Genomic DNA, 57,671 nt, shown 5'->3' on the forward strand with positions numbered 1-57,671 from the left:
ACGAGGACACCTCGATCGCGCACGCCACCCTCGCCGGCGGCGCCGAACTGGTCTTCGACCTCACCACCGAACCCACCGGCTGGGGCACCCCGCCGCCACCCGCCGAGCCACCGGACCCGGTCACCGACCTCACCGGCACCGTGACCAGCGCCGAAGCCAAGAACGTCGGCGCGCTGGCCGACGACACCACCCGCACCCAGGTCACCTTCCGCAGCGCGACGCCGTCGATCGAGTTCGCCGTCACCGGCGAGCCCCGCCCGGTCACGATGTACACGCTCACCTCCGGCACCCGCTCCGGCGACCCCAGCGCGTGGGTGCTGGAAGGCTCCGCCGACGGGACCGACTGGACCACGTTGGACGAGCGCGAAGGCGAGCTGTTCCGCTGGCGGCGCCAGACCCGGCCCTTCGCCCTCGCCGCCCCGGCCGCGCACGCCCGCTACCGGCTGCGGATCACCGCCACCCGCGGCCGCCGCACCACCCTCGCCCAATGGGAGCTGCTCGCCCGATGAACCGGTTCCGCCTCGCCGCCCTCGACCGGCTCGCGGCGGCCGACCCCGGCCTGGTCCGGCTGCGGCTGGCCGGGTCCGCGGTGCTCGGCATCGTGCTCGCCGTGGGCGCGCTGCTGCCCGCGCACCTGCCGCTCACCGTGATGCTCGTCGGCGCCATCGCCGCGATGATGACGGCGTTCACCGTCAACGACGCCACCCCGGGCGCCCAGGGCGTGACGCTCGCGCTGGCGTTCCTGACCGGCGCCGCGTCGATCACCACCGCCAGCCTCGGCTCGGCGCTGCCGCCGCTGGACAGCATCGTGTTCGTCCTGCTGATCTTCGTCGCCGTCTACGCCCAGCGCTTCGGCCCGCGCGGCACCGCGCTCGGGTCGATCGCGTTCTTCCTGTTCTTCTTCCCGATGTTCCTGCAAGCCCACCTCAAGCAGGTGCCGCAGCTGCTGCTGGCGCTGGCCGTGGGGGTGCTCGCCAACGCCGTCGTCCGGTTCGTCCTGCTGCGGCACAACGCCGAAGCCGAGTTCCTGCGGGTCCGCCGGGCCTTCCGCGCCCGGCTCGCCGCGGTCGTCCGCGCCACCGAAGCACACCTGGCCGTCGGCGGCAGCGACCGGACCCGCAAGCAGCTGCGGACCTCGCTGGCCCGGCTCCACGAGTGCGTCCTGCTCATCGAGGACGCCGCCCCCGACGTCGTCGACGCCCGCGCCGCCGACCGCCTCCGCCGCCGCGCCATCGAAGTGGAACTGGCCGTGCAGTGGCTGGCCAGCACCGTCCAGCGCACCTGCTCCGACGAACTCGGCACCGAAGTCCGCGACGACCTCATCGCCCGGCTCGCCCGCTTCCGCGCCCTCATGGAACGCGACCCGCGCGAGCTCCCGCTGATCAGCCAGACCGGCGAGTACAGCCGGATGCTCGTCGAAGGCAGCCGCATCGACGAGCACGCCGCCCCGGGCGACGGCGTCCGCAAGGCACTGGCCGAACTGGCGCTGGCCGACGACCGGGCCCAGCGCGCCGCCGTCCCCGAGGCCACGGTGGACCCGCTCGAGGCCGAAGCGGAGGAGCCGGAACCCCGGTTCGCCTACGACAACCGGACCCGCAGCGCCATCCAGGCCGTCGTCGGCGGCGGGCTCGCCGTGCTCGGCGGGGAACTGGTCTCCCACCAGCGCTGGTACTGGGCCGTGCTCACCGTCTTCGTCGTGTTCATCGGCGCCTCCAGCGCCGGCGCCACCTTCGTCAAGGGCGTCCGCCGCCTCGGCGGCACCCTGATCGGCATCGTCGGCGGCGTCCTGCTCGCGCTGCTCGTCGGCGGGAACACCCCGGCGACCCTCGCGCTGATCCTGGTCTGCGTGTTCGGCATGGTCTACACCGCGCGCGTCTCGCAGGTGGTGATGGCGTTCTTCATCACCAGCATGCTCGGCCTGCTCTACAGCCTGCTGGGCACGTTCAGCCTCGCCGTGCTCTGGATCCGCGTCGCCGAAACCGCCGTCGGCGCGGCCGCGGGGATCCTCGCCGCCGTCGTCATCGTCCCGGTCCGCACCCGCGCGGTCATGCTCGACGACATCGCCGAGGTGCTCGACGAGCTCGAAGAGTTCCTCGAGCACGCCCGCGAACTCCTCGCCGGGGAGGAGAACGTCAACATCATCGAGCTCTCCCGCGACCTCGACCGCTCGGTCGAGGTGGTCCGGACCACCATCGAGCCGCTGACCCACCCGGTCAACCTGCGCAGCGCCCGCCGCGACTACGGCTGGCACGTGCTGACCACCCTGGAGACCATCGCCTTCCGGGCCCGCCACGTCGCCGCCCGCGCCCAGCCCGGGATGCTCGCCGGCGCCGACACCGACCGGCTCCGCCAGTTCACCGGGCGGCTGCTGGCCAACATCGACGTCCTGCGCAAAGCGCTCGACGCGCCGGGTGGCCCCACACCCGGCACGCTCGTGCGCGACGACGGCACCCCGGTCTCCGACCGGATCGAGCAGGCCGAAACCCGCGCCGTCCTCTCCAGCCTCAGCCACCTCGACGAGGCGCTGGTCTCCCTCGGCCGCGTCTTCGGCCTGCAGGCCACCGACCCACGGGCCCCGGCGAAATAGCGGTCCGGGGCGGCGCGGTTGCCTGGCCGCGCCGCCCCTCTTCACCTTCTCCGCCTCACCCGGAGCCGGAGCCGATCAGGGGCAGACCAGCCACGCGAAGTGGTACACCGTGGTGATGCTGCCGTCGGTCGAGTCCATCGTGACGTAGCTCGTCGTCTTCTTCGGATCCGACGTCCCGGCCGCCGCGCGCAATTCCGTGTTGATGTTCAGATTGCGTTCCTCGCCGCACGGCTTGAACACGATCGCACCGACCTCCGTCGAATCGGTGAAATGCCAGTCGTCTTCGAACGGACCCGTCAGCGGGTGCTGCACGTACGCCGTCGGCGAATTTCCCTGGAAATAGTAGTTCGCTCTTTCCAGCCCGGTCGCTCCCCGTTCCAGGTGGGCGAATCCGCGGTAGTCCGCCTGCGCGATTCCGTAGGTGAAACCCTGCGGGACGTGCACCCGCAGGCCGATCTGGCAGTTCTTCCTCGCGTCCAGCGGGCCGGCACCGATCCCGACCAACGCCGTGTAGGCGCTGTACGTCACGGTGAACGCCGTGTTGTCCTGCGAGACCGCCACCGCCGACGTGCCGGTCGGGCAGCCCGTGCCGATGGCGTTCACCACGTCGATGACGATTTTGTCGGGCGGCGGAGGAGTGTTCCACGAATGCGGGGCGACCACTGAGGACAGCGCCATTACGGCAGCAACGACCGCAGACAGCATCGGAATCCTTCCCAATACATTCGAATTGGGTACGGGGGCGCCGACCATGGTAGCGAAAGGATCATGGTCGCCAACGCCACTGAACGGAGCAACACCCCACAGTCGTCCCACCACGCGGTATACCGATAATTTCGGAACCGCATTCTCGGCGACACCGAATAATACTATCGGAAAACGATTTCGCGCCCCCGGACCGCCGCCCGCCGCACCCGATCACCGCGTGACGTCCGGGCTTGATCGTTTCACCGCGCCAGCAGGACCCCGGCCTCCCCCAGCGTTCCGACCGCCGCCGGCGACCACGGTCCCGCCGTGATCACCACCGCGTGCCCGATCCCCCACTCCGCGAACTCCGCGCACCGCGCGGCGAACGACGCCGCGGACTCGCCGGGCGCGAGCCGGGTGCTGATCGTCTTCTCGATCTCCCCGTACGGCCGCCCGGCCTCCTCGCAGTGGCGCGCGAGGACGGCCAGCTTGTGCCGCACGGTCCGGCCGCCGTCGGGGACGTCGAAGACGTTGCACGCGTCGGCGTAGCGCGCGACCAGCCGCAGCGTCTTGCGTTCCCCCGCGCCGCCGATCAGCACCCGCGGCCGCCGCAGCGGCCGGGGGTTCCCGACCGGACGGTCGAGGCGGTGGTGGGTGCCCTCGAACGGCGACTCGTCCCCGGCCCACATCCGCAGCGCCAGCCGCAGCGTCTCCTCCAGCCGCTCGAACCGCTCGCCCACCGGCGGGAACGGCAGGCCCATCGCCCGCGCCTCGCCGTCGTGGTGCCCGGTGCCGATCCCGAACCGGGCGCGGCCGCCGGAGAGGACGTCCAGTGTCGTGACCGCCTTGATCAGCAGCGCCGGCGGCCGGAACGTCACCGCCGAGACCATCGTCCCCAGCCCGATCCGGTGCGTCCGGGCGGCGAGGAACCCCAGCGTCGTGTACGCCTCCAGCATGGCCGAGTCCGGCGTGCTGTTCGGGTCGGCCTGCAGCAGGTGGTCGGCCACCCACAGCGTGTCCAGCCCGGCGTCCTCGGCCGCCACCGCGACGGCCGCGAGCTCGCCGGTCAGGTCCTCCGGCCACGAGAAGTCCGTGACCCCGATGCTCAACCGCACGGCTACCCCCTCGTCAGCAGTTCCAGGTTGTGGCCGTCCGGGTCTTCGAAGTAGACCCCGCGGCCGCCGTCGAGGCCGTTGACTTCGCCGGCCCGCTCGTGGAACGGGTCCGCCCAGTAGGTGATCCCGGCCCGCTCGATCCGCGCCAGCGCGGCGTCGAAGTCGTCCTCGTCCACCAGGAACGCGTAGTGCTGGCTGGTCACCCGGTCCACCCGCAGGTAGTCGAGCGTGACGCCGTTCGCGAGCCGGATCGGCACGAACGGCCCGGTCACCGGGCCCACCTCCAGGCCGAGCACGCCGGCCAGGAACCCCGCCGACTTCTCCCGGTCCGTGGCGCACACGATCGTGTGGTTCAGTTCGACGCCCATCACCGCTCCCCGGCCGGGGCGAACGGCGGCGGCCCGCCGATCGGGCTCAGGTGCATGCCGGCCAGGCGCCAGCGGTCGTCGTCGCGGACCAGGATGTGCGTGGCGCGGAACCGGCCGTTCACCGGGTTCCCGCGGTGCCGGGCGACCTGGTCGTGCACGCCGATCGCGAGGGCGGTCGTGCCGAAGTCGCGGACCTCGACCTCGTCCCACGTCAGCTTCTCGGTCACCAGGTCCCCGCCGCCGTAGCGCGCGAGCCACTGCTCCCGGTCCAGGACGAAACCCAGCGGGCCGACGAGGCGGAACCCGTCGACGACCAGGCCGGCCAGTACTCCGGTGTCGCCCCGCTCCTCGGCCGCGGCCCAGACCCGGCCGAACTCGCGGACCTGCTCTTCGGTGCTCATCGTGCTCCCCTTCCGGCTACCGGTTGACGAGCACAACGTTAGATATCTAATCGTTCGATGTCAAACGCTTAGAGTTCGATGCATCTGCGGTACGGTCCCCCCGTGCCCCAACCCACCACCACCCCCATCGGCGTCGTCCTCGCCCGCACCGCCAAAACCGCCGGCCGCGCCTTCGACCAGGCCCTCGCCACCGCCGGCGGCTCCCAACCCGTCTGGCAGATCCTCATCTCCCTCAAAACCCGCACCGTCGCCAACCAGCGCGAACTCGCCGACGCCGTCGGCATCCAAGGCGCCACCCTCACCCACCACCTCAACGCCATGGAAACCACCGGCCTCGTCACCCGCCGCCGCGACCCCGAAAACCGCCGCGTCCACCTCGTCGAACTCACCGAAGACGGCGAACAGCTCTTCCACCGCCTCGCCACCGCCGCCATCGCCCACGACCAACGCATGCGAAAAGGCCTGTCCGACGCCGAAATCACCCAGCTCGCCGACCTCCTCCACCGCCTGGCGGCGAACGTCACCGACAACTGAAAAGCGAACTGTGACAAACGGGGCCTCGCCCCGGCCGAGGGCTTCGCCACCCGGACCCCCAAAGCGATCCTCACAACAGTGACTGGACGCACCCGACCCGCAACGCCCAGGAGGGATAGGCTCCACAGCACTAGCCAAAGTCGTCTCAAGCTGGAGAACCGCAATGACCCAAGCCCCTGTCAACGTGACCGTCACCGGCGCCGCCGGCCAGATCGGCTACGCGCTGCTCTTCCGCATCGCCTCCGGTCAGCTCCTCGGCCAGGACGTCCCGGTGAAGCTGCGGCTCCTCGAGATCCCGCAGGCGGTCAAGGCGGCCGAGGGCACCGCCATGGAGCTCGACGACGGCGCGTTCCCCCTCCTGTCCGGCATCGACATCTTCGACGACCCCAAGCAGGCCTTCGAAGGCACCAACATCGCCCTCCTCGTCGGCGCCCGCCCCCGCAGCAAGGGCATGGAGCGCGGCGACCTCCTCGAAGCCAACGGCGGCATCTTCAAGCCCCAGGGCGAAGCCATCAACGCCGGCGCCGCCGACGACATCAAGGTCCTCGTCGTCGGCAACCCCGCCAACACCAACGCCCTCATCGCCCAGTCGCACGCCCCCGACGTACCCGCCGACCGCTTCACCGCGATGACCCGCCTCGACCACAACCGCGCCCTCGCCCAGCTCTCCAAGAAGCTCGGCGTCCCCGTCACCGAGCTCAAGAAGCTCGCCATCTGGGGCAACCACTCCGCCACCCAGTACCCCTCGGTCCAGCACGCCGAGGTCGGCGGCAAGAGCGTCGAGGTCGACCAGGCCTGGCTCGAAAGCGACTTCATCCCCACCGTCGCCAAGCGCGGCGCCGCCATCATCGAAGCCCGCGGCCTCTCCTCCGCCGCTTCCGCCGCCTCCGCCGCCATCGACCACGTCTACACCTGGGTCAACGGCACCCCGGCCGGCGACTGGACCTCCGCCGGCGTCGTCTCCGACGGCTCCTACGGCGTCGCCGAAGGCATCATCTCCTCCTTCCCGGTCACCGCCAAGAACGGCAAGTACGAAATCGTCCAGGGCCTCGAGATCGACGACTTCTCCCGCGCCCGCATCGACGCCTCCGTCGCCGAACTCGTCGAAGAACGCGACACCGTGAAGAAGCTCGGCCTCATCTGAGCCCACGCACACCCCAAGGGCCGCCGTCCACACCGGACGGCGGCCCTTTCGCGTCCCGCGAACACCGCACGCCCACAGCGAAACCCACCCCGCCACGAGCAACCCCGGCCCTAACGTCGGCCCATGACCCTTCTCGCCCTACCCGACATGCACACCCCCAACCAAGCCCCCGACGAATCCGTCTACCAGCAGCTCCTGCGCGACCGCATCGTCTTCCTCGGCTCCGAAGTCAACGACGAAGTCGCCAACCGGATCATCGCCCAGCTGCTCCTCCTCGCCGCCGACGACCCCGCCAAGGACATCACCTTCTACATCAACTCTCCCGGCGGTAGCGTCACCGCCGGGATGGCCATCTACGACACCATGCAGCTCGTCAAACCCGACGTCTCCACCTGGGGCCTCGGCTTCGTCGCCTCCATGGGCCAGTTCCTGCTCTCCTCCGGCACCCCCGGCAAGCGCTACCTCCTGCCCAACACCCGCATCGTCATGCACCAGCCCTCCGCCGGCATCGGCGGCGCCGCCACCGACATCGCCATCCAGGCCGCCGTCTTCGGCAAGATGAAACACCGCATCGCCCAGATCACCGCCGCCCAGACCGGGCAGACCGTCGAACGCATCACCGCCGACGCCGACCGCGACCGCTGGTTCGACGCCGACGAAGCCCTCACCTACGGCTTCGTCGACCACATCGTCACCCACGAGCGCACCGCGACCGCCTGACAGCGGGACGGCGGGGAATGCCAGCCCGCTGTGCGTTCCCCGCCAGCCACCCCCGCCACGCTCGACCGCATGACGATCACCTTGAAGCCCCACAGCACCGTGCTCTTCACCGGCGACTCCATCACCGACCTCTGGCGCCCCGAAGGCGAAGACCGCTGCGCCTACCCCGCACTGGCCGCCGGCGAATGGTGCTTCCGCCACCCCAGCCGCCCCATCACCTGGCGTAACACCGCCCACGCCGGCAACACCGTGCCCGACCTCGAAGCCCGCTGGCGCACCGACGTCCTCGACGCCCGCCCCGACCTGGTCTCGATCCTCGTCGGCGTCAACGACAACGGACGCCACACCTTCCACCCGCACGTACCCGAGGTCTCCGCGGACGAGTTCGCGGCGGGCTACGACCGCCTGCTCGCACCCCTCGCCGCCACCGGCACGCAGCTGATCCTCATCGAACCGTTCCTCATCCCGGTCCACGGCGACGTCGAAGCCGGGATCCACCGCGCGGGCGAAGCCGAAGAGGTGATCATCGGCGACGACGTCCGCCAGGCGTGGCGGGCCGGCCTCGACCCCAAGATCCGGGCCGTGCGGGAACTGGCCCACGAGTACGGCGCCGCCCTGCTGGCCGCCGACCGCATGTTCGCCGAACTCAGCGCGGCGGCCGGGGCCGAACACTGGTCCGAGGACGGTGTACACCCGACACCGGCCGGCCACGGCGCACTAGCGCAAGCCTGGCTCGACCTGGTGGCCTAGGCAACCTCCCTCGTCGTTGCTCTTTTGGGATGTAGGAAAAGCACTGCGGGGCTGGTTTTTCGAAAAACCAGCCCCGCAGTATAGGACGTTATACAGTTGAAGAGTCAGACTCCGCCGAGACCGCGGCGGGCGAGCAGTGGCTCGATCTCCGGGTCGCGGCCGCGGAACGCCCGGAAGGCGTCCATCGGGTCGATGCTGCCTCCCCGGCCCAGCAGGGTGCGGCGGAAGTGGTCGCCGTTCTCGCGGGTCAGTCCCCCGCTCTCCCGGAACCACTGGACGGTGTCGGCGTCGAGGACTTCGCTCCAGATGTAGGAGTAGTACCCGGCGCTGTAGCCGCCGCTGAAGATGTGCGCGAAGTAGGTCGTGCGGTAGCGCGGCGGGATCGCCTCGACGGCCACGCCGGCCTTCACCAGCGCGTCGGTCTCGAACCGCTGCACCTCTCCCACCCGGTCGTCGACGCCGAGGCCGTGCCAGGCCTGGTCGAGCAGCGACGCCGCGAGGTACTCGGTGGTGGCGAAGCCTTCGCCGTACTGCTGGGCGGCGAGGAGCTTGTCGACCTGCTCCTGCGGCAGGGCTTCGCCCGTCTCGTGGTGCTTGGCGTAGTTGGCCAGCACCTCCGGCCACAGCATCCACATCTCGTTGACCTGCGACGGGTATTCGACGAAGTCGCGCGGGACGTTGGTACCGGAGAACGTCGGGTAGCGGACCGACGAAACCAGCGCGTGCAGGGCGTGGCCGAACTCGTGGAACGCCGTGACGACCTCGTCGAAGGTCAGCAGGGTCGGCTCCCCCGCCGGCGGCTTGCCGACGTTGAGGACGTTCACCACGACCGTCTTGCGGTCCAGCAGCTGCGACTGGTCGACGAAGGTGTTCATCCAGGCGCCGCCGCGCTTGGCGTCGCGGGCGTAGAGGTCGAGCAGGTACAGGCCGAGCGCGGTGCCGTCGGCGTCGAAGACCTCGAAGGTCCGGACCTCCGGGTGGTACTTCGGGAGGTCGTGCCGCTCGGTGATGGTCAGGCCGTAGAGCTTGCTCGCGGCGAAGAAGACACCGTCGAGGTAGACGCGGTCGGCCTCGAAGTAGGGCCGCAGGGCCTCGGTGTCGACGTCGAAGCGCTCACGGCGGACCTGGGCGGCGTAGAAGGGCCAGTCCGACGGGCGCAGCTTCGCGCCCGGCACGTCGGCTTCCAGCAGCTGCTGCAGCTCCGCGGCTTCGGCGCGGGCGTTCGCGACCGCGGCGGGCGCCAGCCGCTCGAGGAGCCCGGCCGCGGCTTCCGCCGTCTTGGCCGTCTCGTCGGCGATGACGTACGCCGCATGGTTCGGGTAGCCCAGCAACGCGGCGCGCTCGGCGCGGAGGCGGACGATCTCGGCGACGACGCCGTTGTTGTCGAAGTCGTTGCCGCTGTTGCCCCGCGCCATCGACGCGGCGTGGATCCGCTCGCGGACGTCGCGGTCGCGCAGCGTTTCCAGCGGCGAGGCCTGGCTCGTCGGCAGGGTCAGCGGGATGACGTACTTGCCGTCCTCACCGCGGGCGGCCGCCGCCTCGGCCGCGGTGGCGATCGCGCCCTCGCCGAACCCGGCCAGCTCCGCCCGGTCCCCGATGACGACGGCGAGCTCGTTGGTGTCCTTCAGCAGGTTCTGCTGGAACTTCGTCTGCAGCGTGGACAGCTGCGCGTTCAGCTCCCGCAGCCGGGCCTGCTCGGCCTCGCCGAGCCCGGCGCCGGCGCGGCTGAAGTCCAGGTGCCGTCGTTCGAGCAGCCGTCGCGACTCCCCGTCCAGGCCGAGCTCGTCCCGCTTCGCGTGCAGGACGTCGATGCGGGCGAACAGCTTCGGGTTCAGGTGGATCGCGTCGTGGTGGGCCGCCAGCTTCGGTGCGAACTCCGCCTGGATGGCCTGGATCTCGTCGGTGCTGTTGGAGCCGGACAGGTTGTAGAACACGCTCGCCACGCGGCTCAGCAGCTCGCCCGCGCGCTCGAGGGCGACGACGGTGTTGTCGAACGTCGGCTCGGCGTCCTGCGCCGCGATCTGCTCGATCTCCGCGGCGTGCTCCGCCAGCCCGGCCTCGAACGCGGGCCGGTAGTGCTCGTCGGCGATCCGGTCGAAGGGCGGCAGGGCGTAGGGCAGCTCGCTGGGTGCGGCGAACGGGTTGTCCGGCGAAATCATCGGCGCAGGCTCCTGGTCGGGTGGGGCACTCGGTCCCGCCACCCTACGTGTTCCGCCGTCGCCGATGTCAGCGCTTTCCGGAGGTGGCCAAGCTCACGGCCCGGTGGTACCACCGACGACGGCGTCGCTGCTCGACGCGGCCTTTTTGCCCCGTTTCGGCTTGCGTTCCGGCTTCGGTTCCGGCGGCACGATGCCGCGCAGATCGCCCCCGTGGTCGTTGACCCGCATGACGAACGGCCGCGTCTCGGTGTAGCGCACGACCGAGATGGACGCCGGGTCGACGACGATCCGCTGGAAGGCGTCGAGGTGCTGCCCGAGCGCGTCGGCGAGGATGGACTTGATCACGTCCCCGTGGCTGCACAGGAGCCACACGGCGTGGTCACCGTGCTCGGCGGTGATCCGCCGGTCGTGCGCCCGCACGGCGGCGACCGAGCGCGCCTGCATCTGCGCGAGGCCCTCGCCACCGGGGAAGACCGCGGCCGAAGCGTGCGCCTGCACGACCCGCCAGAGCGGTTCCTTCGCCAGGTGCTTGAGCTCCTTGCCGGTCCAGTCGCCGTAGTCCACTTCGGACAGCCCGGGCTCGATGGTCTTCCCGAGGCTCCGGGCGGCGGCCAGCGGGCCGACGGTCTGCTTGCACCGCAGCATCGGCGAGACGACGAGCGCGGAAAGCGGCACCCCGTCGAGCCGTTCGACTAGCTTCTCCGCCTGGGCTCGGCCGGTGTCGTCGAGGTTCACCTTCGGGGAGCGCCCGGCGAGGATGCCGGAACCGTTGGCCGTCGACTTGCCGTGCCGGAGGAGGATCACCGTACTCACGGGACCCACCCTACGTGGGGGCCGATCACCCGGCCCCCACGCGGGCGCCGCTCAGTGGCCGACCGGGCCCGCGTTCGGGTCCAGCGCGCCGGTGAAGATCAGCACGAACAGCAGCACGCCCAGCGCCAGCCGGTACACCACGAACGGCACGAAGCTGCGCTTCTTGATGTAGGCCATCAGCCACGCGATCACGATGTACCCCACACCGAACGCCACCAGCGTCGCCAGGATCGTCGGGCCCCACTGGGCCGGTACCTCGCCCGAGCCGATGTCCTTCAGCTTGTACACGCCCGACCCGAATACCGCCGGCAGCGCCAGCAGGAACGAGTACTCCGCCGCCTCCGCGCGGGTGTAGCCCAGCAGCAGGCCCGCGCTCGTCGTGCCGCCCGAGCGGGACACGCCCGGGATCAGCGCGAGCGCCTGGGCGAAGCCGAAGCCCAGGCCGTGCGGGACCGTCAGGTGGTCGAGCGTGCGCTCCTGCTTCCCGATCCGGTCGGCGAGCAGCAGGATCAGGCCGAACACGATCAGCACGCTCGCCGTGATCCGCAGGTCGCGGAACGCGCTGTCGATCTGGTCCTGCAGCAGCAGGCCCAGCACCACGATCGGCAGCGAGCCGACGATGATCAGCCAGCCCAGGCGGGCGTCCGGGTCGCGGCGCCACTCCGGCTTGGTCAGCGAGAAGAACCAGGCCCGCAGGATCTTCCCGATCTTCGGGCCGAAGTAGATGATCACCGCCAGCTCGGTGCCGATCTGGGTGACCGCCGTGAACGCCGCGCCCGGGTCGTCCCAGCCGGCCAGTGCCGCGACGATGCGCAGGTGCGCGCTCGACGAGATCGGCAGGAACTCGGTCAGGCCCTGGACCAGGCCCAGCACAAGTGCTTCGAACCAGCCCACGTCACGCCACCCCCGCCAGCTCGAGCGCTTCGGCGGCGGTGCGCAGCGCAGCGGCCGGCTCCGGGGTGAACGGCGACACCGACAGGGTCGTCACGCCGGCTTCGGCGTATTGGGTCATCTTCTCCGCGATCCGTTCCTTCGGTCCCAGCAGCGACGTCGCGTCGAGGAACTCCAGCGGCACCGCCGCCATCGCCCCCGCCCGGTCGCCGTCCAGGTACTTGTCCTGCACCTCCGCGGCTTCGGCCGCGAAGCCCATCCGGCAAGCCAGCCGGTTGTAGAAGTTCTTCTCCTTGCTCCCCATCCCACCCAGGTAGAGGGCCGCGTACCCGCGCACGGCGTCCGCGCACAGCCGCCAATCCTCGCCCGGCACCAGCGGCACCGTCGGAACGACGTCGAAGCCCTCCAGCGTGCGCCCGGCCCGCTCGGCGCCGGCCCGGATCCGGTCCAGCTGCTCCCCCGCGTGCGCCGGCGAGAAGAACACCGGCAGCCAGCCGTCGGCGAGCTCGCCGGTCAGCTCCAGGTTCTTCGGGCCGATCGCGGCCAGGTAGAGCGGAAGGTGCTTGCGCGCCGGGCGGACGGTCAGCCGCAGCGCCTTCCCCGGACCGTCCGGCAGCGGCAGCGTGAAGTGCTCGCCCTCGAACTTCAGGCGCTCGCGCCGCAGCGCCGACCGCACGATCGCCGTGTACTCCCGGGTGCGCTCCAGCGGCGAATCGAACCGCACGCCGTGCCAGCCCTCCGACACCTGCGGGCCGGACACCCCCAGGCCGAGCCGGAACCGGCCGCCCGAGAGCGTGTCCAGCGTCGCGGCCGTCATCGCGGTCATCGCCGGCGTCCGCGCCGGGATCTGCAGCACGGCGGCACCGACGTCGATCCGGGACGTCTGCGCCGCGATCCACGTGAGCACCGTCACCGCGTCCGAGCCGTAGGCCTCCGCCGCCCACACGACGGCGTAGCCGAGGTCGTCCGCCTGTTTCGCCAGGGCCAGGTTCGCGGGGTCGTTCCCCGCTCCCCAGTAGCCGAGATTGAGTCCGAGTCGCACGGGGCCGAACCCTAACGGGGGCCCTCCGCCGCGACACGACTCACCTTGGTCAGGTTCGCCGGGGCCCGCCCACTAGGCTCGGCGGTCGTGGAAAAGCGACTGCTCGGCCGCTCGGGACTGCGTGTCTCGCGGATGGCGCTCGGCACCATGACCTGGGGTGGCGACACCGACGCGGAGGAAGCGGCCAGCCAGCTGGTCGCCTTCGTCGACGCCGGCGGCACCTTGGTGGACACCGCCGACATCTACGGCGAAGGCGAAAGCGAGCGGGTGCTCGGCTCCCTGCTCGGCGACCTCGTCCCCCGCGAAGACGTCGTCATCGCGACGAAGGCGGTCGCCAAGCGCACCGACGGCCCGTTCGGCGGCGGCGCCTCCCGCGGCGCCCTGCTCACCGCGCTCGACGGCTCGCTCAAGCGGCTCGGCACCGACCACATCGACCTGTGGCAGCTGCACGCCTGGGACGGCTGCGTGCCCCTCGCCGAGACCCTCTCCGCCCTCGAATACGCCGTGACCAGCGGAAAGGTCCGCTACGTCGGCGTCTCGAACTACGCGGGCTGGCAGCTGGCCACGGCCGCCGCGACCGCATCGGCGGTCGCCCCGATCATTTCGACCCAGGTCGAGTACTCGCTGCTGGAACGCGGCGTCGACCGCGAAGTCGTCCCCGCCGCCGACCACCACGGCATCGGGCTGCTGCCCTGGGCGCCGCTCGGCCGCGGCGTGCTGACCGGCAAGTACCGCACCGGCACCCCCGCCGACTCGCGCGGCGCGAACAGCGCGTACGCCGGCTACGTCGAGCACCACCGCACCGACCGCGCCGCCCGGATCGTGCAGGCGGTCGCCACCGCCGCCGACGGGCTGGGCACCTCGCCGCTGGCCGTCGCGCTGGCCTGGGTCCGCGACCGGCCGGGTGTCGTCGCCCCGGTCGTCGGCGCGCGGGACACCGGTCAGCTCACCGGTTCGCTGACCGCCGAAGCCATCACCCTGCCGCCCGCCATCCGGTCCGCGCTCGACGACGTCAGCGCGATCGAAGCCGGCTACCCCGAGCGCTGGCCGCGGTAGGTGTCTGTTGGGTGACACGGACGTGACGGCAAGGGGATCGAGGAGCATGCTGGTGAAGACCATCCGCCGAGGAACAACCGGAGGCCACAGCGTGGGTCGGCTCACCGCCGTGTCGTGGATCGCGCTGCCGCTCGCCGGTGCCCTGGTGCTCTCGGGGTGTTCGTCGGCGCAGTCGACCGGTGACGAGCTGCAGATCGTGGCGAACCCGCAGGCCGCGCGCCCGGCCGTGTCGCCCGTGGTGAGCGTGAAGCCCGCCGGGCAGGTGCTGCCCGGCGGCGCTGTTTCCGCCTTGGCCGTCGACGCGAAGACGTCGACCCTCGTCGTGGCGCTTTCGGAGCCGCCGTCCCTGCGGCTCTACGACCTGAACGCGCTCGCGTCCGCCCCGGTGAATATGCCGTTATACGGCAAGGCGGAGAAGCTGACCGTGACGCCGGGCCGGGTGGAGATCGCCGAGCCGGGTGCGGGTGTGGTGCAGCAGCTGACCCTGCCCGACCGGAAGCTGACCGAGACGAAGACCGGCGGGAAGCCGGCGTCGAGCATCGCGTTCGGCGCGGACCGGCTGGTCGCGATGGGCGACGGCAAGGACATCCGGGTGCTCCCCGCGAGCGGCCCGGCGCGGACGATCGGCGGGCAGCTCTACAGCGCCGACGACGTGGTCGACACCGGCGATGGCGTGGTGGTGCTGGACCGGCTGCGGACGGCGGTGTTCTCGGTCGACGTCGCGGCGGGCAAGGTCGACGAGGGCCTGCGGGCGGGCGACGGTGCCGCGAACGCCGTGGCGGACTCCTACGGGCGGGTGCTGGTGACGGACGTGCGGGCGGGGGCCCTGCTGGCGTTCTCGGCGCGCCCGCTGATCCTGCGGCAGCGCTACCCGGTGCCGGGCGGCGCGTACGGGATCGCCTACGACGCGAAGCGGAGCCTGGCCTGGGTGACGCTGACCGAACGCAACGAAGTGGCCGGGTTCGACGTCCGCGGCGGCGAACCCGTGGAGAAGTACCGGTTCCCCACCGTGCGCCAGCCGGACTCGGTCGGGGTGGACGAGAGCAGCGGCCGCGTGCTCGTCGGCTCGGCCGCCGGAGAAGGGACCCAGGTGATCCAGCCATGACGACGGTCAGCGAGGCGGTGGTCGAAGGGGATTGGGAGTACCGCCGCCTGCATCTCCCCCCGGGCGTGTCCCGGCGCGCGGCGGCGATCCAGCTCTCCATCCACGCGGAGTTCGCGGGCTGGGAACTGCGCACCGTGCGGCTCTACGCCGACGGGACGCGCAGGGTCTGGTTGCGCCGGAAGAAGACCAAGGAAAGCTTGCCGGGCGGGCTCCCGACCTAGCCGAACACCCGGCTCAGCCACTCGCTCCAGGTCTTCTCCTCCACCTCGGCGTCCGCGCCCGGGGTGAAGACGTGGTGCGCCGCGACCATCGGGCCGTGGAAGCCCTTCATGAAGCGGAGCATCGCGTCCGGGGTCCGGATCCCGACCGTCTGGTCGTTGGCCGCGTAGACGACGCCGAGGGAGACCCGGTCGCCCACCGCGGGTCGTGCGGACAGCCCCAGCGCCCGGCCGAGCCGGGTCCACGCCTCGGCCCAGTCCCCCACCGGCGGGCCGAACGCCGTCACCGGGACCGCCGTGCGGCCGGCGAAGTGCGTCACGTACTCGACCAGCGTGCGGAAGAAGAGCGCGCCGCCCGCAGTCATCGCCTCGAACTCGTCCTCCCAGTCGTCACCCGGCAGGAAGCCGCTGGTGACGCAGCGGATGACCGAACTCCCGCCGGCGCGGCCCTCGACCAGGAACTCGTAGGCGATCTTCCGCCCGTCCGGCGCCGGGTCGCTGCCGTAGACGAGCTTCTCCAGCGGTTCCCATTCGCGGATCCGGTACTCGGGCCGGTACCCGCCGAACGCGCCGCGGACCACGCCGCCGGTGCCGCCCTCGACCTCGTTGCGGCCCATGAACCACGAGTCGATGCCCGGGCCGGTGGCGATCGCGTCCCACACCTGCTCGGGCGTCGCGTCGACCTCGGCGACGTCGGTCAGCTCGAACTCACGCCCCACTGGCGGTCTCCTCCGGGATGCTCGGGTGGACGGCGACGACCACCCGGTAACCGCGGCCCTTCTCGGCCGCTTCGTCGTGGTACTTCCCCACCAGCGTGGTGATCGCCGTGGTCAGCTCTTCGGCGAACGCGGCCCGGTCGGCGGGCGAGGCGAAGCGCACCTCGCCGTCGAGCGCGAAGGTCGCGACCCGTTGCTTCGCCTTGGCCGCGCCGGTGATGAGCAGGCCGACGTCGCGCACCAGGCGCCCCGCCACGGCGAGCAGCCACCGGGCCGAGAGCCGGTCGGGTGACTGCGCGGGGTCGGGCTGCACCGCGGCGAGCGCGGCCGGCGAGATGACGTACGACGCCGCCGTCGCCCGCATCATCCGCTCGGTGACGTTGCCCTTGCGCCGCTCCTCGACCAGCTCCACCAGGCCGTGCGACTCCAGCGCCCGCAGGTGGTAGTTGACCTTCTGGCGCGGCAGGTCCACGCGCGCGGCGAGCATCGTCGCGGACGCGGGTTCGGCCAGCTCGGCCAGCAGCCGCGCGCGGATCGGGTCCAGCGACACCTCGGCCGCGGCCGGGTCTTCGATCACCGCCACGGAGAACATGCGCCCAGCTTCGTGCCGAACAGAGAAGTTGTCAAGAAATCTCGTCTTGTCGGTGGACGGCGTTGACGAGGGCGACCACCCGCGGCAGCACCTGCGCCGCCGCTTCCAAGGGGACGACGTGCCCGACGCCCGGCAGCACCACGGCGGTCCCGTCGTCGAGCCCGCCGGCCCACTGCTCGACGTCGGACGCCCGCACGATCCGGTCCCGCTCCCCCACGATCGCCGTCACCGGCACGCCGCCGACCTGCGCCAGCGCCGCGTCGCGCGCGTAGGCGTCGAGGGCCGGGCGGAAGAGCGAGACGGTGTGCGGCCAGTTGCCGCGGATCATCTTCACGGTCAGCTCGACCAGCTCCGGGTCCGGGTCGTCGCCGAAGAGCCACCAGCGCAGGCCCGCGCTGACCGCCCGGCTGGTGCGCTCGCGCACGACCCCGAACAGCTTCGAACCGAGCACCGCTTCGAGGTCGCGCGCCAGTTTCCCCAGCGCGCTGGGCCAGGCCGCCGACACCTCGGTGGCCAGCGTCCCCGACGACGTCGCCAGCAGCACCAGGCCGGACACGCGGGCGGCGAACAGCGCCGGGTGCCGCTGCGACAGCGACATGATCGCCAGGCCGCCCATGTCGTGCCCGACGAGCACCACCCGGCCGCCGGGCACTTCGCGCTCGAGCAGCTCGGCGAGGTCGTCGCCCAGCTGCGCCATGGTCGCGGTGCCGCGCCGCGCCCGCCCCGAACCGCCGTGGCCGCGCTGGTCGTAGGTCAGCACGGCCACCGGCCCCTCGGCCGCGTCCGGGACGAGCGGCGCGATCCGGCCCCAGCTGCGCTGGTCGAGCGCGTAGCCGTGGACGAACACCGCGGTCACCGGCGCGGCCGGGTCGCCCCTGCGGATGACCTGCAGGGGCGTACCGTCGGCGAGCGCGAAGCCGGTCATCAGGACGTGCGCAGGAACCGGTCCAGCACGCGGGTGCCGAATTTCAGCGCCTCGACCGGGACCCGCTCGTCGACGCCGTGGAAGAGCGCCGAGAAGTCGAGGTCCGCGGGCAGCTTCAGCGGCGCGAAGCCGAAGTTGCGGATGCCGAGCTGCTGGAACGACTTGGCGTCGGTGCCGCCGGAGAGCATGTACGGCAGCGTCTTCGCACCCGGGTCCTCGGCCAGCACCGCGGCGGTCATCGCGTCGACGAGCGCGCCGTCGAACGTCGTCTCGACCGGCGGGAGCTCCATCCACTCCTTCTCGATGTCCGGGCCGAGCAGCTCGTCGAGCTCCCGGTCGAACGCCTCGAGCCGGCCCGGCAGGATCCGGCAGTCGACCGCGGCTTCGGCGACCGACGGGATGACGTTCGACTTGTACCCGGCGGTGAGCATGGTCGGGTTGGCGGTGTCGCGCAGGGTCGCGCCGATCATCCGCGAGATGTTGCCCAGCTTGGCGACCGAACCTTCGAGGTCGTCCTCCGGGAAGTCCCAGCCGGTGATCTCGGTGACGCCGGCGAGGAACTCCTTCACCGAGTCGGTGAGCACGAGCGGGAAGCGGTGGTTGCCGAGCTTCGCGACGGCCTCGGCGAGCTTGGTGACGGCGTTGTCGCGGTGGATCATCGAGCCGTGCCCGGCGGTGCCGCGCACGCGCAGCTTCATCCAGCGGATGCCCTTCTCCGCGGTCTCGATCAGGTAGGCGCGGACGTCGTCCTTGAGCGTGATCGAGAAGCCGCCGACCTCGCTGATCGCCTCGGTGACGCCTTCGAACAGCTCGGGCCGGTTCTCGACCAGCCACTGGGCGCCGTACTTGCCGCCGGCTTCTTCGTCGGCGAGGAACGCGAACACGAGGTCGCGCGGCGGCACAACGCCGTTCATCTTGTAGTGCCGGGCCAGCGCGAGCGCCATCCCGCACATGTCCTTCATGTCGACCGCGCCGCGGCCCCAGACGTAGTCGTCCTGGATCGCGCCGGAGAAGGGGTGGACCGACCACTCCGACGGGTCCGCGGGGACCGCGTCGAGGTGCCCGTGGATCAGCAACGCGCCCCGGCTCGGGTCGGCGCCTTCGAGCCGGACGAACACGTTGTGCCGGTTCTTCCCGCCCGATTCCACGTAGGTGATCTCGTAGCCGGCGTCGGTGAGCTTCTCCGCGACGTACTCGGCCGCCGTCCGCTCGCCGACCAGCGTGTCGGGGTCCCCCGTGTTGGTGGTGTCGATGCGGATGAGTTCGCTGGTCAGCGTGACGGCTTCGGCCGCGGCGGCTTCGATGGTGTTCGGTTCGGTCACCGGCCATTCCTATCACCCGGCCGACCGGGCGCGCTGGCTGCGCGCCGAGGTCACAGGTCCGGCGAGATGTCTCCACGTGCTGGAGCCGGAGCCCGCGCCGCTGGCTTGCCCGAAACGCCCGCATCTCTGCCCGCGAGACGGTAATACGTATTACTCCCTTGTCCTCGCGGCCGCCGCGTGCCACCGTCACGGCACACTTCGACGACGAAGGAGCGGCCATGACCCTCACCCGCCGCGGCCTGCTGGCCGGGACCGCCGCGCTCGGCGCGGCCGCACTCCTGCCCGGTGCCGCCACCGCCGCGCCCGCCGGGTTCCCGGACTACCGCTACCAGCGCCTCGCCCTCGTGAAGAGCAAGCTGCGCTACAACCCGACCGGCGAGCTGATCTTCCCCTGCGTCCGTGGCACCAAGGGCCGCATCCCGGGCGCGCTCGGCGCGTACTACCTCTACTACGCGCCGCACGACGCGCCCGGCGGGATCTGCCTGGCGTACGCGGATTCCCTCGACGAGGAGTTCACCGAGTACGCGGGCAACCCGATCATCAAGAACTCCTGGCCCGGCGAGTACTCGGTCAGCCACGTCTCCTCCCCGCACGCGCTGTGGAACGACGACGTCAACCGGCTCTACCTGTACTTCCACGGCGAGAACACGGTGACCCGGCTGGCCAGTTCGGCCGACGGCATCCACTTCACCTACGAGAAGGAAGTCCTTTCGACGCGGCTGCAGCCCGCGGGCACGACCGAGACCTCGTACGCCCGCGTGTTCCGCCACGACCTGCCCGCGAAGAACGCGCGGTACGTCATGGTCTTCATGCTCAACAACACGACCAACCACCGCGACATCGGCTGGGGCTGGTCGGCCGACGCGCGGACGTGGACGTTCTCCCCGACGCCACTGGTGCGCCACACCGACGTCGGCGCGTCCGACATCGGCGGCCCGCACCTGCTGGAGCGCAACGGGAGCACGTACGTCGTCTACAACACCGACATCGCGCACGGCGGGAAGCTGATGATCACCGAGGTCGGGACCGATTTCTCGAAGCGCGACCACCTCGGGGTGTTCCACGCCCCGCTGGCCGGCGCCCCGGACAACGGGCGCTGCGCGGCGCCGAGCTTCGGCACTTACCAGGGCCGCGAGTACATGATCTACGAGGCCGGCGCGCGGCTGGCCGGGAACATCGCCATCGCCCGCGCCGGCTGAGGTCCGGTGGCAGGATGCGGCCATGTCTTCGTTGCCCCTCGACGGCGTCACGGTCGTGTCCTGCGAACAGGCGGTCGCCGCGCCACTGGCCACCCGGCACCTGGCCGACCTCGGCGCCCGCGTGCTCAAGATCGAACGGCCGGGCAGCGGCGACTTCGCCCGCGCGTACGACGAAACCGTGCACGGCCTGTCCAGCCACTTCGTCTGGCTCAACCGGTCGAAGGAGAGCATCACGCTCGACCTGAAGAGCGAGGCCGCGGGTGGGGTGATGGCCGCGCTGCTGGACCGGGCCGACGTCTTCGTGCAGAACTTCGCGCCCGGCGTCGCCGAGCGGCTCGGCTTGGGCGCGGCGGACATCCGCGCGTCCCGGCCGCGGCTGATCACGTGCTCGGTGTCGGGGTACGGCTCGAGCGGGCCCTACCGCGACGCGAAGGCGTACGACCTGCTCATCCAGTCCGAGGCCGGCCTGGTTTCGGTGACCGGGTCCGAGGCGGAGCCGGCGAAGAGCGGCATCCCGGCCGCCGACATCGGCGCCGGGATGTACGCGTTCTCCGGCATCCTGTCCGCGCTCTACGGCCGGGAGCGCACCGGGCAGGGCACGGAGCTGGAGGTCAGCCTGTTCGACTCGCTCGTCGAGTGGATGGGATTTCCGTTGTACTACGCGGGTTACGGCGGAACGCCACCCCCGCGGACGGGCACGAGCCACCCCGCGATCGCGCCGTACGGCACCTTCGCCGCGGGGGACGGCACCGAGCTGGTGCTGGCGGTGCAGAACGACCGCGAGTGGGCGGCGTTCTGCGAGCACGCGGTCGAGCGGCCGGAGTGGGTGACGGACGAGCGGTTCGCGACCGGCAGCGCCCGCGTCGCCGACCGGGCCCGGCTCGAACGCGAAATCGAGGTGATCTTCGCCGGGTTGAGCGGCACGGAGCTGGAGTCCCGGCTGAAGGCGGGCCGGATCGCGCACGCGCGTCGCCGCGAGCTGCCCGATGTCCTGAGCCACCCGCAGCTGACGGCACGCGACCGCTTCGCCGACGTGGCGACGCCGGCCGGGCCGATCCGGGCGACGCTGCCGCCGATCACCGTCCCGGGCCGGTCGCCGCGGATGGACGCCGTACCGGACGTGGGCGAGCACACCGACGCGGTGCTGACGGAGTTCGGCTTCGACGCGGAGGCGTTGCGGCGTCAGGGAGCCGTGTAGCGCATCGGGATCTTGTGGTACCGCGGGTCCGGCCGGCCTCACTCCCCCAGGATCCGCCGGGCGCGGGCGAGCACCGGCTTGTCCACCATCTTCCCGTCCACAGTGGACACCGAATCGCCCGCCGTGACGACACGTCGTGCCCAGGCGCGTTCCGCTTCCGTGGGCTCGAAACCCGCCCGGACCAAAGCAATCTGCCGCGGGTGGACGCACAGCTTCCCGCCGAACCCCAGCCGCCGCGCGTTGCGGACATCGGCGGACAGCCGTTCGTCGTCGCTCAGGTCCGTCGTCACGCCGTCCACCGGCGGGGCCAGACCCGCCGCCGCGGAGGCGATCACCAGCCGCGAACGCGCGTAGGCGAACGGCTCCGGGTCGTCCGGGTCGACGCCGAGTTCCGCCGCCAGGTCGACGCTGCCGAACGCCAGCCGTGACACCGACGGCACGGCCGCCAGTTCACCGGCGCCTTCGACGCCCCGCGCGGTTTCGACCAGAGCCACGACCTCGCGGAACCCGGCGAGCACACCCGGCGTCTCCGCCTTCGGCACCATGACCGGCACCCCGCGCGCCGCCACGAGCGCGGCGTCGGCCTCGAACCACGGCGTGCCCGGGGCGTTGATCCGGACCATCGCCGTGCCGCCGCCCGCCAGCCACTCGCCGACCGCCGCGCGGGCGGTGTCCTTGTCCGCCGGGGCCACGGCGTCTTCGAGGTCTGCGATCACGACGTCGGCGCCGCTCGCCACTGCCTTGGCGAAGCGGTCGGGCCGGTCGCCGGGCACGAACAGGAACGTCGTCGCGGTCATGGTGCCCCGAAGGTATCAAAGGCGACGGGAAGGGTCTTGGACGCGGCGGCGGGGTCCGGCCGAGAGTGGAGGGCGAACCACCACGACCACGAAGGGTTGGCAATGAAGGTCTTCCTCACCGGCGGCTCCGGGTACGTCGGCCGCGCGACCGTCCGGGCACTCGTGCGGGACGGGCACGAGGTGAGCGCGCTGGCCCGCAGCGAAGCCGCGGCGCGGACGCTCACCGGGCTGGGTGCGCGACCGGTCACGGGCGGGCTGACGGACACCGGCGTCCTGCGCGAGGCCGCGGCTTCGGCCGACGGCGTCATCCACCTCGGCCAGCACTACGGCGCCGACACCGCCGAAGTCGACCGCGCGGCCGCCGACGCGCTGCAGGACGGCCTCGGCGACCGCGGGCCGTACGTGCACACCGGCGGCGTCTGGGTCTACGGGAACACCGACGGCGTGGTCGACGAGGACGCGCCCCAGTCCCCGCCCGCGATCACAGCGTGGCGCCGCGCGAACGAGGACCGGGTCCTCTCGCGCGGCGGCCATCCGGTGCTCGTGATGCCCGGCCTGGTCTACGGCCTCGGCGGCGGGCTCGTCGAGACGTTCTTCGCCGAGCCCGGTCGCGCGGCGGGTTCGGTCCCGATGATCGGCGACGGCGCCAACCACTGGGCCGTCGTGCACGTCGAGGATGTCGCCGAGCTGTACGTGCTCGCCCTGAACGCGCCGGCGAAGGCGGTGTACGCGGGAGTGAGCCAGAACGTGCCGGTACGGGACGTCGTCCAAGCCCTTACCCACGCCACCGGCTGTCCCGGCCGTGTCACTTCGCTGTCGTCCGAGGAGGCAGCGGACCGGATGGGGCCGATCGCCGAAGCGTTCGCGCTGGACCAGCGCCTGACGGCGGCCCGGGCCAGGCGCGAACTCGGCTGGGCACCGCGGCACCTGGACGCGGTGGCCGAACTCCGGGGGTAAGGGCCCGGCCCGCCCGGAGTGCGTGTTCGCCCGATGCGGGCGAAGCGGCCTCAGCACGATCGTGGACTCCGTCGGCAACGTTCGACAGCGTTCGGCATCGTTCGACGGAGTGAGGGATCGGCATGCGAGGCGACTGGATCTACGACTGGGCCAAGGTGGAGATGGAGTACCGGGCCGGCCCCGCCCCGGCGGCGGTGGCCCGGCGCCGTCCGTCGAAGGTGTGGCGGAGCCTGCGCGCGGGCCTGTTCCCGGTGCGGCGAGCGGAGTTGCGGGTGGCGGCCGAGCGTTAACGGGCCGCCGCGTGCACCCGCTCGACCACCGGCACCAGCCCGGCCAAACCCGGCAGGACGGCGTCCGCCACCGCCGGGTCGTGCGGGTCCGCCTGCCGGTTGATCCACACGCGCGGGATGCCCAGCGCCCGCGCCGGCACCATGTCGTGGAAATGGCTCTGCGCGACGTGCACCCAGTTCTCCGCGGTGGCGCCGAACGTCTCGGCGAAGCGCCGGAAGTGGCCGTGGGCGGGTTTGTACTCGCCGACGTCCTCCGCGGTGACGATCGCGTCGACCGGGACCACCAGCCGGCGCTGGGTCTCGCCGATCAGGTCGCGGTCGCAGTTGGTCAGCAGCGCGATCCGCCAGCCCGCTTCCCGCAGCCCGGCCAGTGCCGCGCGGGTGTCCGGGAAGACCGGCCAGTGCGGCAGCCCGGTGCCGAGCACGGACGCGTCGTCGGGCACCAGCTCCAGCCCGGCTTCGGCCGCGGTCCGGCGCAGGGACTCGGCGAGCACCTCGCGGTAGCGCCGCCCCGGTTCTTCCGCCTGCACCTGGGGTTCGACGCGGTTGTAGACCTCGAGCAGCTCCGCGCCGCGGCCGGGGAACAGCAGCTCGATCCCGGTGGCGATGCCGTGGCGCCAGTCCACCAGCGTGCCGAAACAGTCGAAGGTCGCCCAGCGGATCATCGCTCTCCCGTGCTCGTCGTCCGATCCTCCCCGGCGATGATCTCCGCGAACTCGGAGATCAGCCGCGACCGCCGGGTGGCCACCCAGGCGAGGCAGACCTCGTTGGGCGGCAGGTCCTCGACCGGCACGTGCGCGACGTCCGGCCGGGTGTAGTACGCCGACGTCGACCGCGGCACCACCGCGATCCCGCGCCCGGCGGCGACGTGCTCCAGCTTCTCCTCGACGCTGCGGAACTCCCGCCGCCGCGGAGCAGTGCCGTCGCGCAGCTCGACCGCGACGTCCCGCCATTCCGGGACCGCGTCCGGGTCGTTGAGCACGTGCTCGTCGGCCAGGTCGGCGACCCGGACCGACTCCTTGCCCGCCAGCCGGTGCCCGGCCCGCACCACCGCCACGCGCGGTTCGGCGAGCCACGGCCGCACGGTCAGCCCGCGCCGGTCCACCGGGAGGCGGATCAGGCTGACGTCGGCGCGGCCGTCGTGCAGCACCTCGGTCTGGTCCTCCCACGTCGTGCGCAGCAGCTCGACCGCGACGCCGGGGTGGCGCGCGGACAGCGCCTGGACCGCGTCGGTGACCGTGAGACCCGGCATGAACGCCACGGTGAAGGTGGCGCGAGCGGCCGTCGCGACCCGGCGGCGCAGGGCTTCGGCCGAGGCCAGCAGCGGACGCGCGTCCGCGAGCAGCTGGCGGCCCGCGTCGGTGAGCTCGGTGGACCGCTTGTCCCGCCGGAACAGCTGCGCCCGCAGCTCGGCCTCCAGCGCCCGGATCTGCCGCGACAGCACCGGCTGCGCGATGTGCAGCCGCGCCGCGGCGCGGCCGAAGTTCAGCTCCTCGGCGACCGCGACGAAGTAGCGCAGCTTGCGTAGGTCGACGTCCGTCACGCGTGCGCCTCGAGGAACTTCCGCAGGGGCGGGTTCACCGCCGCCGCGTGGGTGAAGCTCAGGAAGTGGGCACCACCCTCGACGACGACCAGCGGCTCGGCGGCGGGCAGCGCGGCTGCCAGCTCCGACGCGCGCTCGACCGGGTAGGCGAGGTCCGCGGAGCCGTGCAGGACCAGCGCCGGGCACGAGATCTCGCTCGCGCGCGGCAGGACGGCGTCCCGGTCGACGAGCGCGTTCATGGCCGGCGTCAGCTGCGCGGGCGGCACCGAGCGCCAGCGCTCCTTCCACTCCGGAGCGTCGAAGTCGCCGAAGCAGATCTTCGCGACGCCGTCGAGCACCTCGGCCGGGGCCCCGCCGGCCACCCACGCGTCCAGCACGGCCCGGTAGCCGGCCGCGACGGCGGGGTCTTCGGCGGCCGCCGAGGTGCCCAGCACCGCGAGGGCGCTGATCCGCGACGGGGCCAGCAGCGCCAGCCGCAGCGCGACGAACCCGCCCTGGCTCGTCCCGACGACCGCCGCGCGCTCGACGCCGAGGTGGTCGAGCACGCCGAGGACGTCCCGGGCGACGTCCCAGTAGCCGAACGCGCCGTCGGCGGGGGTGCCGCCGTGCCCGCGCTCGTCGACGGTGACGCACCGGAAGCCCTCGAAGGCCGCCAGCTGCGGGGCGAACATCCGGCCGTCCATCAGGAAGCTGTGCAGGAGCACGACCACCGGGCCCGGTCCGCCGTGGTCGGTCCAGGCCACTTCCCGCCCGCCGATGAGCGTCATCGCACCCTCCGGATCCTCGGCCGGCGAACCGGCCGATCGCCACGAACGCCGCCGGCACCAGCAGCACGGCGTTGATCGGCAGCGCCTTCGTTTCCTCGCGCCGTGCGTGCTCGATGATCGCACCGATCCGGATCGCCGCCAGTCCGGTGGCGGCGAGCTGCCTTTCACCGCCGCGTCGGAGAAGTCCGCCGTCCAGCCCGTGTCCGGGTTCTCCGGCAGCGCCTCAACTCGGCTGGACCGTGACCGATCCGCCCGGGCGCAGGGTGATCGTGCGCTTCCAGGCCCCGGCGCGGACCTCGGTGCGGGTGCCGCCGACGCTGCGGATCACCGCCTTCGTCACCTTCCCCGCGCGCCAGGACAGGTCGACCTCGAACCCGCCGCGTGCGCCGATGCCGGTCACCCGGCCCGAGGCTGCCCACGCCCTGGGCAGGGCCGGCAGCAGTTCCAGCACTCCCGGCCGCGAGTACACGAGCATCTCCACCATCGCCGCCGGCGCGCCGAGGTTCGCGTCGATCTGGAAGATCGTGTAGCTGCCCTGGCTGTACATGTCGAAGAAGTTGGCCGCGGTCCCGTTGCCGTTGGCCACCGACGGCCGCAGCACCGTGAGCAGCAGCTGGTACGCGCGGTCGGCGTCCTTGAGCCGGGCCCAGCACGCCGAGCGCCACGCGGTCGCCCAGCCGTAGCTGTCCATCCCGCGCGCGACGAGCAGCGCGCGCACGCCGTCGAGCAGGGCCTTCGGGGACGTGTCGGCCGCGATCCGGTCGCCGGGGAAGAAGCCGATCAGCGGCGAGAGGTGCCGGTGCGTGGTCTCGCCGAGGTTGTCCGGCGACATCCACTCCTCGAGCCAGCCGGTCGCCGGGCTGACTTCCGGCAGGTACAGCTTCCGCTGCAGGCCGCCGATCCGGTCGCCGTACGCGCGGTCCCGCCCGAGCACCGCGACGGCTTCGCGGTAGTGCTCGAACAGGTCCCAGACGATCTCCTGGGCGTAGGTGTTGCCGCGGGTGTCCTGCGGCCCGTGCTCGGGCGACCAGTCGTGGTCGTCGACGAGCACCTCCCGCCCGCCGACCGTCATCGGCACCAGCCGCGCCTCCCAGAACTGGCACGCGCCCTCGAGCAGCGGGTAGATCCGCGCGAGGTACGCCTTGTCCTGGGTGAACGCGTAGTGGTCCCACAGCGAGTTGCACAGCCAGGCGTTGCCGGCCGGGTGCCACCACCAGCCGGAGCCGCCGTAGATGTTGGTGGAGAACGCGATCGCCCAGCCGCCGATCTTGCCGCTGGTGTTGCGGAAGCGGTTCCTCGGGTCGTTGAACAGGCGGTTCGTGCTGTCCGTCCACACGGGAAGCTGCGCGAGGCAGTAATCAGCCAAGGCAGTGAAGCTTCCGGGCAGCGCCACCCGGTCCGCCAGCCAGTAGTTCATCTGGAGGTTGATGTCGGTGTGGTAGTCGCTCATCCAGTCCGGCGTGTTGGTGTTCTGCCAGAGGCCCTGCAGCCCCATCGGCAGGCCGCCGCGCGATCCGGTGATGGTCAGGTAGCGCCCGAACTGCAGGTAGCTCGCCTCCAGCTCCGGGTCGGCGGTCGCCGGGTCGTCGTGCCGGGCCAGCAGCCGCGACCAGGTGTCCAGCGCCCGCTTCGCCGGCGGTGACTGGCCCAGGTCGACGGCCATCCGGTCGTAGAGCCGCCGGTAGTCGGCGACGTGCGTGGCCAGCAGCGCGCCACCCCCGGCGTGCACGGCCTTCGCCGCCTTCTGCTTCGCGAGCGCCAAGGGGTCGAGGGCGGCGTCGAGGAACTTCCGGGCCGCGTCGGGCACGTAGTTCGTGCCGCCGCTGAAGACGATGACGACGTCCCGGCTCCCGCTGAAGGTCACCCCGCCGGCCACGGTGCACGCGTACTCCAGGCCGTTGGCGAACGAGCCGGCGAACGCCGCCGTGCCGGACATCGTTTCGCCGCGGGTGGGTTCCAGCGAGACCGAGCCGGTCACCGGGCCGCCGGTGAGCCGGACGACCACGACGTCGTCGGGGTGGCTCGCGAAGTACTCGCGGCGGTAGCGCACGCCCTGGTGCCGGTAGGTGATCACGACGACGCCGTTGCTGAGGTCGAGCGTGCGGCGGTAGTCCGTGACGCCGGTGTGCGCGGGCACCGAGATCCGCAGCTTGGCCAGCAGGCCGAGGGTGCCGAACTTCTCGCGTTCGTAGGGGAACTGGCCGTCGTCTTCGAGGACGTCGTTGGCGCCGCCGGTCCACAGCGACGCGTCGGCGAGGTACAGGAAGTCGGCGGCCGGGTCACCGCCGACCAGGGCACCGATCCGACCATTACCGATCGGCAAGCCCTGCTCGATGATCTTGTCCTCGGCCGCGGGGGCCGGGTACCACAGCGTCGTCGCCCGCGCGTCCGGCACGAGGTCGGCCTCGGCCGGACGCAGAACATCCGCACTGGCAGCGAAAGGCGGGATGCCACCGAAGGCGAGACCGGCGCCGACCGCGCCACCGAGCTTGAAGAAGGTACGGCGAGAGGGAGGGTTCGACATGTCGGATCCGTTCGGCGTTGAAGGCGGGACCGGCGTGCAGCCCGCCAAACATATGACCTATCCGGATCCGAGGTCAAGAATCTTCGTAATTAATCCGAATACATCCGAGCATGCTCGGTCAGGTACTCCCGGAACGTGATCTCGCCTTCGCGGTGCTCCGGGGCCAGGTGGCCACCGCCGGCGTAGGCCCGGAACGTCTCCCCCGGGACCTTCAGCGGCACGATCCGCCGGACCCGCCCGCTCACCTCGCCGACCGCCCCGGCCAGCTCCGCCGCCGTCAGGATCTCCGGGCCGCCGAAGTCGGCCACCCGGCCCGCCGGGTCATCGGACACGAGTGAGACGAGCCGCCCGGCGACGTCGCGGACGTCCACCGGCTGGAACGAGATCCGCGGCACCGGCACCACCGGCAGCCGGGCCGCACCCGCGAGCAGGGTCCGGACCAGGCCGTGGAACTGCGTGGCCCGCTGGATCGTGTACGGCAGCCCGGACGCGGCGAGCAGCTGCTCGGTCTCGTGTTTGGCCCGGTAGTAGCCCAGCGGCACGCGGTCGACGCCGACGATCGAGACGTACACCAGGTGCGGGGCGCCGGCCCAGCGCGCGGCCTCGACCAGCGTGCGCGCCAGCGTCGTCTCGTGCAGGAAGTCCGTGGCGCAGTGGACCACGACGTCCGCCCCGGCCACCGCGCTGTCGATGCCCCGACCGGTCCGCAGATCACCCCGGACGACGTCCGGCGCGGCCCGCCGGCTGAGCACGCGGACCTCCTCCCCCGCCGCCCGCAGGCCCGCCACGACCGCCGAGCCGAGCTGCCCGGTACCGCCGGTGACCAGGATCCGCACGTCGACCACCTCCGGCGTCATCCTGGCACGGCGGTGCCCGCCGGGAAACGGTTTCCCGGCGGGCACCTGTGCGTGCTTTCAGTTGCGGGTGATGGTGAACGTGCTGGTCGTGTTGCGGATGTCCTGGGCGTTGTCGCTCAGGGTGAGCCCGGTGAACGTCGCCGAGCCGACGGCCGGGCCCTGCCCCGGTTCCGGCAGCTCGTTGGCCCAGATGCCGATCCCCGACTTGGCGTCGAAGGCGTCCCCGCTGCGGTGCGCCCCGGTGATCGACACGTTCGTCAGCACGGTGTCCTCGACCGGGTGCTCCGGCGTGGTGCCGTCGTACTTGGTCTGGAACATGATGCCGCTGTAGGTCGGGCTCTCGATGTCCACATCGGACACCCGGATGCCGCGGAACTCCTTGGACGCCGAGAACAGCCAGATCGCCGGGAAGGTCTGCTGGCCCCAGAAGTGGCCACCGTCCCGGACCAGGGAGGCGTTCTGGACCGTCGTCGGCTGCGGCCCGAACCCGAGGAACGGGTAGCCGAAGTCGAGCGAGCTGATCGTGATCGCCGAGTAGGTCAGCGTGTCCGCGATGTAGAGGTTCCGGAAGGTGTTGCTGTACCCGCCGTAGACCGCCAGCCCGGCCGCGCGCCACGGGGTGAGCGAGGTCAGGTTCTCGAACACGTTGTCGTACTGGTTGCCCGGGTTGAGGTCCGTGGCGGCGAACAGCGCGAAGCTGTCGTCACCGGTGGACCGGGCTTCGATGTTGGTGACGTGGTTGCCGGTGCTCCCGTTCGTCAAGTTGACGCCGTCGGCGAAGGTGTCGCGGATCCGCGAGTTCTTGATCGTCGTGTTGTCCACGTTGGTGCCCCAGACCATGACCACCTGGTGCTCCACCCAGATGTTGTCGATGGTCAGGTTGGCGACGTTGGTCAGGTTGAACACCTTGCCGGGGCCGTCGATGCGGGAGGTGTAGTTCCCGAACACCGCGAACCCGCTGAACGTCGACCCGTTCGCGCTCGCCTGCACGTCGATGCCGATGTCGGTGTTCTCCTGCCCCGAAGGCGCGGAGAACTTCGTGAACCACGGCCCGGCGCCGGTGACCGTCACGGCCTTGCCGTAGACGTTCAGCTTGCTCGACATCGCGTAGTTCCCGGCCGGCAGGTAGACGCCGGTCAGCGTCGTGTCCTGCCGGACCTTGTCGAGGGCGCTCTGCACGTCCTGCTGCGTGAACCCGGTGGGCACGGCGAAGTGCGCCGGGTCCGGGTTGGCGGTCGCGGTGGCCTGCTCGAAGTTCACGAAGTCGATCGCGTAGTTCGTGCTGTTGGCCGCGTCCTTCTGCAGCTTGATCTTGTGCCCGGCGGGCACGGTCGTGCCGAGCATCGCGCTGGCTTCGTCGTAGATGTGGCGCGGCCCGGCGCCCGGCGAGTTGCCCGGACCGGTTTCGGCGCCGTAGAGCCAGGCGTAGTGCGAGGTCAGGTCGATGGCCTTGAGGAACGTGCCGTCGACGTAGACGTTCAGCGTCGAGTTCTGCCCGCCGCCGCCCGCGGAGTCCGGGATGGAGAACCGCGTGACCAGGGTGTTGGTCGACGCGCGGGTGGTGAACTCCACCGACGAGCCGGTCGAGTTCAGCGTCACGGCCTTGCGGCCCGACGCTTCACCGGCGAGGTCGCCGATGGTGCGGTTGGGACCGACCACCGAAGCACCGCCCGCGACGACGCCGTCCTCGGCCTCGTACATGTCGTAGGGCATGTTCGCGCCCCGGCCGACGAACAGCGCCTGCGTGCTGGTGTTGTTGGCCTGCTTGACCGGCAGCTCGTTGGCGTCGTTCGCGACGACCGTCTTGACCGTGTACCGGCCGTTGACGGCGGTCCAGGCCCCGACCGTGACCGGCGCCGCGGTGGCACCCGCGGCGATCGCGCCGGTGTAGCTGCCGCTGAGGGTCTTCACCACGGTGCCGTTCTGGTCGGTGACGGTCACCGTGATGCCGTGGGCCCCGGCCGCCGACGCGACCGTGCCCTGGTTGCGCAGGGTGGTGCTGAACGTGACGGTGTTGCCCGCGGACGGGTTGCCGGGCGACCACGCCGTCGCCGCGACGAGGTCGGAGCTCTGCACCGGGCTGACGACCAGCGCCGTCGACGCGGTGTAGGAGTTGTTGGCCTCGTTCTGCTCGATGACGGCGTTGGCCTCGTCGACCTTCGCGGTCAGCTGGTAGCTGCCGGCGTCGCGGGTACCGATGTTCGCCGACACGGTCGCCGACGCACCGGCCGCGAGCGCGCCGACGTTCGCGGTGCCGACCTTGGTGGTGCCCAGGTAGAGGTTGACGTTCGTCGCGCCCGAGGCCGCCGTCCCGGCGTTGCGGACGGTCGCCGACGCGGTGATCGCGTCGGTCTCCACGGGGTTCTGCGGCGACCAGGACACGGCCGACACGGTCAGGTCCGGGTTGGGCGCGGGGACGCCGAAGACCTGGAACTCCGCGGCCTGCCCGCCGCCGGCGCCGGAGTTGGCGGTGACGCGCAGCCGGACGTCGGCGGCCCGGCCGCTGAGCGGGATCGTGACGGTGTTGCCGCTGCCCGGGCTGAAGCTGTAGGTCTGCGCGGCGGCCAGCGTGGTGAACGCGGTGCCGCTCTGCTCCCGGCCTTCGACGGCGATCGTCTGGGTGCGCGGGCCCCACGAGGCGTCGGGGTTGAGCTTGACGACGACCTGGTTCAGGTCGGCGTTCGAGCCGAGCGCGACGGTCAGCAGGTTCGGGTAGGTCCCGCCGCCGCCCTCCCAGTACGTGCTGGTCGAGTTGTCGTTGGCGTTCGCGGCGACGAAGGTGAACTCGGTCGACGACGCCGTGATCGGCTTGCCCACGGCGAGGTTCGTCCCGGCCTGGGTGCCGGTGCGGGTGACGGTGTTGCTGGTGCCCGACTGGTTGCCCGCGGCGTCCTTCGCGCGCACGAAGTACGAGACGGTGGTGCCGTCGGGCTGGCTGTCGGTGTAGGTCAGGACGTTCCCGGCGACGCTGCCGCGCAGCTGGTTGTTCGCGTAGACGTCGTAGCCGGCGACCCCGGTGTTGTCGGTCGAGGCCGACCAGGTGAGCCGGATCTGGCCGCTCGCGGGCTGGGTGTAGGCGAGGTTGCCGGGGGCGGACGGCGGCTGCGTGTCCCCGCCGGCCGGGCCGTGCACCTCGAACTCCGACAGCTGCGCGGCGGGCCAGCCGGTGTTGGCGCTGACGTTCAGCCGGACGTACCGGGTGCTGCCGGTGACGTCGACGGTGACGGTGTTGCCGGTGGCCGGGTCGAACCGGTAGCCGGCGGCGGGCTTGAGGTCGCTGAAGCTGGTCCCGTTGGTGCTGCCCTGGACGTTGAAGGTCTCGGTGCGGGCCTCCCAGTTCGCCGGGAGTTTCAGCACCACCTGGGCGACGGTGGTGGCCGCGCCGAGGTCCGCCTGGACCCACTGCGGGAACTGGTTGTTGGCGCTCTCCCAGTAGGTGGCCTGGTTGCCGTCGCCGACGTTCGAGGCGGGGTAGCCGGCGAGCTGGCTGCTCGCGGTGTAGGTCGCGGCCGCCGCTTCCGCGGCAACAGCGGCGGGTGCGGGTGCGGGTGCGGGTGCGGGCACGTTGCCGGCAGCCACGGCGGGTGCGGCCAAGAGGAGGGACAGGGCGGCGTAGGTAGCCGCGCGCGACAGGAGTCGCTTCGTTCTCATGGGGTTCCTCGGATCCGGGGAGGAGGGGAGACGCGTCGGGACGGCACAACCAGGGAACGGACACGCGCGGAACCGGTCCGGCGGCGCACGCGGGCAGCACGTCATGGGCACCTCTTCGTCGAGGGCTTCCTGACGACTGCTTCGATTTCTCGCGCTGTTGTCAGGTTCTTGCACTGATTCGTTCAAGAGTTACCGTGACGGGGGTCTCAAGTCAACGCCCGGGCCACAAAAAGGCCTCCTCGCGGGGGATGCGAGGAGGCCTTTTTGCGGCGTGGATCAGGAGTGGACAGCCCCGAGCCGGATCGCGTGGGTGCCCGGCGCGTTGACCGGCTCGCCACAGTGCGCGCAGACGGTGACCGGAAGCAGCTCTTCGCCACAGGCGTGACGCCAGAGGGTGGGCGGTTCGCCCTGGTGGACGTACTTGTCACCCCAGGCCATCAGCCCGAGCAGGATCGGCTGCAACGCCCGCCCGGCTTCGGTCGGGTAGTACTCGTGCCGCGGCGGGTGGGCCTCGTACTGGACCTTTTCGAGCACCCCGGCGTCGACGAGCTTCCGCAGCCGGGTGGCGAGGATGTCCCGGCTGGCACCGGTGTTCTCGGCGATCTGGTTGAACCGCCGTTCGCCGAGCATGATCTCGCGCAACGCCAGGAGGCTCCACCGTTCACCGACGACCTCGAGGGCCTCGGCGACCGAGCACTCACGACCACGCCGGACCATGCCACCTCCATCGGGTTGAAAATCCAACCTAGCACTGGGGTTGAGGGGCGCGCCGCCTCCGCCGCACCGGTCGGGCTGGGCAGGTCGGGCACCTCCAGGCGAGTCGAGCCGAGCGTCGGCCGGCACCCCACCCCCGCCCCAGCCCCCGCTGTGACGTGCCGGACAGGTGAGTTGTGTAATCCAACTTACCCGGCGTATACCGAACACATCCCCGATCTGCGAGGAGGCAGACGCCATGACGGACGCGGTGATCGTCGACGCGGTACGGACCCCCATCGGCAAGGGCAAGCCGAACGGAGCGCTCGCCGGGGTGCACCCGGTCGACCTGCATGCCCACGTCTTGCGCGAGCTCGTCCAGCGCACCGGCATCGACCCCGCCCGGATCGACGACGTCATCTCCGGGGCCGTCGGCCAGATCGGTGAGCAGAGCATGAACACCGCCCGCTGGGCCGCGCTGGCCGCGGGCCTCCCGGAATCGGTACCCGCCGTGACCGTGGACCGGCAGTGCGGGAGCAGCCAGCAGGCCGTCCACTTCGCCGCGCAGGGCGTCATCGCCGGTGCGTACGACGCCGTCATCGCCTCCGGGGTCGAGTCCATGAGCCGGGTGCCGATGGGCAGCCAGGTCGCCGGGCGGGATCCGTTCGGGCCGCAGGTCGCCGCCCGCTACCCCGACGGGCTCGTGCCGCAGGGCATCAGCGCCGAGCTCATCGCCGCGAAGTGGGGCTTCAGCCGCGCTCAGCTCGACGAGTTCAGCGCCGAAAGCCACCAGCGGGCCGCGAAGGCGTGGGCGGACGGGAAGTTCGCCGGCGAGGTCGCGCCACTCAAGGCGCCCGGGCCGGACGGGGTGCTCGTCGACGTCACGACCGACGAGACCGTGCGGCCGGGCACCACGCCGGAGATCCTCGCCGGGCTCAGGCCCGCGTTCCGCGCCGACGTCTGGGAGCAGCGGTTCCCGGAGCTCGGCTGGCACGTCACCGCCGGGAACTCGTCGCCGATCAACGACGGTGCCGCCGCACTGATGATCACCAGCGCCGAGACGGCGAAGGCGCTCGGGTTGCGGCCGCGTGCCCGGCTCCACAGCTTCGCCGTCGCCGGCGACGACCCGCTGTACATGCTCACCGGCGTCATCCCGGCCACCCGCAAGGTCCTCGACCGCGCCGGGCTGAGCGTGGCGGACATCGACGCGTTCGAGGTCAACGAAGCCTTCGCGAGCGTCGTGCTGGCCTGGCAGGCCGAGATCGGCGCGGACCTGGCCAAGGTCAACGTCAACGGCGGCGCGATCGCCATCGGGCACCCGCTCGGCGGCAGCGGCGCCCGGCTGATGACGACACTGCTGTCGGTGCTGGAGCAGACCGGCGGCCGCTACGGCCTGCAGACGATGTGCGAGGCCGGCGGACTCGCCAACGCGACGATCGTCGAACGCCTGGACTGATGCGCCAGGTACGCCCGCAGCGCCGCCACGGCTCCCCCGGGATCCGCGGCGGCGACCGGGAACACCTCGTCGAAGCCGAGCGCGAGCAGGTCCGCGCGCGTGTTCCGCAGCCGGCCGCCGAGCACCACCGGCAGCTCGCCCAGGCCGGGGTCGGCGCGCACGCGGCGAAGCACGTCCACCCCCGAAGCACCGCGCACAGTGGACAGCACCAGGCAGTCCGGCCGCTCCCGGCGGCAGACTTTCAGCACGTCGGCCGCCACCGACACTTCGTGCCCCTCGCGCTCGAGGACCACCCGCAACGCGACCAGGCTCCACGCGCCCGCGTCCAAACCCGACAGTACGACCTTCATCCCGGGCAGAGCCGCGGGCGGGCGCGGAAAATACGTCAGTCCGGGTCGGGTGGTTCCTCGACGCCGTCGCGGTCGGCCCACTCCAGCAAGGGGTCGAGGGAGAACACGGCGTCGTCGATGCCCGCGTGGAGGTCGCCCAGCTCGGCGAAGCGGGCCGGGACGGTCGCGATGGTGCAGTCGCCCGGCTCGACGTCGTCGATCTCGTCCCACCGGATCGGCGTCGACACCGTGCCCTCGGGGTTGCCGCGCACCGAGTAGGCGGCGGCGATGGTGTGGTCGCGGGCGTTCTGGTTGTAGTCGACGAAGAGCAGCCGCGGGTCGCGGTCCTTGCGCCACCAGGTCGTGGTGACGTCGTCGGGGGCGCGCCGCTCGACTTCGCGGGCGAACGCGAGCGCCGCGCGGCGGACGTCGGTGAAGCCCCAGCGGGGTTCGATCCGGACGTAGACGTGCAGGCCGCGGCCGCCGGAGGTCTTCGGCCAGCCGACCGCGCCGAGCTCGTCGAGGACCTCGTGCGCGACGTGGGCGACCCGGCGCACGCGGTCGAACCCGCAGTCGGGCATGGGGTCCAGGTCGATGCGCCACTCGTCCGGCTTTTCGGTGTCGGCGCGCCGGGAGTTCCACGGGTGGAACTCCACTGTGGACATCTGCACGGCCCAGGCGACGTGCGCCAGCTCCGTGACGCACAGCTCGTAGGCGTGCCTGCCGTAGCGCGGGAAGTCGACGCGCACGGTCTCCAGCCACGGCGGCGCGCCGTTCGGCACGCGCTTCTGGTGCACCTTCTCCCCCGCGACGCCGGACGGGAAGCGGTGCAGCATGCACGGCCGCTCGCGCAGGGCGTTGACGATGCCGTCGCCCACCGAGAGGTAGTAGTTGACCAGGTCGAGCTTCGTCTCGCCGCGGGCCGGGAAGTAGACCCGGTCCGGGTTGGAGACCCGCACGGTCCGGTGCCCGACTTCGAGCTCCACCGCCGCCGACTTCTGCGCCATGAGCCAGACGGTAGCCCAAAAACCGCGTTACGGTGGGTCGGTGAGCCTGCCGCCGGACGGTCACGTCCACACCGAATGGTCATGGGACACGGTCACCGGGTCGATGATCGGCTCGTGCGAGCGGGCCCTCGACCTCGGCCTGCCCTCGGTGGCGTTCACCGAGCACGCGGACCTGACGCCGTGGCTGATCCCCGAGCCGGTCCGCCCGCTGCTGCCGGACCACTTCCGGGTGCGGCTGCGCCCGGACGGCGTCCTCGAACCGCCGGCCCTCGACGTCGAGGGCTACCTGGCGACGGTCGCCGAGTGCCGCGACCGGTTCCCGGCGCTGCGGATCCTGTCCGGCGTCGAGCTGAGCGAGCCGCACTGGCACCGCCCGCGGGCCGACGCGCTGCTCGCGGCCCACGACTTCGACCGCGTCCTCGGCTCGGTGCACTCGCTCCCGGACGGCGACCACTACCACGAGCTGACCGTGGTTTCCGGGCGGCCGCCCGGCGAGATCCTGCGGGCGTACCTGACGGAGGTGCTCGGCCTGGTCGAGTCGACGGCGGACTTCGCGGTGCTCGCGCACATCGACTACGCGCTGCGGTCCTGGCCCGCCGAGGGCCCGCCGTTCGCGGCGGCGGACTACGAGGAGGAGTTCCGGACGGTGCTGCGCGCGCTCAAGGCGAGCGGGCGGGCCCTGGAGGTCAACACGCAGGTGCCGCTGCCGGGCGAGGTGGTCCGCTGGTGGTTCCAGGACGGCGGCGAGGCGGTCACGTTCGGCAGCGACGCCCACGAGCCCGGCCTGGTCGGCCGGGGGTTCACCGAGGCCGCGGCACTGGTCGAGTCCTGCGGCTTCCGCCCGGGCCGCACCCCCCCACGACTTCTGGCGCCGCTGACCCGCGCACTTTCACGTGAAAGTGCGGCCCCCAGGTGCGCACTTTCACGTGAAAGTGCGGCCCCTCAGGTCGTCACTTTCATAGGGAAAGTGCGGGCTCAGGCCAGTGCGTGGCGGCCGTGGGCACGGGTCTCCGCGCTCTGGTCCAGCAGCCGCGCCGCCACGCGGCCGATCGCCGCGTCCAGCTCGGCGCGGTTGGTCGTGCCCCAGTCGCCGAGGCGGTCGGCCAGCCAGTCGTGCCAGGCCGCGACCACCTTCGCGAACTCCGCTCGGCCGGCGTCGGTCAGCTCCCACCCCTCACGCGCGTACCGCAGGTGGCCCGTCAGCTCCAGGCGGTTGAACGCCGGTTCGAGGACCGGGGCCGGGACGCCGAAGTGGTCGCCGATCGCCTTGAGCGTCGCCGGTTCGCCGCGGCGGTCGCGCAGGTGGACCTGCAGGAGGCACCAGATGCCCCCTTCGTCGAGGTCGCTGCCGGCGCGCTCGACGATCGCCGGGGCCACCTCGCGGCGCTCGCGGAAGAAGAGGGTCGCGACCGCGCGCTCCAGCTCGCGGTCGTCCGTCCGCGCTTCCGGCATCGCGAAGCCGTCGCCGAGGTCCGGGGCCGCCGCGCGGGCGGTGTCGCGCAGCGGGACCTCCTTGAGGAAGAACGCCAGCGCGAACGCGACCAGGCCGACCGGCGCCGCCGCCAGGAACACCACGTGCAACGAGTCGCTGTACGCCTTGATCACCGGCGCGGACACCGCGTCCGGCAGCGCGTGCAAGGCCGTGGGCACCTGCAGCGCCCGCGGGTCGACGCCCGGGGGCAGCGACGCCACCGCCGTGGCCAGGTTCGGCGTCAGCTGGTTCGCGTACACCGTGCCGAAGATCGCCGCGCCGAACGAACTGCCGATCGACCGCAGGAACGTGACGCCCGAGGTGGCCACGCCGAGGTCGGCGTAGTCGACGGTGTTCTGCACCGCGATGGTCAGCACCTGCATGCCCAGCCCGATCCCGAGGCCGAGCACGGCCATGTACGCCGACGCCTCCCAGAAGCCCGTGTCGGTGTCGAGCCGGGACAGCAGGTAGAGCCCGATCGTCATCCCGGCGGCGCCGAACAGCGGGAAGATCTTGTACCGCCCGGTCTTGCTCACCGCGTTGCCGGCGGCGATCGACGCCACGAGCAGCGCCAGCACCATCGGCAGCAGCCGGACGCCGGACGAAGTCGCCGACGTGCCCTGGACGTACTGCATGTACGTCGGCAGGTAGGACAACGCGCCGAGCATGGCGAAGCCGACGACGAAGCTCATGATCCCGGCGACGGTGAACACCGGGTTGCGGAACAGCCGCATCGGCAGCATCGGTTCCTTCGCCCGCAGTTCGGCGAAGACGAACGCGGCGAGCAGCACCACCGAGCCGATCGCCATCCCGACGATCGTCGGCGAGCCCCACGCGTACTGCGTGCCGCCCCAGCTCGTCACCAGGGTCAGGCCGGTCGCGGCGAGGCCGATCAGCAGGATGCCGAGGTAGTCGATGACCGGCTTGACCGCGGCGCGGGCGTTCGGCATCGCCGAGGACGCCACGACCAGCACCACGACGACCAGCGGGATGTTGACGTAGAACGCCCAGCGCCAGGACAGGTGGTCGACGAAGAAGCCGCCGAGCATCGGGCCCGCGACGGTCACCACGCCGAACACCGAGCCGAGCACGCCCTGGTACTTGCCGCGCTCGCGCAGCGGGACGACGTCGGCGATGAGCGCGGTCGAGGTGACCATCAGCCCACCGCCGCCGAGGCCCTGCACCGCGCGCCAGACGATCAGCCACACCATGCTGTCGGCGAACCCGGCGAAGAACGAGCCGATGCCGAACACGACCACGGACAGCTGGAACATCAGCTTGCGGCCGAAGAGGTCGCCGAGCTTGCCGACGACGACGGTCATGATGGTTTCGGCGAGCAGGTAGGACGTGACGACCCAGGACAGGTGCCCGGCGCCGCCGAGGTCGCCGACGATGGTGGGCAGCGCGGTCCCGACGATGGTCTGGTCCAGCGCGGCGAGCAGCATGCCGAGCAGCACGGCCCCGAAGACGGCGTTGACCCGCCCCTTGCTCAGCGGCGCGGGCGCCGGCTCGTGGGCGACCTCGGCGGTGGCCGTCATCCGCACCCTCCTCGCTCGGCCTCCGAGGCTAGTGCGCGGGGTCCACTGTGGATAGCCACCCGTTCCGGTGACGCAGCACCACTTCGAACGGCTCGAAGCCCTGTGCCCGGTAGAACTCCAGCGCACCGTGGTTGGCCGCGTAGGCCGCGACGGTGACGTCGTTCGCGCCATTCTCCCTTGCCCAGCCGAGGAAAGCGGCGACCAGCTCGGCACCGGCGCCGGACCGGCGGTGCTCCGGGGCGACCCGCATGCTTTCGAGCACCGCGCGGACCGCGGTGGGGCGCAGCGGGTCCGGTGGCCGCAGCCGCCCGATCAGGTGCCCGCCCGCGGCGAGCAGGCACAGGCAGGCCGGGTCTTCGACGAGGCTCGCGTAGTAGGCGTCGCCTTCGCGGGCGGGCCAGCCGGTGTCCATGAACGGATCACGGCGGCCGCCGTCCTCGGCGAACAGGGCCGCGGCCGACGCCACGAGCGCCGGGACGTCTCTCGGAGCGCACACGGAAACAGTCATCCCGGCACCGTAACCCGGACGGTTTTTCCCGGTGAACCTCAGGTTTTCGGCAGCAGGCTCTCCAGCGCGAGCTGTTCCAGGTGCCCGGCGGCCGCGGCGCTCCCGCCCGCCGCGTGGAACGACGCCGCCACCGCCTCGGCGGCCCGGCGGTAGGACGGCTCCGTCAGCACTTCCTCGAGCGCCGACGCGATCCGGTCGCGGTCCGCGCGGCCGAAGCGCAGCCGGATGCCCGCGCCCGCGGCGACCACCTGGGCCGCCACGATCGGCTGGTCGTCGCGGATCGGGGCGACCACCAGCGGCAGGCCGTGCCACAGCGCTTCGCACACCGTGTTGTGCCCGGCGTGGCACAGCACCGCGTCCACCCGCGGCAGCAGCGGCAGCTGCGGGACCGAGGGCCGCACGAGGACGTTCGGCGGCACCGCGCCGAGCACGCCGCCCGGGTCGGCGATCACCGCGCGGACCGGCATCCCGGCGAACGCTTCGGCCGTCGCGGCCAGGAATCCCGCGCCCGCGCCGGTGTTCGCGGTGCCCAGGGAGACGAGCACGGCCGGGCGGAGCGGGTCGAGCCACTCCCACGGGAAGTCGCTTGTGGACGGCCGGGTGCCGAGGGCCGGCCCGACCAGCCGGACCCGCGGCGGCAGCGCGGCCGTGCCCAGCAGCTCGCGGGTGGTGAAGGCGAGCACGCCGTGCGGGGAGAACCGGGGGTCGGCCGTGCCGCGGCCGCCGGCGATCCGGGCGCGCAGGCCGTCGAGCAGCCCGCCGACCCAGTCCGCGACCTTCGGCATGCCGGCGAGCGGGTCGACCAGCTCGGCCGACGTCGTCGCCGAGGTGACCCACGGCAGGCCGTGGGCTTCGGCGAGCAGCCCGCCGGCGAGCGCCTGCTGGTCGGCGACGACGACGTGCGGCTCGAACGCGTCGAGGGCGGTGGCCACGCCGGGCGCCATCGCCTCGGCGAGCGGGACGAGGAAGTCCTGCCAGAGGAACCGCAGCGCGGCGGGCCCCTTGAGGTCCGGCGGGCGCTCCGGCAGCTCGGCGGGCACCGCGCACGAGAACACGACCGCGTCCGGGCCGGCCAGCTGCCACAGCAGCTCGTCGTGGCCCGCCCAGGCGACTTCGTGGCCGTGCGCGGTGAGCTCGGCCGCCACGCCCGCCGCCGGGTTGACGTGCCCGACCAGCGGCGGGACGACGAACAGGAACCGCGCCACTACCGCGCCCGGGCCGGCGCGCGCGAGGTGTCGCGGACCCACTCGAAGACCAGGTCGATCACTTCGGCGGTCCGCTCCACGAGCACCGAGTGGCCCTGGTCGGGCAGCACGGCGCACCGGCAGCGGTCCAGGTTCGCTTCGAAGTCCGGGACCTGGGCGGCGAGGCCCGAGTCGCCGCCGAAGATCGCGAACACCGGGCAGCGCACGGCCGAGAGGTCCGCCGCGATGGTCGCGCTGCGCGGGACGTCCTCGGCGATGGTGGTGGTCTCCAGGATCCGGTGCGCGGCCTTCGACAGCCGCGCGGTGTGCGCGCCGTGGTTCTCCGCGATCCAGCCGATGACCTCGTCGATGGCCAGCCGGGTCTTGGCGTCGGCGAGGCCGTCGGCCATGTGCCGCGTCCACGCCTCGGTCGGCGGTTCGCCCTCGATCGCGATGACGCTCGCGACCCGGTCCGGGCGGGCGGCGGCCAGGCCGAACGCCACCGACGATCCGAAGGAGTTGCCGACGACGTGCACCGGCCGGGTCGCCCCGCAGGCGTCGAGGACCGCGACGAGGTCGTCGACGAACTCCTCCAGCCGGTACCCCGACGCGGGGCGCGTGGTGCGGCCGTGCCCCCGCAGGTCGTACATCAGCACGTCGAGCCCGCGCGCGGCAAGGGCCGGGCCGAGCGTGAAGTAGTAGCTGGCCAGGCTGTCGGTGAGCAGGCCGTGGACGCACACCACGAGCGGCGCGTCCCCGTCGAGCGGTGCTTCGGCCGCGAGCCGCTGGACGTGCACGTCCAGCTCGCCCGCCCGGACGCGGCTCACGCGGTGGCCCGCAGCGAGGCGACGGTGTAGCGGACGAGCTCGCCGACGGTCAGCGCGATGATCTCGTCCAGGTCGCGCTCGGCGATGAAGGTCGCGAAGTTGACGCGGTCGCCGTAGTGCTCGCGCAGCTGCCCGGACAGCGCCACCAGGTCGACGCTCTCCAGTTCGAGGTCGTCGTGGAAGGTCGTGTCCATGGTGATCTCGGTGTCGTCGAGGCCGTACTCCTCGAGCAGCTCCCGCAGCATCCCGGCCAGCTGCGCGAGGACGGCGGCCTCGTCCGTTGCGGTGGTCTCGATGCTCATTCCGCGGTCTCCTTCGGGTCTTCGGTCCAGGCGACGACGTAGCGGCGCGGCGGGTGCGCGAGGTCGGCGCAGTGCACGAGGTGGTCCCGCCCGGCGGCGCGGACGGTGAGCTCGGTCGTTCCCGCCGCGACGACCTCGAAGTCGCGGGGCTCGCCGCGCAGGCCGGTGCCGAGCAGCTTCGCGACGGCCTCCTTCGCCGTCCAGAACCGGGCGAACCAGCGTTCCGGGTCACCGGGCAGGCCGGCGAACAGCGCCTGCTCGGCCGCACCCAGCGCGGCGTCCACAGTGGACTCCCGGCGCTTGCCGACCTCCTCGACGTCGATGCCGCACGGCCCGGGCCGGGCGATCGCCACCCCCGCCTCGGCCCGGTGCGCCACCGAGATCGTCAACGGCGGGAGCTCCCGGCCATAGGCACCGGTGACGAACGGGCGCCCGGCGTCGTCGTTGCCGATCCGCAGCTCGGCCGGGAACATCTCGGGCTCGCCACGCGCCCAGAGGTACTGGCGGACGGCGTCCTTCGCGGCGATGCGGCCGAGCAGCCACTGACGGCGTCCTCGCGGTGGCCGGCTTTCGTAGGCGCCGCGCTCGGCGCCGGCGAGGTAGTTGCGCATGATCAGCTCGCGGGTGGCCAGGTCCGGCCACTGCTCGTGCACCAGCGCCCAGCCGCCGGGCTGCTCGATCGACAGCGTCGAGCGCTCGGGGGTCCGGTCGGCCTGCCGGATGTGCGGGGTGCTGTCGAACCGGCGGTCGCGCCAGCCGGTGAACTCGGCCCACACCTGGCCGTGGTGGACGAGCTGCATGTCGGCTTCGAGGAATTCGCCGGTCAGCCCGGTGATCTTGACCAGGCACTCCAGCCGCTCCCCCGGCGCCGGGTGCGGGCCGTGGAACCGGATTTCGCGCACGGCGACCGGGAAGACGGTGGTGCGTTCGGCCAGCCGGGACATAATCCAGTAGCCGAGCACCTGGCCGACGTTGTCGAGCAGCGCGCCGGGCGCGGCGGGCGTGGTCAGCACCGCGCGGACGTGCCGCTCGCCGATGGCGGTCAGCTCGGTGACGCCCTGGAAACCCGGGCCGTGGAACATCCAGCGGTCGGCGTACAGCTCGGCGGCCGTCGTCCGCGGGACCTGCTCCGCCGACGCGGGGAAGCGCCACGAGGCCGGCGCGTCGGCCGGGTACGCGGGGGCGAGTTCCACGACGGCCTGGGAGTAGCCGTCCAGCGCGGCGAGCACCCGGTCGGTGCCGTGCGGGCGGATCCGGACCCCCACGGTGACGGCCGGGACCGCGGTGATCCACTGCGTGAGCCGGACGTCGTGCACCGCGACCGCGCGGCGGCCGGGCGCGGCCTGCTCGGCGAAGCCCATCAGGTGGTCGATCACCGTGGTGGCCGGGACGACCGGCCAGCGGTCACCGGGGTCGGCCTGCGGCGGCTGCTTGAAGAAGCAGTGGTCGAGCAGGTACGGCATCGCCTCGACCGACACCACGAGCGTCGCGTCCAGCTCCCCCAGTGGCGGCACTTTCACGTGAAAGTGCGGCCACTGGTCCGCACTTTCACGTGAAAGTGCGGACGTGGCGAGGGCGGTGGATGCCAGCTGGGCCGTGTCGGTCAGCAGGGCGGCGAGTTCCGCGGCCAGCGGGCCTTTGCCGGCCAGGTCGTCCACTGTGGACCGGTGAGCCGGGAGGGCGATGCGCGCGCGGACGCCTTCGTCGAGGGAGATGAGGTGGCCGCCCAGGTCCAGCTTGACCGCCTTGGACGGCGTCCCGCGTTCGCCCGGCAGCCGCGTGAAGTCGATGTCCGCACCGTCGGCCCACAACGCGGTCGCGACCCGCCGCAGCTGCGCGAGGCCGGGCCGGTGCGCCGAGTGCGCCGCCACGGCCAGGTGCTCCTCGCCGTGCAGGGTGTCGCCGACCAGGGAGCCGAGCTGGCCCGCGCCGACCTGGACGAACGCGCGGAACCCGGCGGCGTGCAGGGCCCGCACGAGCGGGCGGAACCGGACCGGTTCCAGCAGGTGCCGCACGAACAGCTCGCGGACGTCCGCTTCGGCGGCCGGGTACTCCGCCACCGTCGTCGCCGACCAGATCGGCAGCCGCGGCGGGTGCAGGGTGAACCGGGCGGCGGCGTCGCGGATCGGGTCCAGGTAGGGCCGGAGCATCGGCGTGTGGAACCCGGACCGGAACGGCAGCACCTGCGCGACGATCCCCGCGTCCCGGAACCGCGTGACGAGCGTGGCCACGGCGGCGGCCGGGCCGCAGATCATGGCCTGGTTGGGCGAGTTGTCGTGGGAGAGGACGACGTCCGTGCGCCCGGCCAGCTCCTCGATCACCTGCGGCGCGGGCGCGCCGATCGCGGCGAAGGCGAGGCCGGGGACGACGAGCGCGTCGGGGTCGAAGCCGGCGAGGAACGCGTCGACCTCGGCCTCGGCGTGCAGGCCGGCGACGGCCATCGCCGTCCACTCCCCCAGGCTGTGCCCGGCGACGGCGTCCGGGCCGACGCCGAGCCGGCCGAGCGCGGTGTTGAGCAGCCGGCCCAGCTCGAAGACCGCGGTGCCCTGCCGGCCGACGTCGCCGACTTCGACGTCCGCGTGCTGCCACGGCAGCCCGAAGTGGCGGGCGACGTCGCCGCAGTTCAGCGTCAGTTCCGATTCCAGGCCCGGGAAGAGGAAGGCGACCTTGCCGCCGCCCGGCCCGAGCAGCGGGCGGTCGGCGAACCAGACGTCGTTGCGGCCGCGCCAGGCCCGGCCGCGGGCGACCGCCTTGCGCGCCAGCGCCAGGCGCTTCTCCGTCGGGTCGACGATCCCGAGCCGGACCGGGCCGTCGGCGGCCACCGGCGTCGCGGGCCGGTCGAGCAGGTCCCGCAGTTCGCCGACCGAGCGGGCGGCCAGGCGCAGCACGCGTTCCGGCTCCCGGACGACGGCTGCGGGTACGGGACGGCCCGGCGCCTGCTCCAGCACGACGTGGGCGTTGATCCCGCCGAACCCGAACGCGTTGACGCCGGCCCGGCGCACGGCCGCGTCCCAGTCCTTCGCGGTGTCCAAAGGGGAGAAACGAGTGCGCGCGAGGGCGGGGTGCGGGTCGTCGCAGTGCAGGGTGGGCAGCAGGACGCCGTGGTGCACGGCCAGCGCGGCCTTGACGAGCCCGGCGATGCCGGCGGCGGGCATCGTGTGCCCGATCATCGACTTCACCGAGCCGAGGACCGCTTCACCGCGCGCGCCGAACACCTCCGCGAGGGTGGCGAGCTCCGCGGCGTCCCCGGCCGGGGTCGCGGTGCCGTGGGCCTCCAGCAGGCCGATCGACTGCGGGTCGGCGGGGTCGAGCCCGGCCGCGGCCCACGCCTGGCGGACCGCGCGGACCTGGCCGCCGGAGTCGGGGTTGGCGAGGCTCGCCGTCCGCCCGTCGGAGGCGACGCCGGTGCCGGTGACCACGGCGTACACGCGGTCGCCGTCGCGCTCGGCGTCGGCGAGGCGCTTGAGCACGACGATGCCGGTGCCCTCGCCGATGAGCACGCCGTCGGCGTCGCGGTGGAACGGCCGGATCCGCTCGGTCGGCGACAACGCGCCGAGCTGGGTGAACACGCTCCAGAACGTGATGTCGTGGCAGTGGTGCACACCGCCGGCGAGGACGACGTCGCAGCGGCCGGTGGCGAGCTCGCGCACCGCGTGGTCGACGGCGATCAGGGAGGACGCGCACGCGGCGTCCACGGTGTAGGCGGGGCCGCGCAGGTCGAGGCGGTTGGCCAGCCGCGACGCCGCGAGGTTGGGCACCAGCCCGATCGCGGACTCCGGTGCCTCGGGGCCGAGCTGGTCGGTGAAGGCCTGCCGGACGGCGTCGAGCTGGTCCGCGCCGAGTTCGGGCATCAGCTCGCCGAGCGTGCGGACGAGCTGCGTCGCGGTGCGGACGCGCTGGTCGAGCCGGACGAGTCCCGGTGTCAGGTAGCCGCCGCGGCCGAGCACCACGCCGACCTTGGCCCGGTCCGCGGGGAGGCGGTCCGGGCCGCCCGAGTCCGCGACGGCCTGTGCGGCGACGCGGAGCGCGATCAGCTGGTCGGGTTCGGTGGACGGCACCGACGTCGGCATGATCCCGAACCCGGCGACGTCCACTTCGGCCAGTTCGTCGACGAACCCGCCGCGGCGGCAGTAGACGCGGTCGGCCCGCCGCTCGTCCGGCGCGTAGTGCGTGCCGTCCCACTTCTCCGGCGGCACTTCGGTGATGGCGTCGACGCCGCCGACGAGGTTGCGCCAGTACGCCGCCAGGTCCGGGGCGCCGGGCAGGAGCACCGACATCCCGACGATCGCAACACGCATCCCGGTCACCACCCCGAGGCGGTGTGGACGACGGCGGCGCAGCCGGGGCGGCCCCAGGCCAGCTCGCGCAGGAGGCCGAGGGTGCCTTCCTCGGGGTCGATCAGCGCGATGCCCCGGCGGGCGTAGTCGCGCACCAGCTCCCGCGTGACCATCCCGTCGTGCTCGCCGGCCGGAGCCCACGGTCCCCAGTGGACGGTCACCGCGCGCCCGGCAGGCCACCGCGGCCCGAGGGCTTCGAGCGCGTCGTTGGCGGCGGCGTAGTCGGTCTGGCCCCGGTTGCCGAGCGCGGCGGCGATGCTGCCGAAGAGGACGACGAACTTCGGCTCGTCCGGCAGGTCCGCGGTTGCTTCGAGGAGGGTCCGGGCCCCGTCCGCCTTGGTGCTGTAGACGCGGGTGAAGGACTCCGGCGTCTTGTCCGCGACGAGCTTGTCCTCGATGACGCCGGCCGCGTAGACGATCCCGTCGAGCCGGCCGTGCTCGGCGTGGATCTCCTTGACCGCGCGGTGGACGGCTTCGGCGTCGAGCATGTCGACGGACTGGTAGCGCGCCGGGCTGCCGAGGGCTTCGAGTTCCCCGAGGGTCGCCCGGACCTCGCGCTCGCCCATGGTGCGCCGGACGGTCTTCTCGATCTCGGCGGGGTTCCTCAGGCCGTCGCCGATGAGGGCGGCGCGGAGGGCGTCGGCGTCTTTCGCCTGCGGGTGTTCGTCTTCCCCGGTCAGGGCCGTCCGGCCGAGCAGCTCGATCCGGCAGTGCGCCGCCGCGGCCACGGTGGCGGCGAAGCGGGCGGTGATGCCCTTGGCCCCGCCGACGAGGAGGACGACCGACTCGCGGTCGAGCCCGATGGCGGCGGCTTCGGCCACGCCGTCACCCGCGGGTCCGGCGCCGCTGCCGGCGAGGAGCCCGAGGCTCTCTTCGACCGGTTCGATGCCGTACCTCGCGGTTCCGGTGTGGACGACGACCGGCTCGCGGTCCACCGTGGACAGTTCGGCGACGAGGCCGGCGGCGTCCGCGCCTTCGACGACCCGGGTGAGCGTGTCCGGGTACTCGCGGGCGAGGCTGCGGTGGAACCCGCGGAGGCCCTCCGCGGGCCCAGTGGAGAGCAGCCAGCGGGGGTGGCGGGCGAGGGCGTCCTGGTAGCGCGGGAAGGCGGTGGGCAGGGCGGGGTCGAGGAACAGGTACCCGTCGAAGCCCGGTCGGACGTCGTCGCCGGTTTCGGCCTCGGCGCCGCGGCCGGTCAGCGCGGTGCGGACGTCCTCGGCGAACGCGCCGGAACCGACGACCAGGAACCGGCGGCCCGCGATGTCGGGGGTGCCCGCCGGGGCGAGTTCGACGTCGGTCATGACGTACCGCTTCGGCGCGATGATCACAGGCTCGGGCTCGGCGGCCACCGGCCGGGGTTCGTCGCGACCGGCTTCGCCCAGCAGGTCCGCGATCCCCGCCGCGGTCCGGGCCCTCGCCAGCTCCTCGACGTCGCCGGTGCCCAGCCGGACGGTCAGCTCCCCGGCGATCTCGGCCCGCTTGATCGAGTCCACGCTGAGATCGGCCTCGAGATCGAGATCCGGCTCGATCATGTCCACCGGATACCCGGTCCGCTCCCCGATCACCGCGACCACGGTCTCCAGCACCGAGGTGCCGGCCTCGGGCTGCTGCGGAGTTCCGACCAGGTCGGCGATCGCGGCCGCCGTACGCGCCTTCGCGAACTCCTCCACATCACCGCCGGTGAGCCCGAGCCGGGCCGCCAGCTCACCCGCGATCTCCGCCCGCTTGATCGAGTCCACACTCAAATCGGCTTCCAGATCGAGATCCGGCTCGATCATCTCCACCGGATACCCCGTCCGCTCCCCGATCACCGCGACCACGGTCGCCAGCACCGACCGCTCGGCGGCAGCCACCACCGGCGCCGGGAGCACCTCCGGAACGACTGCGGGAACGACCACCGGTGCGGGCGGCTGGCCGGTGCCGAAGAACCCGAGCAGGACGTCCCGCTGGGCGGCGATCATCTCCCGGCTCGTCCGCAGGAAGTCCGCGACCATCGCTTCCGACGTGGGTGCCTCCGCCGCCGGCAGGCCCAGCGTGATCCGGGACGCCGGCCGCAGCGCGCCCGCCGGGATCGTGCCGTCCGCGGTCCGGACCAGGTGGCCGTCGACCGTCCACCCCGGGCGCTTCGGGCGCGGGGCCGTCGCCGCGTCGAGCGCGTCCCGGCCGCGGAACAGCCAGCTTGTCTCGACCGGGACCCCGGACACCGCCAGCCGCGCCAGCGCGCCGAGGAAGCCCGGCAGGCCGCGGCGGCCCGGCTGCTCGAAACCGACCATCCGATGGGGACGGTCGCCGAGGATCGCGCCGACCTGCCCGGCCAGCACCGCACCCGGGCCCGCCTCGACGAACACCCGCGCCCCGGCCGCGTACATCGCTTCGATCTGCTCGACGAACCGCACCGGCGCGCCCAGCTGCGCGGCCAGCTCGCCGCGGATCTCGTCCGGCCCGGCCGGGTAAGGCGCCGCCGTCCGGTTGCCGTACACCGGCACCGACGGCCGGACGACGCCGATCGCGCCCAGCGTTTGGCCGAACGCGTCGCCGGCGGCAGCGACCAGCGGGCTGTGGAACGCGCACGCCACCTGGAGCCGTTTCGCGCCCAGCCCGGCTTCGCGCAGCCGCTCGATCGCCGCCGAGACGTCCGCCGTCGCGCCGGAAATCACCGTCTGCTTCGGGGAATTGTGGTTGGCCAGCACCACCGGCGACGAGCCGAGCACCGACTCGACCTCCGCCGCGGCCGCCGACACCGCCGCCATCGCACCCGGGTCCGCCGCCGGCACCGCGTCGAGGATCGCCCCCGCCCGGGCGTGGCTCGCGTACAGCAGGCCCTCCGGGGTGAACGCGCCGGCCGCCGCCAGCGCGGTCAGCTCGCCGTAGCTGTGCCCGCCGAGCATGGCGGGCCGCACGCCGGCGCGGGTCAGCAGCCGGAACGCCGCCAGGCCGGCGAGGCCGAGCGCGGGCTGGGCGACGCGGGTGTCGGTGACCCGGTCCACCGCGGCCCGGCGCGCGGGCTCGCCGAACACCGCCGGGCCGAAGACGACGCCGGCCGTCGCCGGGTCGAGGCGCAGGTACCGCTGCAGCTCCGGGAACGCGACGAACAGCTCGGCGAGCATGCCCGGCCGCTGGCTGCCCTGGCCGGGGAACAGCACCGCCACCTCACCCGGCGCGGTCCCGTCGCCGCGGAACACCCCGGCCGGCTCCTGCCCGTCGAGTGCCCGGCGCAGCAGGGAAACCAGCTCGTCCACAGTGGACGCGACGACGGCCAGCCGCGCCTGTCGGCCCTCCGCCCGCCGCGACGCGCTCAGTGCCAGGTCCCGCAACCGCCACGGCTCGTGCCCGGCCGGGACGTCCGACGCCAGCGCCAGCAGGTCCCGCACCGCCGCGTCGGTGGCGAAGGTGAACAGCTCCGCCGGCCACTCGTCGGCCGCCTGGGCGGGCGGGACGCTGTCGTGCGCACCCAGCACCACGTGGAAGTTGGTCCCGCCGAAGCCGAACGCGCTGACCCCGGCGATCCGCTCGGCGGCCGGTGCGGCCCACGGCTGCGCGGCGGACTGGAACACGAACGGGCTGGTCTCGGCCTCCCAGGCCGGGTTCGGCGCCGAGATGTGCAGCGTCGGCGGTTTGACGCCGGTGTGCAGCGCGAGCGCGGTCTTGATCAGCCCGGCCAGGCCCGCCGCGCACTTGGTGTGCCCGATCTGCGACTTCACCGACCCGATCGTGCAGCCGCCCGGCGCGGCGCCGGCCTCGGTGAACACCTTCGTCAGCGTGGCCAGCTCGGTCCGGTCGCCGACGACGGTGCCGGTGCCGTGCGCCTCGACCAGCCCGACGCTCGCGGGCGAGACGCCGGCGTTGCGGTAGGCCCTGGTCAGCGCGGCGTGCTGGCCCTCCGGCCGGGGCGCGGTCAGTCCGAGCGCCCGCCCGTCGGAAGCCGCGCCGACGCCCTTGATCACCGCGTACACCCGGTCGCCGTCGCGTTCGGCGTCCGCCAGCCGCTTGAGCGCGACGCACGCGACGCCTTCGCCGAGCGCGATGCCGTCGGCCGCGCTGTCGAACGTCGCCGAGCGCCCGGTCGGCGAGAGCGCGTGCGCCGAGGCGAACAGGAGGTAGTCGTTGATGCCGTTGTGCAGGTCCGCGCCGCCGCAGAGGACGAGGTCGCTGGTGCCCGCGGTCAGCTCCTTGCAGGCGACGTCGACCGCGGTCAGCGACGACGCGCACGCCGCGTCGACGGTGTAGTTCGCGCCGCCGAGGTCGAGCCGGTTGGCGATCCGGCCCGCGATGACGTTCGCCAGCACCCCCGGGAAGGAGTCCTCGGTGATCTTCGGCAGCTGTTCGTCCAAGTCGGACGGCAGTTCGCCCACGTAGGACGGCAGCACGGTCCGCAGCGACATCGCGTTCGACAGGTCGCTGCCCGCCTCGGCGCCGAACACCACCGACGTGCGCGAGCGGTCGAACGCGCGGTGCTCGTAACCGGCGTCCACCAGCGCGCGGTGCGCGGCCTCCAAGGCCAGCAGCTGCACGGGTTCGATGCTCGCCAGCGACGACGGCGGGATGCCGTAGCGCAGCGGGTCGAAGCCGATCTCCGGCAGGAACCCGCCCCAGCGCGACGGCGACTTCCCGCCCCGTCCCTCCGGGTCGTAGTACAGCGACGGGTCCCAGCGCTGCGGCGGGACTTCGGTGACGGCGTCCACTCCGGACAGCACGTTCGCCCAGAACGACGCCAGGTCGGGCGCCTGCGGGAACAGGCACGCCATCCCGACGATGGCGATGTCGAGGGGCTCGGGTGCGGCGGGTTCCGTCGACGTGAAACCGAAAGCGGCGGCTCGCTCGCGCAGGAACGCGTCCGCGCCTTCGCCCACCGCGCGGTGCAGGTCGGCGATCGTGGTGACGGCCGAGCGCAGCACGGCGACTTCGCCTGCCATGAACATGCCTTCGGCGAGCTGCCGGTCCTCGCCGACGTCCCGCAGTTCGGCGCCGACGCGCTCGATGCCCTTGCTCGCCAGGCGGAGGCGGCCGACGTTGAGCGTCTCCAGCTGTTCCCACGCGTCGCGGCTCGGCACCCCGCGCGCGGCGAGGTCCGCCTTGATCGCCGCGTACTCCTCGGTGAACGGGCTGCGGACGCAGCGGGTGGCGTGCCCCGGCGCGGTTTCCAGCAGGTCGGTGTGCCCGGCGGCCAGCAGCTGCCGCTGGAACCCGGGCAGCACCGCGCCCGCTTCGACGGCTTCGCGCGTGAACAGGTACGCGGTGCCCATCAGGACCCCGATCGCCGCACCCCGCGCCGCCACCGGCCGGGCGAGCGCGGCCACCATCGCGGCCGAGCGCTCGTCGTGGACGCCGCCGGCGAACAGCAGCTGCAGCTGCCCGGCCACGTCCGGAGTGCCGGCGAGGAAGTCGCCGAGGACGCCGAGCTGCGCTTCCCACAGGGGAAAGCTGGTGCGGGGCCCGACGTGGCCGCCGCATTCCGAGCCTTCGAAGACGAACTTGCGCGCCCCGGCTTCGAGGAACTGCTTCAGCAGCCCGGGCGAGGGCACGTGCAGGAACGTCGAGATGCCGGCGTCCTCGAGTGCCGCGGCCTGCGCCGGGCGCCCGCCCGCGATGATCGCGTGGGTCGGCCGCACGGCCCGGATCACCTCGAGCTGCGCGGTTTTGACGTCGTCGGCGGCGAACCCCAGCACGCCGACACCCCAGGGCGCGGCGCCGACGGTGTCGCGGGTGCGTTCCAGGACGTCGCGGGTCTGGTCCGCACCGGACAGGGCCAGCGCGATGAACGGCAGCGCCCCGCCCGCGGCGACCTCGGCGGCGAAGGCGGACTGGTCGCTGACCCGGGTCATCGGGCCCTGCGCGATCGGCAGCGCCGTGCCGAACGCGCGGCTGCCCGCACTGCCCGGCCCCAGCACCGCCGTTTCCCCGCGCAACGCTTCTTCGACGGCGTCGGCGACGCCGCGCACCGCCGCGGTCACCGTGCCCCAGCGGTCGCGGAACCGCGTGGCGAGGAAGACGTCCTGCCCGGCTTCGAGCGGTTCGGCGCCGCGGCGGGCGAGCACGCGGACGCCGTCGACGACGGTCGTCTCCGACCCGTCGAGCCCGGTCAGCCCGGCGGTGAGCCGTGACGGCAGTTCGGCTTCCGGCAGCAGGGCGAGCTGCGTGTCGAGCACGACGCCGGCGGCACCACCGGCGATCGCGGCCGCGGCGGTGTGCGGCCCGATCCCGCCCGCGGCCCACACTCCGACGTCCAGCGCGTCGCCGGCGAGCAGGGCTTGGAGCAGCACGAACGTGCTCAGTTCGCCGGTCCGGCCGCCGCATTCGTGACCGCGGGCGATCAAGCCGTGCGCGCCGCCCTCGACCGCCCGCGCGGCCGACGCCCGGGACGTGACCTCGGCCAGTACCCGGCGGCCCGGGAAGTCTCGCGCTCCGCATCCGGCGTCTTCGGTCAGCAGGACCGTGGTGACGGCTTCGGGCAGTTCCGCGCCCGGGGGCGGGCCCGCGAGCCGGACCCCGAACGCCCGGATGCCCCATTCGCCCAGCAGCGCCAGCTCTTCCGCGCCGGCGGCGTGCCCGCCGGTCAGGTCGAGCACGCCGAGCCCGCCCCCGCGCGCGACGGCCGCGACCCCGCGCGCCGACGGCCACCGCAGCGGCGACACGGCGACGACCGGCCCGGCCGGCGCGGAGTCGTCTATCGAGAGACGCATGGGAACTCCCGCTCCAACGAAAGGGGGCATGGGCAACGGGGAGTACTTAAGCGGGTTCGGTGCACATCGTCAACAACCCACCACGATTTCATCGCCGCGGTTCAGAAAATTCGGGATGGACCAGGCGGGCGGTGCAAGAATTTAACGCCGCTGTCATGTTACCCGCCGTCCGGGATGCGGGACCCGATTGCCGCGGACGGCCTCCGGCCCGGTTCGCCGGGTGGTCCACCGGAAGCACGCCGCCGGACGGCGCAAGCCATCCCGCCTGGTGGACGCGCGCGATTGCCCACATCGGACCACTCCGACCGGCGGGTCCGGTGTTTCGACAGAGTCACCGCGGTGTATCGGAAACGGAATACCGACCATCCGGTATCCCTTTCTCGGAAACCGCACTGCGCGTCAATTACCAGAAGGATGACCGGAATTTTTTGATACTATTACCGGCGCCCACCAGAATGCAGCAAAGAATGCCCTGACCACTTCCGGGCACCCCGGGGAGTCCACTGTGGATTCGGCGCCCGGCCGGATTCCCGGTGCTCACGCGATCGCGATCGAACCTTCCGAAGCCGTCAGCCGGCCCGACGCCGTCTCCCGGTCGCGCGACCGGCGGTATTCGGGCGAACACCATCGGTGCCCCGCTCGGCACCCACGGGACGGCGGTCATCGCAATCTTCCCCCGTCGCGTTACAAATTTTCCCCGAGAAAAGCTGAAGACATTTCGCATACTCATCGGTAACAGTGGACACATCGTCTAGACTTGGACGGACTGTCCAGCGATGGAGGTGCTGTGGACTACTGGTACACCGACGACCGCTCGGGCACGCGGTACCCGGGCGACCCGCTGCGGTGGCGCGGGGACGACGGCGCCCCGCTCACCGTCGCCCCGCTGGCCGGGCTCGGCCCCGGCGACGTCGACACCGGGGTCCGGTCGCTCTGGCGGTACCGGGCCGCGCTGCCCGGCGACCTCCGCCCGGTCTCGCTGGGCGAGGGCTGCACCCCGCTCGTCACGCAGGACTGGGACGGCGCCGACGTCCGGTTCAAGCTCGAGTGGTTCAGCCCGACCGGCAGCTTCAAGGACCGCGGCTCCAGCGTCATGGTCTCCGCGCTGGCCGGTGCCGGGGTGAAGGAGCTCCTGGAAGACAGCTCCGGCAACGGCGGCTCGTCGGTCGCGGCCTACAGCGCCGCGGCGGGGATCGCGGCCACGGTCCTCGCCCCCGAGGGCACCTCGGCCGCCAAGGTCCTGCAGACCCGGGCGTACGGCGCGACCGTCGAGCTGGTGCCCGGCACCCGGGACGACACCGCCGCCGAGGCCGTCCGGCGCTCGGCCGCCACGACCTACGCCAGCCACAACTGGCACCCCTTCTTCCTGCAGGGCACCAAGACCCTCGCCTACGAACTGTGGGAAGACCTCGGCTTCCGCGCGCCCGACGCCGTCGTCACGGTCGCCGGCGCGGGCAGCATCGTGCTCGGCTGCGACCTGGGGTTCGGCGAGCTCCTGGCCGCCGGTTCGATCGCGAAGCGCCCCCGGCTGCTCGTCGCGCAGCCGCGGAACTGCTCCCCCATCGACGCCGCCGTCCACGACCGGCCGCCGCCGCCGTTCGCCCCGACCGTCGCCGAGGGCACCGCGATCCGGCAGCCGGTGCGCCTGCCGGAGGTGGTCGCGGCGATCCGGCGCTCGGGCGGCGACACGGCCGCGATCGACGAGGACGCCATCGCCGCGGCCGCCCGCCGCCTGGCCTCGCTCGGCCTCTACGCCGAGCCGACCAGCGCGACCGCCGCCGCGGCCGTCGACGTGTTCCGCGACCGCGGCGCGATCCGGCCGGGCGAAACCACCGTCGTCGTGCTCACCGGCTCCGGCTTGAAGGCACCCGGCAAGCTGCGGGAGCTGATCGGGTGACCGAGGACGAACTGCTCCTGCGCGAGGCCGAGAAGATCGCCCACGCGGTCGGCCGGATGTTCCCCGGCCTGTGCGAAGTGGTGCTGCACGACCTGCGCGACCCGGCCCACGCCGTCCGCGCGATCGAGGGCGGGCTGTCCGGACGCGCGGTCGGCGATCCGGCCACCGAGCTGGGCCTGGCGCGGATCGCCGACCCGGGCTTCCCGGACGTCCTCCAGGACTACCCGAACCGCTTCCCCGACGGCCGCCCGGCGAAGAGCACGTCGATCGGCCTCCGCAACTCGGCCGGCGAGTACGTCGCGGCGTTGTGCCTCAACCTCGACGTGTCCCTGCTCGGCTCGGCGGCCCAGGCCCTCACCCGCCTGACCGGCACCGCCGAGCCCGCGCCGCTGACCGAGAGCCTGCGCGCCCGCACGGGCGATGAACTCCGCGCGCTGGTGGAAAACTACGCGGCCGAGCGCGGCCACACCCCGCGCAGCCTCCCGCCGACGGCGAAGAAGGACCTCGTCCGGTCGGTCAAGGAGCGCGGGTTCCTGGAGCTGAAGAACGCGGTGCCGGCGTTGACCGACCTGCTCGGGATCTCGCGAGCCACCGTCTACAACTACCTGCGCTGACTCAGAAGACCGACCAGCCGGTCAGCGTCGTGAACCGGTCCAGCGCCGCCACCCCCGCCACCGAGTTGCCGCGCGCGTCCAGGCCCGGGCTCCACACGCACACCGCGCAGCGACCGGGGACGATCGCGACGATGCCGCCGCCCACGCCGCTCTTGCCGGGGAGGCCGACGCGGTAGGCGAACTCGCCCGCCGCGTCGTACGTGCCGCACGTCAGCATCACCGCGTTGACCCGCTTGGCCGCGCTCTGGCCGAGCAGGCGGGTGCCGTCGTTGCGGATGCCGTGGCGGGCCAGGAACAACGCCGACCGCGCGACGTCCGCGCAGCTCATCGCGATCGAGCACTGGCGGACGTACTGGTCGAGCACCGACGGCACGGGGTGCCGCATGTTGCCGTAGGAAGCCATGAAGTACGCGAGGGCGCGGTTGCGGTCGGCGTGCCCCGCTTCCGACGCCGCCACTTCGGCGTCGACGTCGATTCCGGGGCGGCCACTCTCCTCGCGCAGGAATGCGAGCAACGCTTCGACCGCGTCGCCGTGCTGCGCGAGTTCGTCGGTCACCACCAGCGCGCCCGCGTTGATGAACGGGTTGCGCGGGATGCCGTCCTCGTGTTCCAGCTGCACCAGCGAATTGAACGGGTCGCCCGACGGTTCGCGGCCGACGCGCGTCCACACGCCGTCGCCGCGGGAAAGCGTCAAGGCGAGCGTGAACACTTTGGACATGCTCTGCACCGAGAACGGATGCCGCCAATCGCCGACGCCGTGCAGCGCACCGTCCACTTCGGCCACCGCCATGCCGAACCGCCCCGGCTCGACCCTGGCCAGCGCGGGGATGTAGTCCGCGACGGCGCCGCGGCCGACGTCGGACGCGACGTCGCCGGCGATCCGGTCCAGCAGCGCCGCGAGGTCCACCGCCGTAGCGTAGAAGCCCCGCGGTTCTGGGCGCGCGGCACCCCTGTCAAATCGAAACCGGGTAATAGCGGGAAAACCGAGCGGTGATCTCCGGCACACCTTAAGTCTTCCTTAGGCCGCTTGGTGACTTGCCGCACAAGCTCTAGCGTCCGGGAACCATGGATTCCTCGCTCCTCACCGAAAAAGGTGAAAGCTACTCGAAAGCGCTGGGCAACCGCCAAGTGCAGATGATCGCCATCGGCGGCGCGATCGGCGTCGGGCTGTTCCTCGGCGCCGGCGGCAAACTCCACCAGGTCGGCCCGTCGCTGGTCTTCTCCTACGCGATCTGCGGGGTGGCCGCCTACTTCGTGATGCGCGCGCTCGGCGAGCTGGTCCTGCACGAGCCCAGCTCCGGCAGCTTCGTCACCTACGCGCGGAAGTTCATCGGACCGTGGGCCGGGTTCGTCTCGGGCTGGATGTACTGGGTGAACTGGGCGATGACCGGTATCGCGGAGATCACCGCGGTGGCGATCTACGTGCACAAGTGGCTGCCGGACGTCCCGCAGTGGATCACCGCCCTGGTCGCCCTCGGCGTGCTGATCGCGGTGAACCTGCTTTCGGTGAAGCTGTTCGGCGAGCTGGAGTTCTGGTTCTCGGTGGTCAAGGTGCTGGCCATCGTCGTCTTCCTGATCACGGCGATCGGGCTCGTGCTCACCAGCGCGGACATCGGCGGGACGCCGGCCGGCCCGCACAACCTGACCGGCCACAGTGGACTCTTCCCGGCCGGCGTCGGGATCGCGCTGATGACGTTGCAGGCGGTCATCTTCGCCTACTCGGCCATCGAGGTCGTCGGTATCGCGGCCGGCGAGACCAAGGACGCCCGCAAGGTGCTGCCGAAGGCGATCAACGGCGTCGTGTGGCGGATCGGCGTCTTCTACGTCGGGTCCGTGCTGATGCTGGCGATGCTGCTGCCCTGGCCGTTCTACAACGGCGACGAGAGCCCGTTCGTCACGG

The 57,671-nt window shown here is 72.4% G+C and carries 47 protein-coding genes and 1 pseudogene (2 of these 48 cut by a window edge); 18 read left to right on the top strand and 30 right to left on the bottom strand.

The annotated features are described in order from the left end of the window. Both MUY14_RS13765 and MUY14_RS13770 read left to right on the top strand, forming a co-directional pair. Positions 1-509, top strand: partial view of a GH92 family glycosyl hydrolase gene (locus tag MUY14_RS13765; protein WP_247023382.1) — the end only. The gene continues 2,614 nt to the left of window position 1, outside the view; 509 of the gene's 3,123 nt are visible here — the last part of the coding sequence; its start codon lies beyond the left edge, outside the window; the stop codon is at positions 507-509. After that, entirely contained in the window at positions 506-2,587 is a 2,082-nt protein-coding gene (locus MUY14_RS13770) for an FUSC family protein (RefSeq protein ID WP_247023383.1), read from the top strand. Before MUY14_RS13765 ends, MUY14_RS13770 begins: the two co-directional genes overlap by 4 nt. Positions 2,588-2,662: 75 nt before the next feature. Here MUY14_RS13770 and MUY14_RS13775 read toward each other — a convergent pair whose 3' ends face one another. The 4 genes from MUY14_RS13775 to MUY14_RS13790 all read right to left on the bottom strand — a co-directional run bounded on the left by MUY14_RS13775 (position 2,663) and on the right by MUY14_RS13790 (position 5,158). Further along, entirely contained in the window at positions 2,663-3,265 is a 603-nt protein-coding gene (locus tag MUY14_RS13775) for a DUF4360 domain-containing protein (RefSeq protein ID WP_396126850.1), read from the bottom strand. Positions 3,266-3,534: 269 nt separating this feature from the next. Next, entirely contained in the window at positions 3,535-4,389 is an 855-nt protein-coding gene (locus MUY14_RS13780; RefSeq protein WP_247023384.1) for a TIGR03560 family F420-dependent LLM class oxidoreductase, read from the bottom strand. A 2-nt stretch (positions 4,390-4,391) separates the two neighbouring features. Continuing rightward, positions 4,392-4,757, bottom strand: a complete 366-nt coding sequence (locus tag MUY14_RS13785; protein WP_247023385.1) for a VOC family protein — start codon at positions 4,755-4,757, stop codon at positions 4,392-4,394. Further along, positions 4,757-5,158: a nuclear transport factor 2 family protein gene (locus tag MUY14_RS13790; protein WP_247023386.1), complete on the bottom strand. Its 402-nt coding sequence runs from the start codon at positions 5,156-5,158 to the stop codon at positions 4,757-4,759. Before MUY14_RS13790 ends, MUY14_RS13785 begins: the two co-directional genes overlap by 1 nt. 102 nt (positions 5,159-5,260) lie before the next feature. On the opposite strand from MUY14_RS13790, the gene MUY14_RS13795 reads away from it, so the two are divergent. The 4 genes from MUY14_RS13795 (at position 5,261) to MUY14_RS13810 (ending at position 8,306) form a co-directional block, all read left to right on the top strand. Further along, positions 5,261-5,692 carry a MarR family winged helix-turn-helix transcriptional regulator gene (locus tag MUY14_RS13795; RefSeq protein ID WP_247023387.1) on the top strand — a complete coding sequence of 144 codons (432 nt, stop codon included), beginning with the start codon at positions 5,261-5,263 and terminating at the stop codon, positions 5,690-5,692. A gap of 163 nt (positions 5,693-5,855) precedes the next feature. Beyond that, positions 5,856-6,836 (top strand): malate dehydrogenase, encoded by a 981-nt coding sequence (locus tag MUY14_RS13800; protein ID WP_247023388.1) that lies wholly within the window; start codon positions 5,856-5,858, stop codon positions 6,834-6,836. 123 nt (positions 6,837-6,959) lie between these two features. Then, positions 6,960-7,556, top strand: a complete 597-nt coding sequence (locus MUY14_RS13805) for a ClpP family protease (protein ID WP_247023389.1) — start codon at positions 6,960-6,962, stop codon at positions 7,554-7,556. A 69-nt stretch (positions 7,557-7,625) separates the two neighbouring features. Further along, a complete protein-coding gene (locus tag MUY14_RS13810) occupies positions 7,626-8,306 on the top strand; it encodes an SGNH/GDSL hydrolase family protein (protein ID WP_247023390.1) in 681 nt (226 codons plus the stop codon). A 104-nt stretch (positions 8,307-8,410) separates the two neighbouring features. On the opposite strand, the gene MUY14_RS13815 is transcribed toward MUY14_RS13810, so the two are convergent. From MUY14_RS13815 to MUY14_RS13830, 4 genes are all read right to left on the bottom strand, one after another. Then, positions 8,411-10,465 carry a M3 family metallopeptidase gene (locus MUY14_RS13815; protein ID WP_247023391.1) on the bottom strand — a complete coding sequence of 685 codons (2,055 nt, stop codon included), beginning with the start codon at positions 10,463-10,465 and terminating at the stop codon, positions 8,411-8,413. Between the two features lie 93 nt (positions 10,466-10,558). Continuing rightward, entirely contained in the window at positions 10,559-11,278 is a 720-nt protein-coding gene (locus MUY14_RS13820) for a histidine phosphatase family protein (RefSeq protein WP_247023392.1), read from the bottom strand. Positions 11,279-11,329: 51 nt separating this feature from the next. After that, on the bottom strand, positions 11,330-12,172 hold the full coding sequence (locus MUY14_RS13825; protein WP_247023393.1) for an undecaprenyl-diphosphate phosphatase: 843 nt from the start codon (positions 12,170-12,172) through the stop codon (positions 11,330-11,332). Position 12,173: 1 nt separating this feature from the next. Next, positions 12,174-13,211, bottom strand: coding sequence for an LLM class F420-dependent oxidoreductase (locus tag MUY14_RS13830; RefSeq protein WP_247023394.1), 1,038 nt, complete (start codon positions 13,209-13,211; stop codon positions 12,174-12,176). 87 nt (positions 13,212-13,298) lie between these two features. Between MUY14_RS13830 and MUY14_RS13835 the strand changes: the two genes are divergently transcribed. From MUY14_RS13835 to MUY14_RS13845, 3 genes are all read left to right on the top strand, one after another. After that, entirely contained in the window at positions 13,299-14,267 is a 969-nt protein-coding gene (locus tag MUY14_RS13835; RefSeq protein ID WP_247023395.1) for an aldo/keto reductase, read from the top strand. Between the two features lie 91 nt (positions 14,268-14,358). Further along, positions 14,359-15,372 carry a YncE family protein gene (locus MUY14_RS13840; protein ID WP_247023396.1) on the top strand — a complete coding sequence of 338 codons (1,014 nt, stop codon included), beginning with the start codon at positions 14,359-14,361 and terminating at the stop codon, positions 15,370-15,372. Beyond that, the gene (locus MUY14_RS13845; protein ID WP_247023397.1) at positions 15,369-15,593 is read left to right on the top strand and encodes a DUF5703 family protein; all 225 of its coding nucleotides are present in this window, start codon (positions 15,369-15,371) and stop codon (positions 15,591-15,593) included. Before MUY14_RS13840 ends, MUY14_RS13845 begins: the two co-directional genes overlap by 4 nt. Here MUY14_RS13845 and MUY14_RS13850 read toward each other — a convergent pair. Genes MUY14_RS13850 through MUY14_RS13865 form a run of 4 tightly spaced genes read right to left on the bottom strand, consistent with a single transcriptional unit; the run spans position 15,590 to position 19,145 of the window. After that, positions 15,590-16,309, bottom strand: a complete 720-nt coding sequence (locus MUY14_RS13850; protein ID WP_247023398.1) for an SRPBCC domain-containing protein — start codon at positions 16,307-16,309, stop codon at positions 15,590-15,592. The genes MUY14_RS13845 and MUY14_RS13850 overlap by 4 nt on opposite strands. Next, positions 16,299-16,898 (bottom strand): helix-turn-helix domain-containing protein, encoded by a 600-nt coding sequence (locus MUY14_RS13855; RefSeq protein WP_247023399.1) that lies wholly within the window; start codon positions 16,896-16,898, stop codon positions 16,299-16,301. Before MUY14_RS13855 ends, MUY14_RS13850 begins: the two co-directional genes overlap by 11 nt. Before the next feature lie 31 nt (positions 16,899-16,929). After that, entirely contained in the window at positions 16,930-17,823 is an 894-nt protein-coding gene (locus tag MUY14_RS13860; protein ID WP_247023400.1) for an alpha/beta fold hydrolase, read from the bottom strand. Next, positions 17,823-19,145 carry a M20/M25/M40 family metallo-hydrolase gene (locus MUY14_RS13865; RefSeq protein ID WP_247023401.1) on the bottom strand — a complete coding sequence of 441 codons (1,323 nt, stop codon included), beginning with the start codon at positions 19,143-19,145 and terminating at the stop codon, positions 17,823-17,825. Before MUY14_RS13865 ends, MUY14_RS13860 begins: the two co-directional genes overlap by 1 nt. Before the next feature lie 218 nt (positions 19,146-19,363). Between MUY14_RS13865 and MUY14_RS13870 the strand changes: the two genes are divergently transcribed. Then, positions 19,364-20,344, top strand: a complete 981-nt coding sequence (locus MUY14_RS13870; protein ID WP_247023402.1) for a hypothetical protein — start codon at positions 19,364-19,366, stop codon at positions 20,342-20,344. 22 nt (positions 20,345-20,366) lie between these two features. After that, a complete protein-coding gene (locus MUY14_RS13875; protein ID WP_247023403.1) occupies positions 20,367-21,542 on the top strand; it encodes a CaiB/BaiF CoA-transferase family protein in 1,176 nt (391 codons plus the stop codon). A gap of 38 nt (positions 21,543-21,580) precedes the next feature. Here the strand turns inward: MUY14_RS13875 and MUY14_RS13880 are convergent, their stop codons facing one another. Then, positions 21,581-22,339: a CoA ester lyase gene (locus tag MUY14_RS13880; protein WP_247023404.1), complete on the bottom strand. Its 759-nt coding sequence runs from the start codon at positions 22,337-22,339 to the stop codon at positions 21,581-21,583. A 102-nt stretch (positions 22,340-22,441) separates the two neighbouring features. Between MUY14_RS13880 and MUY14_RS13885 the strand changes: the two genes are divergently transcribed. Continuing rightward, positions 22,442-23,296 carry an NAD-dependent epimerase/dehydratase family protein gene (locus MUY14_RS13885; protein ID WP_247023405.1) on the top strand — a complete coding sequence of 285 codons (855 nt, stop codon included), beginning with the start codon at positions 22,442-22,444 and terminating at the stop codon, positions 23,294-23,296. Between the two features lie 122 nt (positions 23,297-23,418). Further along, a complete protein-coding gene (locus MUY14_RS13890) occupies positions 23,419-23,586 on the top strand; it encodes a hypothetical protein (RefSeq protein WP_247023406.1) in 168 nt (55 codons plus the stop codon). Here the strand turns inward: MUY14_RS13890 and MUY14_RS13895 are convergent. The 7 genes from MUY14_RS13895 to MUY14_RS13925 form a co-directional block, all read right to left on the bottom strand. Continuing rightward, on the bottom strand, positions 23,583-24,251 hold the full coding sequence (locus tag MUY14_RS13895) for an HAD family hydrolase (protein WP_247023407.1): 669 nt from the start codon (positions 24,249-24,251) through the stop codon (positions 23,583-23,585). The genes MUY14_RS13890 and MUY14_RS13895 overlap by 4 nt on opposite strands. Further along, on the bottom strand, positions 24,248-25,129 hold the full coding sequence (locus MUY14_RS13900; protein ID WP_247023408.1) for a LysR family transcriptional regulator: 882 nt from the start codon (positions 25,127-25,129) through the stop codon (positions 24,248-24,250). Before MUY14_RS13900 ends, MUY14_RS13895 begins: the two co-directional genes overlap by 4 nt. Next, positions 25,126-25,896: an alpha/beta fold hydrolase gene (locus MUY14_RS13905; RefSeq protein ID WP_247023409.1), complete on the bottom strand. Its 771-nt coding sequence runs from the start codon at positions 25,894-25,896 to the stop codon at positions 25,126-25,128. The genes MUY14_RS13900 and MUY14_RS13905 overlap by 4 nt, the downstream gene beginning before the upstream one ends. 223 nt (positions 25,897-26,119) lie before the next feature. Further along, positions 26,120-28,420, bottom strand: a complete 2,301-nt coding sequence (locus MUY14_RS13910) for a glycosyl hydrolase family 95 catalytic domain-containing protein (RefSeq protein ID WP_247023410.1) — start codon at positions 28,418-28,420, stop codon at positions 26,120-26,122. 89 nt (positions 28,421-28,509) lie between these two features. Continuing rightward, on the bottom strand, positions 28,510-29,277 hold the full coding sequence (locus MUY14_RS13915) for an SDR family oxidoreductase (RefSeq protein ID WP_247023411.1): 768 nt from the start codon (positions 29,275-29,277) through the stop codon (positions 28,510-28,512). Positions 29,278-29,334: 57 nt separating this feature from the next. Continuing rightward, complete coding sequence (locus tag MUY14_RS13920; protein WP_247023412.1) at positions 29,335-32,928, bottom strand: discoidin domain-containing protein; 3,594 nt, start codon at positions 32,926-32,928, stop codon at positions 29,335-29,337. A 276-nt stretch (positions 32,929-33,204) separates the two neighbouring features. Further along, the gene (locus MUY14_RS13925) at positions 33,205-33,645 is read right to left on the bottom strand and encodes a helix-turn-helix domain-containing protein (protein ID WP_247023413.1); all 441 of its coding nucleotides are present in this window, start codon (positions 33,643-33,645) and stop codon (positions 33,205-33,207) included. A 235-nt stretch (positions 33,646-33,880) separates the two neighbouring features. Here MUY14_RS13925 and MUY14_RS13930 point away from each other — a divergent pair, with 235 nt between their 5' ends. After that, positions 33,881-35,077 (top strand): thiolase family protein, encoded by a 1,197-nt coding sequence (locus MUY14_RS13930; protein WP_247023414.1) that lies wholly within the window; start codon positions 33,881-33,883, stop codon positions 35,075-35,077. Here MUY14_RS13930 and MUY14_RS13935 read toward each other — a convergent pair. Both MUY14_RS13935 and ligD read right to left on the bottom strand, forming a co-directional pair. Then, positions 35,008-35,427 carry a hypothetical protein gene (locus tag MUY14_RS13935; protein ID WP_247023415.1) on the bottom strand — a complete coding sequence of 140 codons (420 nt, stop codon included), beginning with the start codon at positions 35,425-35,427 and terminating at the stop codon, positions 35,008-35,010. The two genes, MUY14_RS13930 and MUY14_RS13935, sit on opposite strands and share 70 nt — an antisense overlap. A gap of 35 nt (positions 35,428-35,462) precedes the next feature. Further along, positions 35,463-36,413 (bottom strand): non-homologous end-joining DNA ligase, encoded by a 951-nt coding sequence (gene ligD, locus MUY14_RS13940; RefSeq protein WP_247023416.1) that lies wholly within the window; start codon positions 36,411-36,413, stop codon positions 35,463-35,465. 103 nt (positions 36,414-36,516) lie between these two features. Here ligD and MUY14_RS13945 point away from each other — a divergent pair. Further along, positions 36,517-37,047 (top strand): annotated as a pseudogene (locus tag MUY14_RS13945) (PHP domain-containing protein); the annotation flags it as partial. Positions 37,048-37,388: 341 nt separating this feature from the next. On the opposite strand, the gene MUY14_RS13950 reads toward MUY14_RS13945, so the two are convergent. From MUY14_RS13950 to MUY14_RS13980, 7 genes are read right to left on the bottom strand one after another with little or no spacing between them, the layout of a single operon-like run. Further along, positions 37,389-39,422, bottom strand: coding sequence for an MDR family MFS transporter (locus MUY14_RS13950; protein WP_247023417.1), 2,034 nt, complete (start codon positions 39,420-39,422; stop codon positions 37,389-37,391). 28 nt (positions 39,423-39,450) lie between these two features. Beyond that, complete coding sequence (locus MUY14_RS13955) at positions 39,451-39,930, bottom strand: GNAT family N-acetyltransferase (protein WP_247023418.1); 480 nt, start codon at positions 39,928-39,930, stop codon at positions 39,451-39,453. A gap of 38 nt (positions 39,931-39,968) precedes the next feature. Beyond that, positions 39,969-41,135: a glycosyltransferase gene (locus MUY14_RS13960; RefSeq protein ID WP_247023419.1), complete on the bottom strand. Its 1,167-nt coding sequence runs from the start codon at positions 41,133-41,135 to the stop codon at positions 39,969-39,971. Then, on the bottom strand, positions 41,135-41,941 hold the full coding sequence (locus tag MUY14_RS13965; protein WP_247023420.1) for an alpha/beta fold hydrolase: 807 nt from the start codon (positions 41,939-41,941) through the stop codon (positions 41,135-41,137). Before MUY14_RS13965 ends, MUY14_RS13960 begins: the two co-directional genes overlap by 1 nt. Further along, positions 41,938-42,243, bottom strand: a complete 306-nt coding sequence (locus tag MUY14_RS13970) for an acyl carrier protein (RefSeq protein WP_247023421.1) — start codon at positions 42,241-42,243, stop codon at positions 41,938-41,940. Before MUY14_RS13970 ends, MUY14_RS13965 begins: the two co-directional genes overlap by 4 nt. Next, positions 42,240-46,541, bottom strand: coding sequence for a beta-ketoacyl synthase N-terminal-like domain-containing protein (locus MUY14_RS13975; protein WP_281506291.1), 4,302 nt, complete (start codon positions 46,539-46,541; stop codon positions 42,240-42,242). The genes MUY14_RS13970 and MUY14_RS13975 overlap by 4 nt, the downstream gene beginning before the upstream one ends. A 5-nt stretch (positions 46,542-46,546) precedes the next feature. After that, the gene (locus tag MUY14_RS13980) at positions 46,547-53,260 is read right to left on the bottom strand and encodes a type I polyketide synthase (protein ID WP_247023422.1); all 6,714 of its coding nucleotides are present in this window, start codon (positions 53,258-53,260) and stop codon (positions 46,547-46,549) included. A 787-nt stretch (positions 53,261-54,047) separates the two neighbouring features. Between MUY14_RS13980 and MUY14_RS13985 the strand changes: the two genes are divergently transcribed. Together MUY14_RS13985 and MUY14_RS13990 are read left to right on the top strand one after the other, a co-directional pair. Next, positions 54,048-55,157 (top strand): pyridoxal-phosphate dependent enzyme, encoded by a 1,110-nt coding sequence (locus tag MUY14_RS13985; protein WP_247023423.1) that lies wholly within the window; start codon positions 54,048-54,050, stop codon positions 55,155-55,157. Continuing rightward, positions 55,154-55,771 (top strand): transcriptional regulator, encoded by a 618-nt coding sequence (locus MUY14_RS13990; protein ID WP_247023424.1) that lies wholly within the window; start codon positions 55,154-55,156, stop codon positions 55,769-55,771. Before MUY14_RS13985 ends, MUY14_RS13990 begins: the two co-directional genes overlap by 4 nt. Position 55,772: 1 nt before the next feature. On the opposite strand, the gene MUY14_RS13995 is transcribed toward MUY14_RS13990, so the two are convergent. Beyond that, positions 55,773-56,678, bottom strand: coding sequence for a glutaminase (locus MUY14_RS13995; protein WP_247023425.1), 906 nt, complete (start codon positions 56,676-56,678; stop codon positions 55,773-55,775). A 158-nt stretch (positions 56,679-56,836) separates the two neighbouring features. Between MUY14_RS13995 and MUY14_RS14000 the strand changes: the two genes are divergently transcribed. Next, on the top strand, positions 56,837-57,671 hold the 5' portion of the coding sequence (locus MUY14_RS14000; RefSeq protein WP_247023426.1) for an amino acid permease. 557 nt of this gene lie beyond the right edge of the window; 835 of the gene's 1,392 nt are visible here — the first part of the coding sequence; its start codon is at positions 56,837-56,839; its stop codon lies beyond the right edge, outside the window.

It is taken from the genome of Amycolatopsis sp. FBCC-B4732 (assembly GCF_023008405.1).
Taxonomy (GTDB): Bacteria; Actinomycetota; Actinomycetes; order Mycobacteriales; family Pseudonocardiaceae; genus Amycolatopsis; species Amycolatopsis pretoriensis_A.

Coding starts and splice junctions, on each gene's coding strand:
- MUY14_RS13845 (WP_247023397.1), top strand. CDS start 15,369: ATGACGACGGTCAGCGAGGCGGTGGTCGAAGGGGATTGGGAGTACCGC.
- MUY14_RS13920 (WP_247023412.1), bottom strand. CDS start 32,928: ATGAGAACGAAGCGACTCCTGTCGCGCGCGGCTACCTACGCCGCCCTG.
- MUY14_RS13905 (WP_247023409.1), bottom strand. CDS start 25,896: ATGACGCTCATCGGCGGGCGGGAAGTGGCCTGGACCGACCACGGCGGA.
- MUY14_RS13880 (WP_247023404.1), bottom strand. CDS start 22,339: ATGACCGCGACGACGTTCCTGTTCGTGCCCGGCGACCGGCCCGACCGC.
- MUY14_RS13935 (WP_247023415.1), bottom strand. CDS start 35,427: ATGAAGGTCGTACTGTCGGGTTTGGACGCGGGCGCGTGGAGCCTGGTC.
- MUY14_RS13925 (WP_247023413.1), bottom strand. CDS start 33,645: ATGGTCCGGCGTGGTCGTGAGTGCTCGGTCGCCGAGGCCCTCGAGGTC.
- MUY14_RS13815 (WP_247023391.1), bottom strand. CDS start 10,465: ATGATTTCGCCGGACAACCCGTTCGCCGCACCCAGCGAGCTGCCCTAC.
- MUY14_RS13855 (WP_247023399.1), bottom strand. CDS start 16,898: ATGTTCTCCGTGGCGGTGATCGAAGACCCGGCCGCGGCCGAGGTGTCG.
- MUY14_RS13800 (WP_247023388.1), top strand. CDS start 5,856: ATGACCCAAGCCCCTGTCAACGTGACCGTCACCGGCGCCGCCGGCCAG.
- MUY14_RS13980 (WP_247023422.1), bottom strand. CDS start 53,260: ATGCGTCTCTCGATAGACGACTCCGCGCCGGCCGGGCCGGTCGTCGCC.
- MUY14_RS13895 (WP_247023407.1), bottom strand. CDS start 24,251: ATGATCCGCTGGGCGACCTTCGACTGTTTCGGCACGCTGGTGGACTGG.
- ligD (WP_247023416.1), bottom strand. CDS start 36,413: ATGGCGCAGAAGTCGGCGGCGGTGGAGCTCGAAGTCGGGCACCGGACC.
- MUY14_RS13875 (WP_247023403.1), top strand. CDS start 20,367: ATGTCTTCGTTGCCCCTCGACGGCGTCACGGTCGTGTCCTGCGAACAG.
- MUY14_RS13805 (WP_247023389.1), top strand. CDS start 6,960: ATGACCCTTCTCGCCCTACCCGACATGCACACCCCCAACCAAGCCCCC.
- MUY14_RS13785 (WP_247023385.1), bottom strand. CDS start 4,757: ATGGGCGTCGAACTGAACCACACGATCGTGTGCGCCACGGACCGGGAG.
- MUY14_RS13810 (WP_247023390.1), top strand. CDS start 7,626: ATGACGATCACCTTGAAGCCCCACAGCACCGTGCTCTTCACCGGCGAC.
- MUY14_RS13955 (WP_247023418.1), bottom strand. CDS start 39,930: ATGACTGTTTCCGTGTGCGCTCCGAGAGACGTCCCGGCGCTCGTGGCG.
- MUY14_RS13970 (WP_247023421.1), bottom strand. CDS start 42,243: ATGAGCATCGAGACCACCGCAACGGACGAGGCCGCCGTCCTCGCGCAG.
- MUY14_RS13950 (WP_247023417.1), bottom strand. CDS start 39,422: ATGACGGCCACCGCCGAGGTCGCCCACGAGCCGGCGCCCGCGCCGCTG.
- MUY14_RS13930 (WP_247023414.1), top strand. CDS start 33,881: ATGACGGACGCGGTGATCGTCGACGCGGTACGGACCCCCATCGGCAAG.
- MUY14_RS13910 (WP_247023410.1), bottom strand. CDS start 28,420: ATGTCGAACCCTCCCTCTCGCCGTACCTTCTTCAAGCTCGGTGGCGCG.
- MUY14_RS13885 (WP_247023405.1), top strand. CDS start 22,442: ATGAAGGTCTTCCTCACCGGCGGCTCCGGGTACGTCGGCCGCGCGACC.
- MUY14_RS13870 (WP_247023402.1), top strand. CDS start 19,364: ATGACCCTCACCCGCCGCGGCCTGCTGGCCGGGACCGCCGCGCTCGGC.
- MUY14_RS13775 (WP_396126850.1), bottom strand. CDS start 3,265: ATGGCGCTGTCCTCAGTGGTCGCCCCGCATTCGTGGAACACTCCTCCG.
- MUY14_RS13975 (WP_281506291.1), bottom strand. CDS start 46,541: ATGCGTGTTGCGATCGTCGGGATGTCGGTGCTCCTGCCCGGCGCCCCG.
- MUY14_RS13890 (WP_247023406.1), top strand. CDS start 23,419: ATGCGAGGCGACTGGATCTACGACTGGGCCAAGGTGGAGATGGAGTAC.
- MUY14_RS13860 (WP_247023400.1), bottom strand. CDS start 17,823: ATGACCGGCTTCGCGCTCGCCGACGGTACGCCCCTGCAGGTCATCCGC.
- MUY14_RS13770 (WP_247023383.1), top strand. CDS start 506: ATGAACCGGTTCCGCCTCGCCGCCCTCGACCGGCTCGCGGCGGCCGAC.
- MUY14_RS13915 (WP_247023411.1), bottom strand. CDS start 29,277: ATGACGCCGGAGGTGGTCGACGTGCGGATCCTGGTCACCGGCGGTACC.
- MUY14_RS13790 (WP_247023386.1), bottom strand. CDS start 5,158: ATGAGCACCGAAGAGCAGGTCCGCGAGTTCGGCCGGGTCTGGGCCGCG.